This window comes from Plantactinospora alkalitolerans (assembly GCF_015690345.1).
In the GTDB taxonomy this organism is placed as follows: domain Bacteria; phylum Actinomycetota; class Actinomycetes; order Mycobacteriales; family Micromonosporaceae; genus Plantactinospora; species Plantactinospora alkalitolerans.
Genome location: NZ_JADPUN010000116.1, coordinates 1 through 44,000, shown reverse-complemented (window position 1 = coordinate 44,000; position 44,000 = coordinate 1). Strand labels below are relative to the sequence as shown.

Annotated in this window: 41 protein-coding genes and 2 pseudogenes; 22 read left to right on the top strand and 21 right to left on the bottom strand. The window is 70.8% G+C overall.

All coding sequences use genetic code 11. The features are described 5' to 3' along the window. The 4 genes from I0C86_RS10595 to I0C86_RS10580 form a co-directional block, all read left to right on the top strand. Window positions 1-839 (top strand): SCO7613 C-terminal domain-containing membrane protein (locus I0C86_RS10595; protein ID WP_407676294.1); only part of this gene is annotated, 839 nt, incomplete at its 5' end. 149 nt (window positions 840-988) lie between these two features. Beyond that, window positions 989-2,044, top strand: coding sequence for a fatty acid desaturase family protein (locus I0C86_RS10590; protein ID WP_196201048.1), 1,056 nt, complete (start codon window positions 989-991; stop codon window positions 2,042-2,044). Window positions 2,045-2,121: 77 nt separating this feature from the next. Beyond that, complete coding sequence (locus I0C86_RS10585) at window positions 2,122-2,415, top strand: 4a-hydroxytetrahydrobiopterin dehydratase (RefSeq protein ID WP_196201047.1); 294 nt, start codon at window positions 2,122-2,124, stop codon at window positions 2,413-2,415. Continuing rightward, entirely contained in the window at window positions 2,412-3,563 is a 1,152-nt protein-coding gene (locus I0C86_RS10580; protein ID WP_196201046.1) for an FHA domain-containing protein, read from the top strand. The genes I0C86_RS10585 and I0C86_RS10580 overlap by 4 nt, the downstream gene beginning before the upstream one ends. Before the next feature lie 116 nt (window positions 3,564-3,679). On the opposite strand, the gene rocD is transcribed toward I0C86_RS10580, so the two are convergent. The 4 genes from rocD to I0C86_RS10560 all read right to left on the bottom strand — a co-directional run bounded on the left by rocD (window position 3,680) and on the right by I0C86_RS10560 (window position 7,743). Then, the gene (gene rocD, locus I0C86_RS10575; protein ID WP_196201053.1) at window positions 3,680-4,891 is read right to left on the bottom strand and encodes an ornithine--oxo-acid transaminase; all 1,212 of its coding nucleotides are present in this window, start codon (window positions 4,889-4,891) and stop codon (window positions 3,680-3,682) included. Beyond that, entirely contained in the window at window positions 4,891-5,751 is an 861-nt protein-coding gene (ddaH, locus tag I0C86_RS10570; protein WP_196201045.1) for a dimethylargininase, read from the bottom strand. The genes rocD and ddaH overlap by 1 nt, the downstream gene beginning before the upstream one ends. A gap of 365 nt (window positions 5,752-6,116) precedes the next feature. After that, complete coding sequence (locus I0C86_RS10565) at window positions 6,117-6,824, bottom strand: hypothetical protein (RefSeq protein WP_230393926.1); 708 nt, start codon at window positions 6,822-6,824, stop codon at window positions 6,117-6,119. Window positions 6,825-7,017: 193 nt separating this feature from the next. Then, window positions 7,018-7,743 carry a cellulose binding domain-containing protein gene (locus I0C86_RS10560; RefSeq protein ID WP_196201044.1) on the bottom strand — a complete coding sequence of 242 codons (726 nt, stop codon included), beginning with the start codon at window positions 7,741-7,743 and terminating at the stop codon, window positions 7,018-7,020. A gap of 240 nt (window positions 7,744-7,983) precedes the next feature. Here I0C86_RS10560 and I0C86_RS10555 point away from each other — a divergent pair, with 240 nt between their 5' ends. Continuing rightward, complete coding sequence (locus tag I0C86_RS10555) at window positions 7,984-8,748, top strand: hypothetical protein (protein ID WP_196201043.1); 765 nt, start codon at window positions 7,984-7,986, stop codon at window positions 8,746-8,748. A gap of 13 nt (window positions 8,749-8,761) precedes the next feature. Here I0C86_RS10555 and I0C86_RS10550 read toward each other — a convergent pair whose 3' ends face one another. Then, window positions 8,762-9,097, bottom strand: coding sequence for a winged helix-turn-helix transcriptional regulator (locus tag I0C86_RS10550; protein ID WP_196201042.1), 336 nt, complete (start codon window positions 9,095-9,097; stop codon window positions 8,762-8,764). A gap of 108 nt (window positions 9,098-9,205) precedes the next feature. On the opposite strand from I0C86_RS10550, the gene I0C86_RS10545 reads away from it, so the two are divergent. Continuing rightward, entirely contained in the window at window positions 9,206-9,907 is a 702-nt protein-coding gene (locus tag I0C86_RS10545; RefSeq protein ID WP_196201041.1) for an NAD(P)-dependent oxidoreductase, read from the top strand. Window positions 9,908-10,066: 159 nt separating this feature from the next. Here I0C86_RS10545 and I0C86_RS10540 read toward each other — a convergent pair whose 3' ends face one another. Continuing rightward, the gene (locus I0C86_RS10540; protein WP_196201040.1) at window positions 10,067-11,632 is read right to left on the bottom strand and encodes a DUF1349 domain-containing protein; all 1,566 of its coding nucleotides are present in this window, start codon (window positions 11,630-11,632) and stop codon (window positions 10,067-10,069) included. A gap of 111 nt (window positions 11,633-11,743) precedes the next feature. Here I0C86_RS10540 and I0C86_RS10535 point away from each other — a divergent pair, with 111 nt between their 5' ends. Together I0C86_RS10535 and I0C86_RS10530 are read left to right on the top strand one after the other, a co-directional pair. After that, on the top strand, window positions 11,744-12,934 hold the full coding sequence (locus I0C86_RS10535; RefSeq protein ID WP_196201039.1) for a sensor histidine kinase: 1,191 nt from the start codon (window positions 11,744-11,746) through the stop codon (window positions 12,932-12,934). Beyond that, window positions 12,931-13,626, top strand: a complete 696-nt coding sequence (locus I0C86_RS10530) for a response regulator transcription factor (protein ID WP_196201038.1) — start codon at window positions 12,931-12,933, stop codon at window positions 13,624-13,626. Before I0C86_RS10535 ends, I0C86_RS10530 begins: the two co-directional genes overlap by 4 nt. Here I0C86_RS10530 and I0C86_RS10525 read toward each other — a convergent pair. Then, window positions 13,614-14,318, bottom strand: a complete 705-nt coding sequence (locus tag I0C86_RS10525; RefSeq protein ID WP_196201037.1) for a hypothetical protein — start codon at window positions 14,316-14,318, stop codon at window positions 13,614-13,616. The genes I0C86_RS10530 and I0C86_RS10525 overlap by 13 nt on opposite strands. A gap of 206 nt (window positions 14,319-14,524) precedes the next feature. On the opposite strand from I0C86_RS10525, the gene I0C86_RS10520 reads away from it, so the two are divergent. The 5 genes from I0C86_RS10520 to I0C86_RS10505 all read left to right on the top strand — a co-directional run bounded on the left by I0C86_RS10520 (window position 14,525) and on the right by I0C86_RS10505 (window position 19,623). After that, on the top strand, window positions 14,525-14,959 hold the full coding sequence (locus I0C86_RS10520; protein ID WP_230393925.1) for a GNAT family N-acetyltransferase: 435 nt from the start codon (window positions 14,525-14,527) through the stop codon (window positions 14,957-14,959). A 20-nt stretch (window positions 14,960-14,979) separates the two neighbouring features. Further along, the gene (locus I0C86_RS43190; protein WP_230393924.1) at window positions 14,980-15,123 is read left to right on the top strand and encodes an N-acetyltransferase; all 144 of its coding nucleotides are present in this window, start codon (window positions 14,980-14,982) and stop codon (window positions 15,121-15,123) included. A 177-nt stretch (window positions 15,124-15,300) separates the two neighbouring features. Next, window positions 15,301-15,909: a hypothetical protein gene (locus I0C86_RS10515; RefSeq protein WP_196201036.1), complete on the top strand. Its 609-nt coding sequence runs from the start codon at window positions 15,301-15,303 to the stop codon at window positions 15,907-15,909. Between the two features lie 73 nt (window positions 15,910-15,982). Then, window positions 15,983-17,896, top strand: coding sequence for an ABC transporter ATP-binding protein (locus I0C86_RS10510; protein ID WP_196201035.1), 1,914 nt, complete (start codon window positions 15,983-15,985; stop codon window positions 17,894-17,896). A 41-nt stretch (window positions 17,897-17,937) separates the two neighbouring features. Then, on the top strand, window positions 17,938-19,623 hold the full coding sequence (locus tag I0C86_RS10505; RefSeq protein WP_196201051.1) for an ABC transporter ATP-binding protein: 1,686 nt from the start codon (window positions 17,938-17,940) through the stop codon (window positions 19,621-19,623). A 53-nt stretch (window positions 19,624-19,676) separates the two neighbouring features. Here I0C86_RS10505 and I0C86_RS10500 read toward each other — a convergent pair whose 3' ends face one another. Both I0C86_RS10500 and I0C86_RS10495 read right to left on the bottom strand, forming a co-directional pair. Continuing rightward, window positions 19,677-20,831: an epoxide hydrolase family protein gene (locus tag I0C86_RS10500; RefSeq protein ID WP_196201034.1), complete on the bottom strand. Its 1,155-nt coding sequence runs from the start codon at window positions 20,829-20,831 to the stop codon at window positions 19,677-19,679. Further along, on the bottom strand, window positions 20,828-21,187 hold the full coding sequence (locus tag I0C86_RS10495; RefSeq protein WP_196201033.1) for a hypothetical protein: 360 nt from the start codon (window positions 21,185-21,187) through the stop codon (window positions 20,828-20,830). The genes I0C86_RS10500 and I0C86_RS10495 overlap by 4 nt, the downstream gene beginning before the upstream one ends. A 131-nt stretch (window positions 21,188-21,318) precedes the next feature. Between I0C86_RS10495 and I0C86_RS10490 the strand changes: the two genes are divergently transcribed. Together I0C86_RS10490 and I0C86_RS10485 are read left to right on the top strand one after the other, a co-directional pair. Next, on the top strand, window positions 21,319-21,756 hold the full coding sequence (locus tag I0C86_RS10490) for a VOC family protein (RefSeq protein WP_196201032.1): 438 nt from the start codon (window positions 21,319-21,321) through the stop codon (window positions 21,754-21,756). A 134-nt stretch (window positions 21,757-21,890) separates the two neighbouring features. After that, a complete protein-coding gene (locus I0C86_RS10485) occupies window positions 21,891-22,736 on the top strand; it encodes an Fpg/Nei family DNA glycosylase (RefSeq protein WP_196201031.1) in 846 nt (281 codons plus the stop codon). A gap of 56 nt (window positions 22,737-22,792) precedes the next feature. Here the strand turns inward: I0C86_RS10485 and I0C86_RS10480 are convergent, their stop codons facing one another. From I0C86_RS10480 to I0C86_RS10470, 3 genes are all read right to left on the bottom strand, one after another. Beyond that, a complete protein-coding gene (locus tag I0C86_RS10480) occupies window positions 22,793-23,485 on the bottom strand; it encodes a hypothetical protein (protein ID WP_196201030.1) in 693 nt (230 codons plus the stop codon). A 73-nt stretch (window positions 23,486-23,558) separates the two neighbouring features. Then, window positions 23,559-24,488, bottom strand: coding sequence for an ABC transporter ATP-binding protein (locus I0C86_RS10475; RefSeq protein WP_196201029.1), 930 nt, complete (start codon window positions 24,486-24,488; stop codon window positions 23,559-23,561). Beyond that, window positions 24,485-24,844 (bottom strand): GntR family transcriptional regulator, encoded by a 360-nt coding sequence (locus tag I0C86_RS10470; RefSeq protein WP_196201028.1) that lies wholly within the window; start codon window positions 24,842-24,844, stop codon window positions 24,485-24,487. The genes I0C86_RS10475 and I0C86_RS10470 overlap by 4 nt, the downstream gene beginning before the upstream one ends. Window positions 24,845-25,782: 938 nt before the next feature. Here I0C86_RS10470 and I0C86_RS10465 point away from each other — a divergent pair. Then, on the top strand, window positions 25,783-26,157 hold the full coding sequence (locus I0C86_RS10465) for a hypothetical protein (protein ID WP_196201027.1): 375 nt from the start codon (window positions 25,783-25,785) through the stop codon (window positions 26,155-26,157). A 104-nt stretch (window positions 26,158-26,261) separates the two neighbouring features. Beyond that, window positions 26,262-26,981, top strand: a pseudogene (locus I0C86_RS43185) (NB-ARC domain-containing protein); the annotation flags it as partial. A 1,362-nt stretch (window positions 26,982-28,343) separates the two neighbouring features. Here the strand turns inward: I0C86_RS43185 and I0C86_RS43180 are convergent. Together I0C86_RS43180 and I0C86_RS10455 are read right to left on the bottom strand one after the other, a co-directional pair. Continuing rightward, window positions 28,344-28,874 (bottom strand): hypothetical protein, encoded by a 531-nt coding sequence (locus tag I0C86_RS43180; RefSeq protein ID WP_230393923.1) that lies wholly within the window; start codon window positions 28,872-28,874, stop codon window positions 28,344-28,346. Continuing rightward, window positions 28,871-29,932, bottom strand: a complete 1,062-nt coding sequence (locus I0C86_RS10455) for a hypothetical protein (protein WP_196201025.1) — start codon at window positions 29,930-29,932, stop codon at window positions 28,871-28,873. The genes I0C86_RS43180 and I0C86_RS10455 overlap by 4 nt, the downstream gene beginning before the upstream one ends. Before the next feature lie 361 nt (window positions 29,933-30,293). Between I0C86_RS10455 and I0C86_RS10450 the strand changes: the two genes are divergently transcribed. After that, window positions 30,294-33,215 carry an AfsR/SARP family transcriptional regulator gene (locus tag I0C86_RS10450; protein ID WP_196201024.1) on the top strand — a complete coding sequence of 974 codons (2,922 nt, stop codon included), beginning with the start codon at window positions 30,294-30,296 and terminating at the stop codon, window positions 33,213-33,215. A 33-nt stretch (window positions 33,216-33,248) separates the two neighbouring features. On the opposite strand, the gene I0C86_RS10445 is transcribed toward I0C86_RS10450, so the two are convergent. Further along, the gene (locus I0C86_RS10445) at window positions 33,249-34,622 is read right to left on the bottom strand and encodes an FAD-dependent oxidoreductase (RefSeq protein WP_196201023.1); all 1,374 of its coding nucleotides are present in this window, start codon (window positions 34,620-34,622) and stop codon (window positions 33,249-33,251) included. Continuing rightward, window positions 34,612-35,781, bottom strand: coding sequence for a carboxylate-amine ligase (locus I0C86_RS10440; protein WP_407676293.1), 1,170 nt, complete (start codon window positions 35,779-35,781; stop codon window positions 34,612-34,614). The genes I0C86_RS10445 and I0C86_RS10440 overlap by 11 nt, the downstream gene beginning before the upstream one ends. A gap of 205 nt (window positions 35,782-35,986) precedes the next feature. Here I0C86_RS10440 and I0C86_RS10435 point away from each other — a divergent pair, with 205 nt between their 5' ends. After that, window positions 35,987-36,211 (top strand): hypothetical protein, encoded by a 225-nt coding sequence (locus tag I0C86_RS10435; protein ID WP_323373575.1) that lies wholly within the window; start codon window positions 35,987-35,989, stop codon window positions 36,209-36,211. A 496-nt stretch (window positions 36,212-36,707) separates the two neighbouring features. Continuing rightward, complete coding sequence (locus tag I0C86_RS10430) at window positions 36,708-38,051, top strand: carbohydrate-binding protein (protein ID WP_230393929.1); 1,344 nt, start codon at window positions 36,708-36,710, stop codon at window positions 38,049-38,051. Between the two features lie 65 nt (window positions 38,052-38,116). Here the strand turns inward: I0C86_RS10430 and I0C86_RS10425 are convergent, their stop codons facing one another. Further along, window positions 38,117-38,776: a DedA family protein gene (locus I0C86_RS10425; protein ID WP_196201020.1), complete on the bottom strand. Its 660-nt coding sequence runs from the start codon at window positions 38,774-38,776 to the stop codon at window positions 38,117-38,119. Window positions 38,777-39,059: 283 nt separating this feature from the next. Here I0C86_RS10425 and I0C86_RS10420 point away from each other — a divergent pair, with 283 nt between their 5' ends. Next, entirely contained in the window at window positions 39,060-40,715 is a 1,656-nt protein-coding gene (locus I0C86_RS10420) for an alpha-amylase family protein (RefSeq protein WP_196201019.1), read from the top strand. Between the two features lie 34 nt (window positions 40,716-40,749). On the opposite strand, the gene I0C86_RS10415 is transcribed toward I0C86_RS10420, so the two are convergent. The 4 genes from I0C86_RS10415 to I0C86_RS10400 all read right to left on the bottom strand — a co-directional run bounded on the left by I0C86_RS10415 (window position 40,750) and on the right by I0C86_RS10400 (window position 42,833). Then, the gene (locus tag I0C86_RS10415) at window positions 40,750-41,139 is read right to left on the bottom strand and encodes a hypothetical protein (RefSeq protein WP_196201049.1); all 390 of its coding nucleotides are present in this window, start codon (window positions 41,137-41,139) and stop codon (window positions 40,750-40,752) included. Window positions 41,140-41,212: 73 nt separating this feature from the next. Continuing rightward, complete coding sequence (locus tag I0C86_RS10410) at window positions 41,213-41,578, bottom strand: hypothetical protein (protein WP_196201018.1); 366 nt, start codon at window positions 41,576-41,578, stop codon at window positions 41,213-41,215. 303 nt (window positions 41,579-41,881) lie between these two features. Next, on the bottom strand, window positions 41,882-42,280 hold the full coding sequence (locus tag I0C86_RS10405) for an FxLYD domain-containing protein (protein WP_196201017.1): 399 nt from the start codon (window positions 42,278-42,280) through the stop codon (window positions 41,882-41,884). Between the two features lie 145 nt (window positions 42,281-42,425). After that, on the bottom strand, window positions 42,426-42,833 hold the full coding sequence (locus I0C86_RS10400; RefSeq protein WP_196201016.1) for a hypothetical protein: 408 nt from the start codon (window positions 42,831-42,833) through the stop codon (window positions 42,426-42,428). Between the two features lie 464 nt (window positions 42,834-43,297). Here I0C86_RS10400 and I0C86_RS10395 point away from each other — a divergent pair. Continuing rightward, window positions 43,298-44,000 (top strand): annotated as a pseudogene (locus I0C86_RS10395) (XRE family transcriptional regulator); the annotation flags it as partial.

Sequence of the window (44,000 nt, the reverse complement as noted above, 5' to 3'; positions counted from 1 at the left end):
GGGCCGGTGCGACGCTGGCGGTCGCCGGACCGCTCGCCGCCGACCTGCCGCTGCGGGTTGCCGCACTGGTGGTGCCCGGCGTGGCCGCCCTGACCCTGGCCGGCGGGATCGTGCTGACGGGCCGGGGCGCCCGGGAGATCGCGGCGGTCCCGCCGACGGGCACGGCTCCGGCCCGTCGGGCCGAGGGGACCGCGGTCCAGGTGGCCAGCCACGTCGTCGCGGCGCTCGCGCTGCTGCTGACGGTCGGCGAGGTCCGGCACGCGGCGGCGGTCTGCACGCTCTGGGGGGTGGCCCTCGGACTGCGCGCACTGCGGCCGGCGGAGTCGGCGGCGCGTCGGTGGGCGCATGCCGCGGCGGCCGGCGCCGCCGAACTGGTCGCGGCCTGGCTGCTGCTCTGGGCGGCACGGGTGGCGCTGGTCGAGGCGTACACGTTGCCGGCGGCGGTACTCGGGCTGCTGGCCGGGTGGCTCGCCCTACGGGCCTGGCCGGACCGGAGCAGTTGGCTGGCGTACGGGCCGGGGCTGGGTGCCGCACTGCTGCCGAGCCTGGTCTCGGTCGGGGTGGCCGGGGACCAGCCGTGGCGGCGGCTGCTGCTCGGCGGTGGCGCGTTGCTGGTGGTGCTGGCCGGTGCGCAGTGGCGACGTCAGGCTCCGGTGGTGCTCGGCGGCGGCGTGCTGGCGACACTGGCGCTGCGGGAGATGGTCGACGTATGGGACCGGCTGCCCCGGTGGATCTTCCTCGCCGTGGGTGGTTTCGTCCTGATCGGCCTGGCCATGACGTACGAACGGCGGCGCAGGGACCTTCGCCGGTTGCGCGCGGCGGTCGGCCGGATGAATTGACGGCCCCCGGTTTCGGACCGTGATGTGGTGGGGCTTACCCTACCCCGAACACGGGGGCTTCCGGGTTTACGGAGTGCGAGCGTCCTCCGGAGACTGGAGATAAGCGCTCGCCAACCGGCGCGGCGAAATGCGACGTTGGGAGCTGAAATATGGCGGCCACTGCGACGGCGGAGCCTGCTGTTGTTCGGCGAGGGAGCGACTACTCACAGTTATCTCGCCGGATCAGCGAGGCCGGGCTGCTGGACCGCCGCACCGGTTGGTACGTGGTTCGGATCGCGTTGACGGTCGGGCTCTTCATCGCCGGTTGGGTGGCCTTCGCCCTGGTCGGGGACTCGTGGTGGCAGACCCTGGTCGCCGTCTTCCTGGCCGTCGGCACCACCCAGGTCGCCTTCCTCGGACACGACGCCGGACACCGGCAGATGTTCCGGAACCGCCGGGCGAGTGAGGTGGCCGGACTGCTGGCCGGCAACCTGGCGATCGGACTGAGCAACGGCTGGTGGATCGACAAGCACAACCGGCACCACGCCAACCCGAACCACGAGGACGACGATCCGGACGTCGGCGCGGGGGCCCTGGTCTGGACCCACGAGCAGGCGCTGGAGACCCGCGGGTTCGGCCGCTGGATGGCACGCCGGCAGGCGTACCTGTTCTTCCCGCTGCTGCTGCTGGAGGGCCTGAACCTGCACGTGTCGAGCATCCGGGCGATCTTCGACGGAACGCCGATGCGGCACCGCAGGGTCGAGGCCCTGCTGCTGGTGGTGCACACGATCGCCTACCTGGGCGTGGTGTTCACCGTGCTGTCGCCGGTCCACGCGCTCGTCTTCATGGCCATCCACCAGGGGCTGTGGGGGTTCTACATGGGCTGCTCGTTCGCGCCCAACCACAAGGGCATGCCGATGCCGACCGCCGAGGACGAGCTGGACTTCCTCCGCAAGCAGGTACTGACCTCGCGCAACGTCCGGGGCGGAGTGCTGGTCGACTTCGCGTTGGGCGCCCTCAACTACCAGATCGAGCACCACCTGTTCCCGAGCATGCCGCGGATCAACCTGCGCAGGGCCCAGCCGATCGTCCGGGAGTACTGCGCCGAGCAGGGCATTCCGTACGAGGAGACCAGCCTGTTCGACTCGTACCGCCAGGCGCTGCGGCACCTGCACTACGTCGGCGCGCCGCTGCGGGCCGCCGAGGTAGCGGGGGCCGCCAGGTAGCAGGCCGTACGCCGCTCCGTCGCCTCGTCGAACCGGTTGGACACCACGGGAGGGAATCCCGGCGGTAAGGTCTGGCCATGGCAGAGGTGCTGGACACGGAGGCCGTGCGGACCGGGCTCGACGGGCTGGACGGCTGGACCGGTGACCCGGCCGGCATCGGCCGTACCGTCGAGTTGCCCGGATTCCGTGACGTCATCGACGTGGTGGACCGGGTCGCGGTGGTCGCCGAAGAACTCGACCACCATCCCGACATCGACATCCGGTGGCGCACCGTGACCTTCCGGTGCGCCACCCATTCCGTTGGTGGAGTTACCCGACGCGACATCGAGTTGGCGCGGCGGATCGACGAGATCGTCCGGGGAGCGGCGTGAGATTCGAGATAAGTAAGGTCCTCGACGCGATCGAGGGCCGGGTCAGTACAGATCCCTCGTTGGTCCGGGCCGTGCTCGACCTGGCCGAGGTGGTCCGGTTCCAGGACCTGGACGGTGGCCGACCGGCCAGCACGATGCGGTTGGGCATGGTGATCGACGCGCTCGGCCGGCAACTCGAGGAGGACAACGTCCCGGTGTACGCGGTGGTGCACCGCGCGCTGCTCAGCGACGCCGACCTGACCTCGAACGAACGCATGGTGGTTCGTCGATGGGCCGACGACGGCTTGGTCGAGGTGCTGAACAATCCCGGCGACCGGATGCTGGAGGTCGCCGATCTACTGGGCCTGCCGGTGCTCAGCCGGGGCCGCTTCGAAGGCCAGGCCGGGCGGTTCCCGTGGGTGACCGGTCAACCGGGTCGGCTGCTCGCCCCGCTACCGGGTGCGGGCGGTCCGGTCCTGATGGCCCGGGTGAAGGGCAACGGGCCGATGCCCACCGGGCCGTCGCCGAGCGGGCGGAAGCTGCTCGCCCGGACGTGGCGGTGCAGGGAGCCCGGCTGCGTGCTGTTCGGTGGTGGCGGTGGCGGTGGCGCGTTCGCCGACCTCGCCGAGATCGACCGGAAGCCGAGCGGGCAGCCGCCGCCGACGCTGCGTACCGGAATGCCGATGTGCCCCCGGCACGAGCAGCGGCTCACCGATGCAGGTCCCCGGCCCACCAGCGAGGTGCTGTCGGTGCGGATCGGCGGCATGGTCCGGCGCCGGTTCGTGGTCACCGCCGAACAGCCGGTGGTGGTCGGCCGCGCTCCGGACGAGACCGGCGGAGTCCGGCTCGGCCAGTGGCTCAACGACGAGGCGCGACGGTGGATCAGCCGCAGCCACGTACGGTTCGAGTTGCGCGGCGCCGACCTGGTCGCGCAGGACGTGAGCACGAACGGTTCCGGGATACGCCCCGGCGGGAACATGGACGAGGCCGAGCGGGTCGCGCTGGCCCGCAAGCAGTCCCGGGTGATGCGCGGCGGCGACATCGTGGAGCTGTATCCAGGGGTGCAGGTGAGCCGGTCGAGCACCTGGAACTCGGGCGGCATGACCAATCCGACGTCGGTGATGGCCGAGGCCCCCACCATGGCGATGCGGGTGGTCGACCGCGCCTGACCGGAGATCGACGCGGCGCCGCTTCCGGATCGGAGCGGCGCCGCGTCGCTCCGATCCGGGCCGGCGCCGCTTCCGATTCGGGTCACACACGATGCAGTGCAGCACCGCGCACGGAGTCAGTGCAGCACCGCGCTGAGCTGCTCGACGGCGTGGTCCAGTTCGTCGGCCCGGACCACGAGCGGCGGCGCCAGCCGGATCGTCGACCCGTGTGTGTCCTTGGCCAGCACCCCGCGCTCGGCAAGCCGTTCGCAGGCCTGCCGCCCGGTCATCAGCGCCGGGTCGATGTCGATGCCGGCCCACAGCCCTCGGCCCCGGACGGCGACCAGACCGTCCCCGACCAGGTCGCGCAGCGCGCCGTGCAACCGCGCGCCCAGCTCCGCCGATCGGCGCTGGAACTCGCCGGTGGCGAGCAGCCGAACCACCTCGGTGGCCACCGCGCAGGCCAGCGGGTTGCCACCGAAGGTCGATCCGTGTTCGCCGGGACGCAGCACCCCGAGGACGTCGGCGTCGGCCGCGACCGCCGAGACCGGGACGATCCCGCCGCCGAGTGCCTTGCCGAGGACGTACATGTCGGGCTTGACGGCCTCGTGGTCGCAGGCGAAGGTCTCGCCGGTCCGGCCGAGCCCGGACTGGATCTCGTCGGCGACGAACAGCACGTTCCGTTCGGTGCAGAGCCGGCGTACCCCGGGCAGGTAACCCCGGGGCGGCACGACGACGCCCTGCTCGCCCTGGATCGGCTCCAGCAGTACGGCCACCGTCGTCTCGTCGACCGCCTCGGCCAGGGCCGCCAGGTCGCCGTACGGGACGATCCGGAACCCCGGGGTGTACGGGCCGAAGTCGTCCCGGGCGTCCGGATCGGTGGAGAAGCTGACGATGGTGGTGGTACGGCCGTGGAAGTTGCCGTCCGCCACCACGATCGTGGCCTGCCCCGCCGGTACGCCCTTGACCCGGTAGCCCCACTTGCGGGACACCTTGATCGCGGTCTCCACCGCCTCGGCGCCGGTGTTCATCGGCAGCACCAGGTCCTTGCCGCAGAGCTGGGCCAACTCGCGGCAGAAGTCGGCGAACTGGTCGTGGACGAAGGCGCGGCTGGTGAGGGTGAGCCGGTCGAGTTGGGCGTGCGCGGCGGCGATCAGCGTCGGATGCCGGTGCCCGAAGTTCAGCGCCGAGTATCCGGCCAGGCAGTCCAGGTAACGCCGTCCGTCGACGTCGGTCACCCAGGCACCCTCGGCCGAGGAGATCACCACCGGCAGCGGGTGGTAGTTGTGCGCGGTCCAGCGTTCCGCCTCGCGTATTGCCGCCGGGGTGCGCAGGGTGTCGTCCACGATCACTTGTTCGCCTCTCGTTCCCGCAGCACCAGGGTGCAGCACTTCGGTCCGCCGCCGGCCTTACGCAGCTCGGACAAATCAACACCAATTGTGTCGTATCCCCGGCTGCGCAGTGCGGCCGACAGCCCGGTCGCCTGGGCCGGAAGTACGACGTGCCGTCCGTCGCTCACCGCGTTCAGCCCGAGCACCTCGGCATCCGCCGGGCTGGCCAGCACCGCGTCCGGGAAGAGCCGGCGCAGCGCCGCCTGGCTACCGGGGGAGAACGCCTCCGGCAGGTACGCCACGGTCTCCTCGTCCAGTACGCAGAGCGCGGTGTCCAGGTGGTAGAAGCGGGGGTCGACCAGTTGCAACGTCACCACCGGCCGGCCGAAGACCTCCTGCAGGTGGGCGTGCGCGGCGTGCGAGGTCCGGAACCCGGTGCCGGCCAGCAGCAGGTCGCCGACCGGCAGGATGTCGCCCTCGCCCTCGTTGACGTGCTTGGCGTCGTACACCTCGAAGCCGGCCCGGTCGAGCCAGGCGGCGTAGGCGGGCGCCTCGTCGGCCCGCTCCGGGTCGCGGAACTGCACCGCCAGCGCGCTGCCGTCGACCACCGTCGCGCCGTTCGCCGCGAACACCATGTCCGGCAGCCCTGGAACCGGCTCGATCTCCTGCACCGTGTGGCCGAGATCCAGGTACGTCCGCCGCAGCGTCTCCCACTGCCGGATCGCGAGTGCCGGGTCGACCGGAGCACCCGGGTCCATCCACGGATTGATCGCGTACTCGACGGCGAAGTACGTCGGCCGGCACATCAGATATCGCCGGTGAACTGCCGAGCGGGCCGTTCCGGGCCCGTCGGGTACGGTCGTCGACTCCAACGTCATGGTCCTGCTCCCAGCGGATCGGGCGCGCCCGGCCTTCTTCCGGCCCACGGGCTGGCGCTGAACCCAACGCTATGTGCCGCTGCTCGACCGAATCCATCGCTGGAAGTTGCTTACCACCGTTGATCGTTGCGTCTCCGCCGCCCTCCACCACCGTTCCGTTGCGCCAAGGCGTAAGGAAGGGGCCCTTGTTATCGCTTTTTGTAGAGGAAGGGCCCCCGGTTAACACCTCGGGCAACGGGGGCCGGACAGCACTTCGGGGGCGGCAGTATCGCCGCCCCCGAAAAAACGTGCGCACTGGTGGTGAACCACCACCGGCTGGCGAGGCCAGAGCGGTGCACCACCGCTCCGCGGATCTAACTACCCGGTCAGAACCGGTCGACAAACTGTGAATCAAGCCACTCGCGGAACTGCACGACCGTGTCGCCGTCGGTGGTCGGCCAGTTGAACTGCCCGGTCATCGCGATCACGCCGACCACGATGGCGCCGAGGCCGAGGACCAGCCCGATGAGGGCGTCGGACTTGCCGGCCACGTGCCGGCGGGCGGTCGCGGAGACGCCTCCGATCGCCAACAGCACGGCGAGGGCGCCCAGCGCGATGCCGTACCCGGCGAGGGCGCCGGTGAGCACGAACGCGGCACCGGCCACGCCGACGATCAAACTGAGCGTGGCGAGCATGCTGGCCCGGGGCCGGGGTCCGGCGGGCACCACGACCTCCGGCCGCTCCTCGGTGCTCGGCGTGCGCTCGCCCAACCCGCGCTCGGCCTCCGGCCGGTGATCGGTCTCGGACGTACCCGGGGGAGTCGGTCGGGTGGTGGTGTCCCGCTCGGCCACCGCGCTCCGGGCGCGGTTCGTCGGCGTCTTGGCGACACCGTCGTGGTCGGCCGGTACGGGCTCGGTGCGGGGCTCGGTACGCGCGGGCACGGCGTCGGCGACCCGGGTCTCGCCCGTCTTCGGCGTGGTGTCACCGGTTGCCGGCGTCTCGTCACGAGCATCGATCCGACCGTCGCCGTTCTCGTCGCGCGTCGGCGTCGGCGTCGGCTCCGAGTGGCGCGAAAGTGAAGGAATCCTGACCACAACACACCTCCTGATAAGTGCGTGGAGCCCTTGATCTCTTGGCGCCTACGCAGCAGCTTCGATCGGTGTACCCCGATGCCCGTTCCGTCACACCTCGGCGGGCAGGATGGCAGGTCCGCGACGACACCGGAGCCGGCGGGCGGTCCGGGCGCCGGGTGCCCCGTCCGCCCGCCGGCGACGCGTGCCGCCGAACCTAGTCGTCGTCGACCTGGGTGACGGTGACCGTGTCGGAGACGTAGCCCGGATAGGCGAGCGTGAAGACGACGACGTCGTCGACCGTGTCCTGGTCCTGGGCGCTGTACACGCTGAACGACTGCGGGGTGCTCCAGTTCGTCGAGTTGAAGGTCAGCAGCACCGGCGGGCTGGCCCAGATGCCGGTGCCCCGGGTCGTCATCCGGAGAGAGGTCGCCTGCGCCGGCGGATGGCTCAACCGTATGGAGAACGAAACGCCGTGGCCCTCGGGCACTGACAGCGAGGTCGGCTCGGCGATAACCGCGGGCGGCTGACCGGTGAGGACACAGGGCACGCCGTTGACCCGCCAGTCGGTCGGCGGCAGGTTGATTCCGGTGTAACTGCCGCCGAAGCCGAACGCGAGCGTCTCCCCGGTCGCGATCGGACGGCTCCATGTCATGCTGCGGGCGGTCACCTGGGTGCCGCTCTGGCTGAGTTCGTAGCCCCAGCCGCTGGTGATCTGCTGGTTGCCGGTGAAGGTCAACTGGACGGTGGGGGCGGTCCAGGTGTCGCCGAGGTTCCTGATCTGCGCGTTGCCGACGAAGCCGGTGCTCCAGCTCGACGAGGTGTACGTGACCTCGCAGCCGACCGCGGCCTGCGCCGGGTTGGCGGGTACGAGGACCGCCAGGGCGGCCAGGGTCAGCGCGCAGGTCAACGTGGACCGGCGGCGTACGGGGATGGCGTTCATTGGTCTCCTTCGCGTGGCATGGGTGGTGGGCGCGACTGCGTCACCGCCGGAGCCCGTCGGCGGCGCGACACGCGTGACCTCCCCGCGAAGCATCGACAGCTTCCCATGTATCAAGGGGGATCGGAAGTTTGTCGTCGGTTCGGGCGGCCCGAGCACCCGGTCGTATTCCCGTCACCGCCGAGGCGTAGCCTTCCCGCTCGGCAGTTCGGAGATGCGCTGACTCGGGGGGAAGTCGTGGCGGTGGAACGGGGTACTTCCCTTGTGGGGCAGGCGGGCCAGTTCGTCGAGGCCACGGTGAGCCGCGTCGCGGCGGCCCCCGCGCCGGGAGCCTTCTCCGACGTGGACAGCCCGGGACCGGGTGCCGGTGCCGGACAGCTCGGCCGGGCGGCACCGACCGCAGTGGGCGGTACGCCCGCCGCCGGATCGACCGCCGGATCGACGAGCCGGACCGGCGGCAGCCCGGCCAGTTTCGGGGCGGTGCTGACCGCCTTCCTCCTGATCGGCGCCGCCGGGGCGGGCTCGTGGGCCCTCTGGACCAGCGGTGGTGGTGGGGAGGTCATCCGGCCGCCGGACACCGTCGCCGTCTTCGGCATCCTGATCGTCTTCGCCGCCGCGATCGAACGGATCCTGGAACCGTTCTCCCGCTGGTTGCCGGGCCGTCGTGTCGAGGCCGCCGTACAGCGTGCCGAGGCCGAGTTGGCGAACCTGTCCCGCGACGCGACCGTGGCGGAGCAGGCGGCGCTGGCCGGGCTCCGCGAGCGGGCGGACCGGGGCCGGGGCAACCGCACCATCGTGGCCTGGGGGATCGCGGTCGCGGTCGCGACACTCGCCGCCACGGCCGGCGGGTTCTACCTGCTGCACGCGATCGCCGGCCCCGAGTGGAAGGGTCTGCCGGTCTGGATCGACGGCATCGTCACCGGAATCATGGTCGGCAGCGGCACCAAGCCGATGCACGACCTGATCAGTCGGATCCAGCCGGGCGGCGGCGGGACTGCTCGTCCGTAGTCCACGTGGGTCTCTACCAGGTGGAATCGGCCCGGTCGAAGGAGTCCCGGGCGCGCGTCAGTTCGTCGATGTTGTCCCGCGCCCAGGCCCGCATGTGTTCGATCACGTCGAGCAGTGTCCGGCCGAGCGATGTCAGCCGGTACTCGACGCCGCCGTCGTCGGCGCCGATCAGCGGGCAACGACTGACCAGCCCGTCGCGCTCCATCGCGGACAGGGTTTCCGCGAGGACCTTCGCGCTGATCGGACGGAGATGCTGCCGCAGGACCCCGAAGCGTCGCGGGCCGTCCTCGAGGCACAACACGATCATCGCGGTCCACTTGCCGCCGACCTGGATCGGAAAACTGCTCATCGGGCAAGCCGGATCGAATCCCGGTAACGGCCCGTCGGCCCTGATCACCCACTCAGCGTACGTGGTTACGTTGCGGTTACCGGGCCTGTCTCACCTACTGTCGCGCCCATGCCCGCCACTTCCGACAACACCCGACAGCGCGTCGCCGTGTTCGGTGCCGCCGGACGCGTCGGCCGTGCGGTGACCGCTGCCCTGCTTCACCAGGACCATCACGTCACCGCTGTGCTCCGCGATCCGACCCGGCACGAGCTACCGCCGCACCCGCAGCTACGCGCCATCCAGGGGGACGCCCAGCACCCAGAGCGGTTGGCGCCGGTGCTCCGTACCGTCGAAGCCGTCGTGCTGGCCGTGACGCCGTTCACGGCTCCGCCACAGTCGTTCGACGGTTTCGACCTCGACTACTACGCCAAGATCGTAATCGCGATCGACGAGGTCTGGGACCGGCCGGATCGACGGCTCATCGCGGTCGGTCTGACGGCCACGTTGACGCTCGACTCGGGCCAGCGCGTGATGGACGATCCGACGTTGTTCCCGGCCCAGCTCAGACCGTTCGCCGAGGCGCATGCGCGGGAACTTCTCGCGCTACGGACCACCACGCTCGACTGGGCCATCCTGACCCCGCCGGCCGGATTCGGAGCCCAACCGGAGCCGGCGACCGGGCAGGAGTACCAGTTGGCGGCGGAACCCGTCACCCGGGAGCAGGCGACGGCACAGCTGTCGCACGCCCGCTACGCCCACGCCGTCGCCGCCGAACTCGGAACTCCGACCGTCCACGGCGCCCGCGTCGCCGTCGTCCCCCGGGTCACCTGAGGCAGCCGCCGGGGGTCAGGTGAGACCCCCGGCGGGCCAGCTGAGACCGCTGCCGGGGCCAGCTGGCACAGCGTCCGGAGCCAGGTGGGGCAACTTCCGGAGCCAGGTGAGGCAGCGTCCGAGGGGCCGTGCCTGTGGTAGCGACCGGGTACCAGGTCGCTACCTCCACTCCGCCTGGCGTCGCGTCGCGACGGTTCGGCGCGCCCGGATCATCCCCATCCGGAGTGCGACGGCGGCATAGCCGCACAGTACGGCGAGCCCGGCCCACCACGGCAGCGGAAAGTAGCCCGCCGATGGTGCGTAGTGGCCGAGCACCTGCGGGTACTCGCGGATGGTCTGCTGCACGGCGAAGCCGGCGGCGGGAGTGAGTCGCAGCAGCCATTCGGAGACGGCGTCGGGCAGGAGTGGCAGGCCCCCGAGGACGTAGGGAAGGACGACCGCGGAGATCGCGACCAGGATCGCCACCCAGGTACGCCGGAACAGGGCACCGAGGGCGAGCGCGAGGACGGCGGCGACGGCCAGCAGCGCGGCGACCCCGACGACGACCCGTACCTGGGTGAGGGCGGGTGCCGCGAGGACCGCGGTGCCGTTGGCGCGCAGGACCGCCGTACCGAGCGGCAACACGGCGCCCGCGGCGACCAGGCCGGTGAGGAAGGTGACCGCGCCGACCACGACCGCCCTCGCCGCCAGGACACGGCTGCCCGGCGCCCCGGCACCCGTCGAATCCGGCCGGTACCTGCCCGAGCCGAACCGCGTCGCCAGCACGATCAGCATCACCAGGCCGATGGCCAGGCCGACGAGGGTGTCCTCCACGGTGTGCTGACCCGCCATGCCGAGCGGTGCGATGTCACCGGAGCCGGTGACGGTCGCGGTGCCGTTCGACTCGACGAAGCCGGGCGGCCGGTGATAACGCTCCCAGTCCGTGTGGCCCATCTCCCCGACGCTGCCGTGGCTCCACCGGCTCCCCGTCCCGCCGCCCGCCAGGGCGACGTTGTCGAAGACGGCGCTGGCCTGGGTGAAGCGCGACTCGACGATGCTCCCGCCGAGGCCCGTCGGGCGCAACGTGAGATCTCCCGGCGAGGTGGCGAAGAGTCCCACCAGCACCGTACGCGGAAGCCCCGGCAGGTGGGCGGTCCCGACCGTCGTCCAGCGCACGCCGTCGGTCGACTCCTCGCCGGTGATGGTGTTCCCGGCTCGGGTCAGGCGCAGCCAGCGCGGCGAGGAGGTCGAGACGCCCCCCGGGCGGCCCGCCGTGTCGTGGACATAGTCGTGCTGCATCCGTACGCCGTGGCTGCCGGTGACCATCAGCGCCGCGTAGGAGGAACCCTGCCGGGTGCCGTCCTTGACGATGACGCCGGCCTTCGCCCACGGTACGAGACCGGGAACGATCTCGTCATGGTCGGGCGGCGGATAGGTGATGGTCCCCGTCATTGCGGTCATCCGGGCGGTGATGCTGCCGTGTTCCCCCAACGGCTGGTGGGCGAAGTAGAACTGGTCGCTGACCGTCTGCCCGGCCGGGCCCACGGGATCGGTGGGGCAGGCGACCTCGATCGGACCCTCGCTGCACACACTCCGGTTGACGACCCCGACGAGCAGGCCGATCAGGATGACGACAAGCGTCGCGGCCGTCAGCGCGACCAGTCGGCGGCGGCTGCGGAAGGTGGCCCATTCCCGGCGTACCAATGTTGTCAAGGGCTCGACGGGAAGCTCGTTGGTTGCTGGCATGGGTCCGGTTCTACGGTTCCTCGGGTAACACCGCCGGAACCGCCGCTGTCATGCCGTTGTTAGGCCCGGCGCGGCATCCTGGGGGCCAGGACGACGACGGGAAGGGAACGAATGAGCCAGCGGCGACGTCCAGCACTGTTCGGAGGGACCGTACGGCTGCGGTTCACCATCCTGTACGCCGCCCTGTTCCTGGTGTCCGGAGTCGGCCTGCTGGCCCTCACCAACCTGTTCGCCGGTGAGATCCAGGTGACCCGGGCCGTGCCCGGACAGAACCCGTCCACCGGGCAGTCCGGCCTTCCGGCTGCCGAGCAGCGCGTGCACCAGCTCGAAGCGCAGCTCGCGGAGATCCACTCGATCCACTCCCGCCAACTGCTGATGGGCTCGCTGATCGCGCTCGCCGTGATGGCGGTCGTCTCGGTCCTGCTGGGCAAGGCCGTCGCCGGCCGGGTGCTGCGCCCGCTGCGGACCATCACCGCGGCGACCCGGCGGATCTCCGCCGAGAACCTGCACGAGCGGCTGGCGGCGCCGGGACCGGCCGACGAGGTGAAAGACCTGGCGGACACCATCGACGGGCTGCTGGAACGCCTGGAGGCGTCGTTCGCGGCGCAACGGCGGTTCGTCGCCAACGCCTCCCACGAGCTACGGACGCCGCTGACGACCGTGCGGGCGGCGCTGGACGTCGCCCTGGCCAAGCCGCAGCCGGCGCCACCGCAGACGATCGCGCTGGCGGACCGGCTCCGTACCGAACTCGACCGGGTCGACCACCTGCTGGAGGGATTCCTCGTACTCGCCCGTGCGCAGCACGGCACACTCGCGGACGGCACTCCGGTGTCGCTCGGCGACCTCGTGTCGCAGGCCGTGACCGCCCGCGCCGCCACCATCGCGGCGAAGCGCCTCACCCTGGACGACGGCGACCTCTCCGAAGCCGCATGGACCCGGGGCAGCCCCGCCCTGCTGTCGAGGATGGCGGACAACGTGATCGACAACGCGGTCATCCACAACCGGCACGGCGGCTGGATCCGGGTGTCGACCCGGACGGAGGCCACCTCGGCGCAGCTCGTCGTGGAGACGGGCGGGCCGATCCTGGACCCCGGACACGTCGCCCAACTCGCCCAGCCCTTCCGGCGGCTCGCTCCCGACCGGACCGGCTCGGAGACCGGTTCCGGCCTCGGCCTGTCGATCGTCACCGCCATCGTCGGCGCGCACGGCGGACGCCTCGACCTGCACGCCCGGTCCGAGGGCGGCCTGCGCGTCACCATCGCACTACCGCTGGCGACCGCACCGCACGGCGTCACCGGATGAGAATCCTGGTGGTCGAGGACGCCCGCTCGCTCGCCGAGGTCCTCGCCGAGGGACTGCGGGATCAGGGAATGGCCGTGGACGTCGCCCACGACGGCCTGGCCGCCGCCGGCAAACTCGACGTCAACGCCTACGAGGTGGTCCTCCTCGACCGCGACCTGCCCGGAATCCACGGCGACACCCTCTGCCAGATGATCACCGAACGGGACGACCGACCGATGGTCCTGATGCTGACCGCGGCCGGCTCTCCCGGGGACCGGGTCACGGGCCTGCGCCTCGGTGCCGACGACTACCTCGGCAAGCCCTTCCACTTCCCCGAACTGGTGTTGCGGATCCGCGCCCTGGCCCGCCGACGGCCGTCCGCCCGAGCCCGGCGACTGCACGTGGCCGGGATCGAACTCGACCCCGTGTGCCGCACCGCCACCCGCGACGACCGGCAGCTCGCCCTCTCGGTCAAGGAGTTCGCGCTACTCGAAGCCCTCCTCCGGGCCAGCCCCGCCTTCCTCAGCGCCGAGGATCTCCTCGAACAGGTGTGGGACGAGAACGCCGACCCGTTCACCAACACCGTCGCGGTGACGATCGGGCGGCTGCGACGGAAACTCGGCAGCCCGGCGATCATCGCCACGACACCGGGTGTGGGTTACCGGGTAGCCGATCCGACCGGTCAGGCCGATCCGACCGGTCAGGCCGGTTGAGTGGATTGGGTCGGCCGGGCCGGTCGTGTGGGTTGGGCCGGGACCTCGCTGGGCAGCGCGATCCAGGTGGCGCGGGCGCGGGCCAACTCGGCGCCGTCCGGGCCGTACAGGGTGGTGTGCACGAGGGCCTTACGACCCTCGGTCGCGGTCAGGGCACCGCGTACCACGCACTGGTCGCCGGGGGCGGGCAGCCGGTCCACCTGTACGGCGATCCGACCCAGCACGTACGGCCGGACGGGGCCGATCACGGCCCAACCGCCGGGGCAGTCCAGCGCCGCCCAGACCAGTTCGGTGGAGACATCGGCCGGAACGGTCCACGGGGCGGCGGTGCTGCCGTCCGCCACCCGACCGGGGAAGATGCGTAATCCGTCGTCCTCGGCCCGGTCGGGCCCGCAGACGTAGCAGGTCGGGAAGGGATGGTCGGCGAACCCGACGTACCCGGTGGCGGCGCTGACGGCTTCGGCGTACCCGATCGGCGGGACCACCGTGTCGATCTCCGGGGCCGGTGCGACCTCGGCCACGACGGTGCCGTCCGGGGTTCGGACCTGGCAGTCGAGCAGGGACAGCGGGGTCTCCAGCGGCGGCGGCGTCCGGAGCGTGACCTCGCACGGGTCGCCGTGGGCGAACAGCCCGGCGGAGTAGCCGCCGTTGCCCGAGCCGGGCGGCCCGTTGAACCGCGCATGGATGATCATCGGGTCCACCTCCTGCGAAGCCTCGGGCCCGGGTCGCGGTCGGCGCGGGCGGTCGACAAAGCCGACCACCAAGCTACGCCGCTCCCGGCGGCGAGGCGCAGGCGTACGTCGATGTCCATCTTGTCGCGCTATTCCGGATCTGTTGTTGACGTTGAACATCCGACAGGGGCACGGCCACGACGACCGGTCCCGATAGATTGCACAGAATGATCATTCGCCCGTATCGGCCCGGCGACCGGGACGCCGTACACGACATCTGCATCCGTACCGCCGACGCTGGGCAGGACGCCTCCGGCTCGTACGACGACCCGGACATCCTGCCGAACATCTTCGCCCACCCGTACGCCCAACTGGAACCGGATCTGGCGTTCGTCCTCGACGACCGGGGCCGGGCCGTCGGGTACGTCCTCGGCACCGCCGACACCGCAGTCTTCGTCCGCCGGTTCCGCGCCGAGTGGCTGCCCCGGGTCGCCGACCGCTACCCGGAGCCGGTGGATGAACCCGGCACCCCGGACGCGGTCATGGCGCACCTGCTGCACACCCCGGAACGCATGATCCTGGCCGACCTGGCGGACTATCCGGCGCACCTGCACATCGACCTGCTGCCCGGGTACCAGCGGGCCGGCACGGTCGGGCCCTGATCGACGCCTGTACCGGGGCGATGCGCCGGGCCGGCGTACCCGGGCTGCACGTCGGGATGATCACCGAGAACCGGCCCGCGCGGGCGTTCTACGACCGGCTCGGCTTCCAGGTGGTCGACGTCGCCGACTCCGGCCCGCTGACCTACCTGGGCCTGCGTCTCTGACCGGGCCACCGGCCGGACGCCGTCGGTCGTGGTGGCACGCTTGCCGGCCGTGGTGGCACGCTTGCCGGCCGTGGCGGCACGCCGCCGGAGCGGGGGCGTCGTGGTGCCGTGCGTCCGGGGAATCCGGCGACGTCTAAAATAGACGGACCTCGCTATCTAGTCTCCCCTGGAGGCACGATGCGCACTTCCGCCCGCTCTTCCGTCGCGTCCCTGCTGCTGCTCGGTGTGCTGGCCTGTTCCGCCCTGTCCGGATGCGGCGGGTCGGACGAACCGGACCAGGCGCCGTCCGCCAGCACGAGTACGCCGCCAGCCACCACCGGACCGGCGCCCACCACGGCGGCGCCCACCACGGCCGCCCAGGCCGCTTCCGGTCCATTCTCGAAGCTGCCGGCCTGCAACGTGCTGCCCGAGGAGATGCGGGGGACCTTCCAGGGCGACATGCTCAAGATCGACCAGGAGCCGAAGGCATCGGAGAAGTGGACGGCCGGCGCCGCCTGCCTCGGCATGCTCGCCGGACGGACGGTGGCGCTGACCATCTCGCTCCGGCTCTTCCCGGCGAAACTGGCGAGCAGCGGGGCGGCCACTTTCGCCAAGTCCGAGGCAGGTAAGGCCGAGGCCGTGACCGGCTGGGGCGACGAGGCCTGGTGGTCGAAGCCCACCTGCTCGCTCGTCGTCCGCTACAGCAACATCGTCGCCACGTTCGCTCAGCGCGCACCGACCGACACCTGTCGGCCCGACGTAGAACGCCTGGCCAAGGCCTTCGCGGACCAGCACCTCACGTCGTAGTGACCTGGCTGCCGGCAGCGCTCGGCCAGGTAAATGAATGGGTACGTCCCGGGCCGGTCGGTAGCCTGGGCCCGTGCCTCCGCAGCTCCCGCACCCCCATCCCGGCATTCCGGACACGAGGGGGCCGCTGAGGTACATCTGGTGGCTGGTCCGTTGCCAGCCCTGGCGGGTACTGCGCGCCAGCCTGGTCGGCACGGCCTGGATGACCGGGCTGTCGCTCCGGCCCTACCTGATCTCGCGGGCCATCGACGACGGGCTACGCGGCCGCGACAACCGCGCCCTGCTGTTCTGGGTCGGCGCGATCGTCGTCGCGGGGATCGTCATGGCCCAGCTCGGAATCCTGCGACACCGCACGATGACCTTCATCCGGGAGGACGCGACCGCCCGCTCCGCAGCCGTACTGCTGCGGCAGCTGTCCCGGATCGGCGCGGTGCTGCCGCGCAAGCTCGCCGCGGGCGAGGTCGCCACCGTCGGTGGTTCCGACATCGGAAACACGTCGCACGTGTTGACGATGACCGGTCCGGGAGTGGGCGCGGTCGTCGCGTACTCGGTGGTGGCGGTCGTGCTCTGGTCGATCTCGCCGCTGCTCGCGCTCTGCGTCCTGCTGGGCGTGCCGGTGATCGCCGTCGTGATCGGGCCGCTGCTGCGCCGGCTGGAGCGCGCCGAGACCGTCTACCGGCACCAGCAGGGAGTTCTCACCACCCGGGCCGGGGACATCGTGGCCGGGCTGCGGGTCCTCGCCGGGGTCGGTGGGCGCGACCTCTTCGCCCGCCGGTACGCGACCCGGTCCCAGGACCTGCTGGCCGAGGGCTACCGGGTGGGCGCCGTCAACAGTTGGATCGACGCGCTGACCCTCGCCATCCCGGGACTGTTCCTCGCGGCCGTGGTCTGGGTCGCGGCGCGGATGGCCGCGACCGGGGACATCACCATCGGGCAGTTGGTCGCCGTCTACGGATACGTGGCGGTCCTCGTCGTACCGGTCTGGTTCCTGTTGGAGGGCAGCTACCAGATGATCCGGGGGCGGGTCGCGGCCCGCCGGATCGTCGCGCTGCTCAACCTGACCCCGGACCACGTCGACGGGCGGACCGCCCCGGACGACGTGCCCGGGTCGAAGCCGAGCGGTGTACGCGGGCGGTCGAGGCCCGGCGGCGTACGCGGGCGGACTCCGGGCGGTGTACGCGGACGGAGCGTGGACGACGCCGGTGGGCCACCCGGAGACCGGCCGGCGCCGACCGGTCCGGCCGAACTGCGGGACCCCGCCTCCGGACTGGTCGTACACCACGGCCGACTGGTCGCCGTCGCCGCCGACGACCCGGCCGACGCGAGCGCGCTGGCCGACCGGCTCGGGCGGTTCGTCGTCAGCGAGGTGATCTGGGGCGGGGTGCCGCTGACCAGGATCGCACTCGCCGAGGTGCGCGGCCGGATCCTCGTCGCCGACCACGACTCGTACCTCTTCGCCGGAACGCTGCGGGAGATTCTCCGGGTCCGGAAGGGCCTCGGCGACGACGAGTTCCGGGCTGCACTACGGGTCGCCTCGGCCGAGGACGTCGTAGATGCCCTGCCCGAGGGGCTCGGCACCCCGATCGACGCCCGGGCCCGCCGGCTCTCCGGTGGCCAACGGCAACGCGTACGGCTGGCGCGGGCGTTGCTCGCCGAGCCGGAGGTGCTGATCCTCGTCGACCCGACCTCGGCGGTGGACGCGCACACCGAGGCGCGGATCGCGGAGCGGATCCGGACGGCGCGGGCCGGGCGGACCACGATCGTGCTCGCCACCTCGCCGTTGCTGCTCGGCCGCGCCGACACGGTGGCTCACCTGCGCGACGGACGGATCGTGGCCACCGGCACCCGCGCCGAGCTGCTCGACCGGGATCCGGGGTACCGGGCACTTGTCTCCCGGGAGGAGGAACCCGACCCGGGTGCCGAGACCGGCGGCTTCGACGGGTCGACCGAATTCGCCCCCGTCGACGTCGAGGGGTCGCTGCGGTGAACGGGCTTCCGGTGGCCGACCGGCCGGCGATTCGCCGGGCAATGGTGGACCTCGTCGGCCGGGATCGCCGGGCGGTCGCGGTCATGCTGGTGCTGCACATCGCGGCCACGATCACCGGGCTCGCCGCACCCTGGCTGCTCGGCACCATCGTGGACGAGGTCGGATCCGGCGCCGGGGTCGGCACCGTGGACCGGCTGGCCATCGCCATCGCCGGCTGCGTGCTGGCCCAGTGCCTGCTCAGCAGGTACGCGCAGTACGCCGGCCACCGGTTCGGTGAACGTGCCGTCGCCCGGCTGCGCGAGGAGTTCGTACGCCGGACGCTCGCCCTGCCCGTCTCGGTCGTCGAGCGGGCCGGCACCGGGGACCTCGCCACCCGCAGCTCGGTCGACGTGACCACGGTCGGGGTCACGGTCCGCGAGGTGGTGCCGGTCGTGGTGATCGCGTCGGCGCAACTGGTGCTGCTCTTCGGGGCGGTGTTCCTGCTGCATCCGATGCTCGGACTGGTCGCGCTGACCGGGCTGCCGTCGATCTACGCGGTGACCCGCTGGTACCTGCGGCGGGCCCGCACCGCGTACCTTGCCGAGGGCGCGGCGACCGCGGAGTTGACCGAGGCGTTGACCACGACCGCCGAAGGCGCCCGCACCGTCGAGGCGCTCCGGCTCGGCGAGGATCGCGTCGTACACGGCAACGCCCGGATCGGCCAGGTGTGGGCGACCCGGCGTCGTACCCTCGCGCTGCGGTCGGTCTTCTACCCGGTGGTGGAGGGAAGTTACGCGCTGCCGATCGCCGCGGTGCTGCTCGTCGGCGGCCTCTTCCTCGACAACGACCTGGTCACCCTCGGCGAGGTGGTCACCGCCGCGCTCTACCTGCAACAGGCGATCGGTCCGCTGGACCAGATCCTCCAGTGGATGGAGCAGGCGCAGCGCGGCCTTGCCTCGTTCGCCCGGGTACTCGGGGTCGGCCAGGTGCCGCCGGAGCCCCGGGGCCGGGTGTCCGTACCCCGGGGGCAGCGGCTCGTCGTCCGGGGTGCGCGGTTCGGCTACGCCGACGGCCCGGAGGTGCTGCACGGGATCGACCTGGAGGTCCGTCCCGGTGAACGGCTCGCCATCGTCGGACCCTCGGGTGCCGGCAAGTCGACCCTCGCCCGCCTGCTCGCCGGAATCGACACGCCGCAGCACGGCGAGGTGAGCATCGGTGGCTGCCGGGTCGTCGACCTCGACCCGGCCGAACGTCGCCGCCGGATCGCCCTGGTGACCCAGGAGCACCACGTCTTCATCGGCTCGGTGCGGGACAACCTCGCCTTCGCCGCACCGGCCGCGTCCGACGAGCAGATGCGGTCCGCGCTGGCCGCCGTCGGGGCCGACTGGTACGACGACCTGCCCGACGGCCTCGACACGCAGCTCGGCGACGGCGCCCGTGACCTGTCCCCGGCCGACGCCCAGCAGTTGGCGCTGGCCCGCCTCGTCCTCGCCGACCCGGACACGCTGATCCTCGACGAGGCGACCGCCGCGCTCGACCCGACGACCGCCCGCCGTGCCGAGCGGGCCCTGGGCAGCGTGCTCGCCGGGCGTACGGTGATCGCGATCGCACACCGGCTGAACACCGCGCACGACGCGGACCGGGTGGCGGTGCTGGCGGACGGCCGGGTCACCGAACTCGGCAGCCATGACGAACTGCTCCGGGCCGATGGGGCGTACGCCGCCCTGTGGCACTCGTGGCACGGCTGATCCGTCGGCGATCGGGGTGACCACGGCCCCGAGTTCGGGGGCGCCGTTCCGGCTCAGCGGACCAGGCCGAAGAACGTCCGCAGATCGGCGACGAACAGGTCGGGCTCCTCCAGCGCCGCGAAGTGCCCACCGCGGTCGAACTCCGACCAGTGCACGATGTTGTTGTCCCGCTCGGCGAGCCGGCGGACCGGTAGCGCGACGTCGTGGCCGAACACGGCGACCCCGGTCGGGACCGTCAACCGTCGTGGCGGTGTGACGGCCGTCGGGTGGGACGTCTCGTAGTAGATGTTGGCCGAGGAGCCGGCCGTACGGGTCAGCCAGTAGAGCATGACGTTGGTCAGCAGCAGGTCCCGGGGAACGCCGTCCTCCGGTGCGTCGGTCGAGTCCGTCCACTCCTTGAACTTCTCCACGATCCAGGCCAGTTGCCCGACCGGTGAGTCGGTCAGGGCGTACGCCAGGGTCTGCGGCCGGGTCCCCTGGAGCTTCGCGTAGCCGGACATCTCCGGTTCGGCGCGGAACAGTTGGTCGAGTCGGGCCCGGTCCGCGTCAATCAGCGTGGCGGCTTCGGCCGGATCGCCGGAGGGGAGCGTGAGCAGGGTGTTGAGGTGTACGCCGACGACGTGCTCGGCGTCGATGATGCCCAGTTCCCGGCTGATGGCGTGGCCCCAGTCGCCGCCCTGCGCGCCGTACCGCCGGTAGCCGAGCAGGTGCATCAGTTCGGCCCAGGCTCGGGCGACCCGGGTGAGGTCCCAGCCGGCCTCGGGCAGCGGCCCGGAGAGTCCGAAGCCCGGAATGGAGGGTACGACCAGGTGGAACGCGTCGGCGGGGTCACCACCGTGCCGGCGCGGGTCGGTCAGCGGGCCGAGTACGTCGAGGAACTCCACCATGGAGCCTGGCCAGCCGTGCGTGACGATCAACGGCAGTGCGTCGGGTTCCGGCGAGCGTACGTGCAGGAAGTGCACGTTGGTGCCGTCGAGCACGGTGGTGAACTGGGGAATCTCGTTCAGTCGTGCCTCCAGACGACGCCAGTCGTAGCCGGTGTGCCAGTACTCCACCAGCTCCTTCAGGTAGGCCAGCGGTACGCCCCGCCGCCACGGCAGGTCGGGGACCTCGGCCGGCCATCTGGTCTCCGCCAGCCGTCGACGCAGGTCGGCCAGGTCGGCGTCGGCGACGTCGAGCCGGAAGGGGCGGGGGAGTACGGAAGTCATGGGGTCTCCTCGCTTCGCGTGTTGGTTTCCTGCTCGTCGAGCCAGCGGGCGTGGGTCTCCCAGGCCGCCTGCTTGCTGGTCGCGAGCGAAGCGCCGATCTGTGCCCAGGAGGCGCCGGTCGCCCGTGCCGTCCGTACGGTCAGTTGCCGTCCGTAGCTCGCCTTCCTCATGATCACTTCGCCGAGAGCGAGGAGTTCCAGCGCCTCCTCCTTCGACAGCGGCCGCAGTTCCGGATCGTCGCCGTCCATCGGTTCCTCGGTCGGCGGGGCGAGCGCGTCCCGCATCCGAAGCTGGTCGTACCGGGCCGCCGCCGTCAGCAGCGTGAACTGTCTCTCCAGGTCGTCCGGGTTTGGCATGTCGTCAGCATGCCGTCAGATCACCTTGACGTCAAGCTGCCCTGACGATAGGAGGCGTCGCGCAGGAACCTCGACGGGGGATGTCTCGTTGGTTTCCGAGGACGACGTCGATTCCGACCAGGGGAGCACCAGTGCCGACTCGGCTCAACCCGTACATCAGCTTCGGTGGCAACGCCCGGCAGGCCATGGAGTTCTATCAGCGCGTCTTCGGCGGAAGCCTGGCCCTCAACACGTTCGGCGAGTTTGGTGCCGGAGGCTCGGCCGAGGGCTCGGCGGAGGGCTCGGCCGAGAGGGACAAGATCATGCACGGCATGCTCGAGACCGACAGCGGGTTCACGCTCATGGGCGCGGACACGCCACCCGGCATGGAGTACGACCCGGGCAACACCATCACGGTGAGCCTGAGCGGGGACGACGCCGACGAACTGCGCGGCTACTGGTCGGCGTTGTCGGACGGTGGAATCGTGACGGTTCCGCTGGAGCGGCAGATGTGGGGCGACGAGTTCGGTGCCTGCACCGACCGCTTCGGCGTCCCGTGGATGGTCAACATCGCCCAGCCGCAGAGCTGACCGACCCGTCGGCAGGGCGAGGGCTGACCGACCCGCCGGCAGGGCGAGAGCTGACCGACCCGTCGGCAGGGCGAGGGCTGACCGACCCGCCGGCAGGGCGGGGCGGGATCTGCTGCTGGCTATGCTTGGCAACCATGCCCGAGGGTCACACCATCTACCGGTTGGCAGCACGCCACCAGGCGATGTTCGCCGGCGAGAAGGTGCTCGCCAGCAGCCCGCAGGGCAGGTTCGCCGAGGGCGCCGCACTGCTCTCCGGCGCGGTGCTGGACCGGACGGAGGCGTACGGCAAGCACCTGCTGCACCACTACGACGGCGGGCAGGCGCTGCACGTACACCTGGGGCTTTACGGGAAGTTCGCCGACGGGGACGGTGAGCCGCCGGCGCCGGTCGGTCAGGTCCGGTTGCGGCTGACGACCGACCTGCACTGGCTCGACCTGCGCGGCCCGACCGCCTGCGAACTGCTGTCGCCGCCGGAGGTCGAGGCGCTACAGGCCCGGTTGGGCGCGGATCCGTTGCGGGCCGATGCCGACCCGGACGAGGCGTACGCCCGGATCCGCCGCAGCCCCACCCCGCTCTTCGCGTTGCTGCTCGACCAGTCGGTCGTGGCCGGCACCGGCCTGATCTTCGTGACCGAGACACTGTTCCGGGCTGGCCTCCGGCCGACCACTCCGGGGCGTGAACTGAGCCCGGAGGGATGGCGGAAGATCTGGGCCGATCTCGTCGAGCTGATGGGTACGGCCGTCCGCACCGGCCAGATCGACACGGTGTACGACCGGCACCTGCCGGAGGCGATGGGTCGGTCGCCCCGGGTCGACCGGCACGGTGGCGAGGTGTACGTCTACCGCCGGGCCGCCCAGCCCTGCCACGTCTGCGGCACCGAAATCCTGCGCGCTGACCTGGCCGGTAGAAACTCCTACTGGTGCCCCACCTGCCAACCCACCCCTCGTACCCGCTCCGGCTTGAAGCGGAAGAAGCGTTAGGAAGGGCCCCTTCTTCTACAGAAAACGATAAGAAGGGGCCCTTCCTTACAGGCTCGTCAGGGTGTCACGCGGCGGATGGTGGCATAGCCGGCGCCGGCCAGGAGTGCCGCGAGCAGGGCCGGCCAGCCGGCGAGCCAGGCGGCGGTCGGCTGGTCGCCCAGCCATTGTCCGATGCCGCTCCACAGGTCCAGCCAGGTCGCCAGCAGGGCGAGGGCGGCCAGTACCAGGAGCTTGCAGATGACCAGGAGGTACATGCCGGTCATCCCGAAACGCTTGTAGTAGACGGCGATGAAGATCCCCAGGAAGCCCAGCGCGATGAACGGCACCGTGTAGACCAGGATCTGCAACAGCGGGTTGTCCTGGTCGAGGAAGCCCAGGCCGAAGAACTCGAGTCCCAGCCCCCAGCCGCCGGTCGCGTCCTCGAGCAGCGCGAAGAGGTAGAGGGCGGTGCCGAAGACCGCCGACTCGGCGAGCAGGAGCAGCGAGGCCGCCAGGTAGAAGGTCCGCCGGATCACGCTCAGCGCCATCGTGAACGGGAGGAGCTGAGTGATCGAGTTGATGGCGGCGACGAACATCACGATGTAGATCGAGGCGATGGCGCCGGTCTTGGGTCCGTCGTCGACGTCCCCGATGGCCAGGAAGATGGCGTAGTTGACCCCGAAGATGAGGGTGAGCAGCAGCCAGGGGAAGCCCAGCGTGTTCGGCCAGCCGACGAGCTGGACCCGGATCACCGGAAGTAGACGGCTCATGCCCCCTCCTCGGTTCGCTCGCCGGCGTTCTGGGCTTCTGGACCGAGCCGACCGACTCGGTCGTGGTGCTCGCTCATCGGACGGTCTCCTTCGGGGTGCTGGCGGCGCTGCCGCTGGTCGTGCCGCCGGTCTTTGCCTGCGAGGTGGTGAGCCGGATGACGATGTCCTGGAGGGAGACCGCCTCGATGTCGAGTCCGAGCCCCTTCGCCTGGGCCCGTTCGCTCGGGCCGAAGGTGCCGCGCAGGGTCGCCCGGGCGTACCGGCCCAGGCGCTCGCGGTGCAGTTCCTCGTTGTTCGCGGCGAACTCGTCGACGGCCGTGGCCGGCCCGGCGACGGTGACAACCTGGCCGCGCAGGGCCTCGGCCGTGGTGTCGAGCAGCACCCGCCCCTGGTCGAGCAGGAGTACGTGCTCGATCAGCTCGCCGACCTCGTCGATGAGGTGGGTGGAGAGGACGACCGTGCGGGGATGCTCGGCGTAGTCGGTGAGCAGGTGGTCGTAGAAGAGGTGCCGGGCGACGGCGTCGAGGCCGAGGTACGGCTCGTCGAAGAGGGTCAGCGGGGCCCGGGAGGCGAGTCCGATGATGATGCCGAGCATGGAATGCATGCCTCGGGACAGCTTCCGGATGTGCCGGCCGAGCGGCAGCCGGAAGTCCGCCAGCAGTGCCTGCGCGAACTCCTCGTCCCAATCGGGGAAGAGGAGCCGGGCCGACTCCAGCGCGTGCCGGACCTTGAAGTGCTGCGGATAGGTCTGGCTCTCCTTGATGAAGCAGACCCGGGCCATCACGGTCTCGTTCTCGTACGGCGACTGACCGAAGATCGTCATGTTTCCTGACGTCGCGAATCCCTGGCCGGTCATGATCTGCATCAGGGTCGTCTTGCCGGCCCCGTTCCGGCCGAGCAGCCCGTGGATCTTGTTTTCCGCCAGCGAGAAACTGATCTGGTCCAGGGCGGTCACGTCCCGGAACCGCTTGGTGATGCCCTGAGCGCTCACCACCGTGCTCATCGCCCCTGCTCCCATCGGTCGATCATTCGCTTGAGGTCGTCGGCGTCGATGCCGAGCTTGCTCGCCTCGGTGAGCAGCGGATGCAGGAACTGCTGGGCGAATTCCTCACGACGACGGTCCCGCAGTTTCGCGCGGGCGCCGGTGGCGACGAACATGCCGATACCTCGCTTCTTGTAGAGAATCCCGTCGTCCACCAGCTGGTTGACGCCCTTGCCCGCGGTGGCCGGATTGATCCGGTGGAACGCCGCCAACTCGTTGGTCGAGGGCACCTGGCCCTCTTCGGTGAGCGTGCCGTCGATGATCGAGTTTTCGATCAGCTCCGCGATCTGAAGGAAGATCGGTCGCCCGTCCTCCATCACGCCGACCCGCCCGCCGACGGCCGGGCCCTGGGCGTGGTGCCGCCCGGGCTCGACCTAGTTGGTTGGTTACTCATGTAGCTAACCATCCGACCGGTGTGGCTGTTTGTCAAGCCTGAGGATGCTTGCCCGTCGGGTCGCCGAATCGCTGCGGGCCTGACCTACGGCGAGGTCATCCATTTGTCTCGACCCGGGAAACCACACCGCCGTCGGTCCGGTGGAGCCGGAGGTGGTCGAGATGGGCGTACGACGACGGCTGGCGTTCGGGCTGCTACCGATGTCGATGGCCGCGACCGGACTGCTCGTCGCCGGACCCCTCGGTGCCTGGAGGTACGGCGGCGCCGCCGCCGGCAACCGCGTCTACCTCGCCCCATCGGCGGAGTCGGTGAACAGCCATGTCCCGGGCAGGGGGAATCGCCGGCCGAGTGTCACCTCGCTGACCCGGCCGGTCGGATGGGGATATCGGATTGCGGGCGGTGTTGAAGAATTCGGCCGAAGGGGCCGTGTTATCAAATAAGTGAAGTTGTAATCACGCTAAGTGAGTGCATTCCGATGGCGAGCCAGTCCATCCAGGTGGTGGTGGCCTCATGAGTAATCAAGGGGATGCTCTCCGTAATTTGCTGGAGAAATCGTGGCAGGTCCATGATCCGCACCGCCGTAGGCTACCCGAGCGACGCGGGGAGGAATAGGCCATCATGGGCGGCTCTCGTGGGGCTTGTGGCGGGTTCTCACGAAATGGACATCAAAATAGGTCAATGCCTGTGCTTATCAATGACATTTGCCTACGGAGGGCAATTCCCGAGAATCGTCCCTTGGGACGGCATCTGCGGGGCCGGCGGTAAGGTGGTGGGTGGGCCGGCGATCGAGTCGGATGGATCGTAGCGTGATCAATTGCCGGCCCGGGCGGCGCGACGTCTCGGGGTGCTGGGGGAACGCCAATGCAGGATCAACTTGTTCTGGCCATCGCGACCGGATTGGCGACCAAGGGCGGAGAAGCGCTCATCGCCGGTGGTGGCGGTCTGCTCGGGCAGCTCTACCGCCTGGTCCGAAACCGTTTCCGAACAGAGGGAAGGGGCGAGGACACTCTGGACGCGGCGGTCGCGAATCCCGACGAGACCAACCGGGCCGACCTCGCCGAGGCGCTCGCCCGGTTGTTGGCCGCCGACCCCGACCTCGAGGAGCGGGTGCAGGCGCTCTGGCGGGACGGCGCGGGGGAGCCGTCGGCGGAGACCGGCGGAGTGATCAACCAGTTCAGCGGTAGTGCCGACCGGGTGGTCCAGGCTCGGGACATCCGGGGCGACGTCTCGTTCTGACCCCCCTCCCACGTCGACCCTGGAGGTGCCCCGTGCGGCAGCGGCGCGGCGACGACCAGTACGCGGGCGGCCCGGAGAGGCCGGAAACGGGTACGTCCAATGCGATGTCCGGAACGGTGTACGGGCCGAGTCTGCAAGCCGGTGCGATTCACGGTGGCGTACATATTCACGAAGCCTCTCCGGACACGTCGCCGATTCCGCGACAACTGCCGACTCCGTCCCCGCACTTCGTGGCGAGAACTGCGGAGCTAGCCGATATCGACGCGCTTTTCCGGACCGCGGGACCGGCTCTCGTCGTGCTCCTCGGGCCTGGTGGAGTTGGCAAGACCGCACTGGCGGTGCGATGGGCCGACAATGCGCGGGACCGTTTTCCGGACGGGCAGCTCTACGTGGACCTGGGCGGATTCGGCGGAAATGACCCCGTCGATCCGAGCGAGGCGTTGGGTGAACTTCTCCGGGCGCTCGGGACGGCTCCGCAGCGGGTCCCGGTCACCCTCGCCGAGCAGGTGGCGCTGTACCGGTCGGTCACCGCCGAGCGGACCCTCCTGGTGCTGCTGGACAACGCGTACTCGACCGCCCAGGTACGGGCGCTGCTTCCGGCCGGGCGGTCCGGCGTGCTGGTCACCAGCCGGGTCCGGCTCGTCGGGCTGGTCGCCGACGGTGCCCGGCTGGTGGACCTGGCGCCGCTGTGCCCGGCCGAGTCCGTCCTGCTGCTGTCCCGGGCGACCGGGGCGGGACGGATCGACCGGGAGCCCGTCGAAGCCGCCCAGATCGCCGACATCTGTGCCGGCCTGCCGATCGCGCTCTGTGTCGCCGCCGCCCGGTTGGCGGCCCGGCCCCGTCTCTCCGTACGGCGGATGGCGCTCGACCTGGCCTCCGAGACGTACCGGCTGAGCCGGCTCTCCCGGACGGACGGACTGTCGGTCCAGGCCACCTTCGACATCTCGTACCGCTCCCTGCAACCGGACGTGGCGAGGTTCTACCGGCGACTGGCACTGCATCCCGGGCCCGAGTTCGGTGCGGGTGTGGCCGCCGCGCTGCTACCGGCGGAGGACGGGAACACCGGGGACCCGTCCGGGGAGACGGACCCGAACGACCCCGGAACGCGGGCGGACGCGATGCTGGAGGCACTGCTCGAGGCGAGCCTGCTCGAGGAGGTGACGGAGGGCCACTTCCGGTTCCACGACCTGGTTCGACTGCATGCCCGACAGAAACTGGAGCGGGACGAGCCGGAACCGGAACGGCAGGCGGTACTGCGCGGGATCCTGGAGTGGTATCTCGCCGCGGCCAGGGAGGCCGATCTCGTCGTGACGCCGTACCGTCGGCGGCTGCCGTACGGCTACCTGACCCGGCCGTGGAACCTGCCCCGGTTCGCCGACCGGCAGGAGGCGTTGGACTGGCTGGAGCGTGAACGGGTCAACCTGATCGGCGCGGGGCGGACCGCGCTGCGCCACGGGCATGCCGCACTGGCCTGGCAACTCTCGGACGTGACCTGGCCGTTGCTGTTGCACCGCAAGCACTATCGGGACCGGTTGGAGATCGACCAGCGTGGCGTCGAGGCGGCGCGGTCGTGGGGCGACCCCTGGGCCGAGGCCGACATGCTGAAACGTCTCGGCCGGGTCTGCACCAAGCTCGGTGACCACGAGGCCGCCGAGCGGCACATCCGGGATGCGATCCTCCGGTACCGGGAGGCCGGCGACATCCGGGGGGGCCTCGACGCCGAGGAGGGGCTGGCCGCGCTGTACCGCGACTCGGGGCGGGAGGATCGGGCCGTCGAGATGTTCTCCCGGCTCGTCGACGCCAACCGGGAGCAGCGCGACGAGCGGAGCACCGGCCTTTCGTTGATCAGCCTCGGCATGTTGCTCACCGGACTGGGGCAGCCGGAGCGGGCGACCGTCCTGCTGCGACAGGCGGAGGTCATCTTCGCCGGGCTGGCCGACGTCGACCCGCACAACGGGGCACGGGTGCTCATCGGGCTCGCGGGCGCCCTGCTCGGCACGGATGACCTGGCCGGAGCCGAGCGGGCCGCGACCGAGGCCGCCCGGCGGATGCGGGAACTCGGCTCGGAGCACGAGTACGCCGAGGCTCTGGACCAGCTCGGCCAGGTCGCCCGGCGGCGCGGGGAGACCGTCGCCGCGCGGGCGTACCACCTTCAGGCACTGGAGATCTTCATCCGGCTCGGTTCCTCACGGGCGCTCGGCCTCCGCCGCCGACTCGACGAGCCGGCCGGGGACCTCGGGCCGGACGGGCCGGAGAATCCGGTCGGACCAGCGGTCGACCCGGGCGGAGAGCCGGATGCCGGCGGTGTCGGCCAACTCGCGCCCCGCTGACCCGGTCAGGTCGACCCCGACCGACCAGCGCAGGTAGAGCCACCGGGCGACGTCCCCGATCCGCACCGGGACGCACCGGCCCGGTCGTCCGGACCGCAGGCGCAACAGCAGCCCGTCACGGAGCCCGGCGGTGAGCCGCATCCGGCCGTCGAGGGCTGTCCCGGCGTACCCACCCGGACCGCCGAGCCGTTGCCCTCGGGCGGGTCCGCGGGCCTCGAGGAGCAGGACGAGGGTCAGCCCCGGATACCGACCGAACAGGTCCGCGCAACGCTCCGCGGCGGACCGGCGGTCGGCCTCCCCGACGAGTACGTCCGCCAGGCCGCCGCGCCGTGGTTCCCCCGACCCCGGCCCGAGGTGCCCGATCACCGGCCCGGTCCCGGGGCTCAACGTGTCACCTCCGACCGGAGTCGAGGCACCGGAACCGGTGTCGCCCGGCGGTGCCGACCCGGCTCGGTGAGCTGCAACAACCGGTACATGGTCTGCCGGAGCAGCGGACCGGCCTGGCCCGGCCGAGAGGTGATCATCCCGGCCACCGCCGCGTGGTCGACGGTACGGACCGAGCGCAGTTGCGGCAGGAGGGGGCGGCGCGGGTCCAGCCGGCTCGCGCTGTTGATGACCAGTTCCTGCGCCGAGCCGGCGGTGACGGCCTCCAGCCCCGGGGCGAGGTGCAGGACGTTGCGTCCCAGTGCCGCCGAGTAGGCCGTGACCGATCCGTGGTCGCCGATGACGTGGTCCGCCGAGACGACCAGGCTGCGCCAGTCCTCCTCCGGGTCCAGCAGGATCAGCCCGGCCTCGCGGCAGCTCCGCAGCCAGGCGCGTACCTGCCGGTGTCCGTGCGCGCACCAGACGGCCGGGTGCAACAGGGCCGCGACCCTGAACCGCTGCGCGGGAAGCTGGTCGAGCAGAAGTGGCAGCAGGTCCGGCCAGTTCCCGAACAGGCCCGTCCGCCCCCAGGTCGAACTCACCACCACCAGCTCCTGCTCGGTGTCGACGCCCAGCGCCCGTCGGTACCGCTCCCGTTCCGGCAGGCTCGCGACGAGCTGGTCGAAGCACGGGTCCCCGGTCACCACCGCCACCGGCAGCGCCTCCGGGCACTGCCGGCGCAGGATGTCGAGCTGGTCGTCGCAGGAGAGCGCGATCGCCGCGGCCAGCACCTCGCCGTTGCGGGTCAACCGTTGCGCGTCGAGACCGTAGACCGGCGGCAGGGTCGACATCGCCGGGCCACGGCCGGTCGGCCGGGTCGGTTTGCCGTACCCCGCCCCGTGGGCCATCACCATCAGCGGCGCGTGCAGGTCGGACAGGCCGCCGTACGCCGCCGCGAGCGCGAGGTCGAATCTCTCCCGGACAGCCTGCGCCCACGGCAGCACGAGCGCGCCGAGGCGACGTAGGTGTCGGGTGACCCCGCGGTTGAACGCGTCCGGAGGAACCGTGAAGACCGTCTGCACCCTCGGGTCCTCCTCCAGAAGTTCCGCGACGTCCAAGAGCCGTTGGCAGCTGACAATGGTGTGCGCAACGATCAATACGCTGCGACAGCCAATTCGGGTAACCCACCGGGACGCATCGATGCCAATAGGCACCCGTGACCATTCATGCGCACTCATTTCATGTCCTCCCCTGTGTCCGATCGGGACGACAGAAGAGTGGGAGACAATGTTGTGTACGCACTTGTGGAGTGACTTGCAGTTGACTTGCAACGCCCACATAGCGGAATGTCGGAAGTTTGACGATGGGAACTCAGGTTGGCGGGTAAGTTTCCCGGGAACAGACTGAGAAAGGGTAAGTCGGACCGACGGAGGGACGACGCCTGTGGAGTTCGTCATCCTCGGCCCCACGGCGCTCAACATCGACGGGCGGGCCGTGCCGTTGGGCGCGGCCAAACAGCGCGGGCTGCTCGCCGTACTCCTCTATCACGCGGGTCGGCCGGTTCAGGTCGACATGGTCGTCGAGCATCTCTGGGGAAACCGGTCGCTCGATGCCTGTCGAGGCAATCTCCAGGCGCTGATCAGCCGCAGCCGGGCCGTACTGAAGGCGGTCGGCCTGCCGAACGCGCTCGTCCGGATGCCGGGCAGCGAGGCGTACCGGCTCGACGTCGACGCGGCACTGGTCGACTACCACCGGTTCCGGCGCCTCGTCGACCAGGCCCGCCGCGCGACGGAGGAGGGCCGCCACGAGCGGTCGGCGGCACTGCTGTGCGAGGCGATCGAACTGTGGCGCGACGAACCGCTCGCCGATCTTCGTGGCGCCCGCTCCGAACACATCCGTCGCGCGATGAAAGAGGGGCTACTGACGGCGCACAAGCTTCTCAGTGAGAGCCAGAGCCGAATCGGGCAGCATGACGCGGTGCTCGGTCGGCTGGAACCGCTGCTGTTGACCAACGATGTGGATCAGACTCTCGCACAACTTTGGATCAACGCTCTCTACGCGAGTGGACGCGATGACGAGGCACGCCGCTTCTCGGTCGATTTCCGGAGCCGTTACCGGCGGAGAATGCGGGCCGAGCCGACAATTGATCTGTCGCCACTTCGCGGAAGAGATCGACGATCGACGCCCGGTACGTCGCCGGGAACGCCCGACGGGGGGCCGGTGCTTTTCCGGCCGCCGCAGCAGTTGCCGGCCGACATCTCCGACTTCACGGGGCAGCGTGAGGTTCTCGCCGAACTCGACGCGATGCTGGGAACGCCGACGGCGGGAGCCCGGATCGTCGTCGTCGACGGAATGCCCGGAGTGGGCAAGACGACCCTCGCGGTGCACTGGGCGCACCGACAGCGCGACCGGTTCCCGGAGGGGCAACTGTTTCTCAGTGCCGACGCGTACGGGCCCACTCCGCCGGTGAATCCGGAGGACGCCCTGGGCCGGTTCCTGCACGCGCTGGGCGTACCCGCCGACCGGATACCGACCGGTGGCGAGCAGCGCCGGGAACGCTTCAACCAGATGCTCGACGGGCGGCGGATCCTCGTCGTACTGGACAACGTCCGGAACTCCGACCAGGTCCGTCCACTGCTGCCCACGGCCGAGGGCTGTGTGACCCTGATAACCAGCCGAAACCGGCTCAAGAGCCTGACCATCCGGCAGGGCATCCGCAGCCTCACCGTGCCGCCGTTGCCGGACGACGAGCGTCGTACCCTGCTCGGTCACGTGATCGGCACCGCGCGCGCGGCCGACGAACCGGGACCGGTGGAGGTTCTCGCGCAACTCTCCGGCGGACTGCCACTGGCGCTGCGCGTCATCGGCGAGCACATCACCACCCGGTCCCGGGCGAGCATCGCGGACCTCGTCGACGAACTGTGGAGCCGGCTGCTCGACTCCGCCGGTGACGAGGACGAGGACGACGCCACCCTGAGCACCGTCTTCGCGTGGTCCTACAACGAACTGGACCCCGAGGCCGGCCGGCTGTTCCGGCTGCTGGGCCTGCATCCGGGCCGGAACGTCAGCTCCGCCGCCGCGGCCGCACTGCTCGGCGCCGACCCGAGGCGGACGGAACGCCTGCTCGACGCGCTCGCCAAGCGCCACCTGGTCAACCACGACACGGCTCGCCGGTACCGGCTGCACGACCTGCTCCGGCGGTACGCCGCGGACCGGGCCGCGCACGACGAGGCCGCCGAGGCCCGCCGGGCCGCCACCCGGCGACTGCTCGACTGGTACCTGCTCTCGGCGGTCAACGCCGCCGCCCTGCTGGCTCCGCAACGCCCGCCGGTCCCGGATCTGCCGACACCGGAGGCGGTCGAGCCGCTCCGCTTCGGTACGGACGACGAGGCGCTGCGCTGGTGCGAGGCGGAACGGGCGAACCTGAACGCCGTGGTCCGGGCGGCGGCGGACAGCGGGTTCCACCGGCACGCGTGGCAGATTCCCGGCGCGATCCACGACGTGTTCGGCCGGTACGGCCGGCAGGACGACGTGTTGGCCATGCATCAGGTCGCGCTCTCCGCCGCCGAGGCGGACGGCCACCAGATCGGCCAGATCGGAACACTCAACAACCTCGGCTGGACCTTCTTCGCGTTGCACGACTACCACCGGGCGGCCAGCGGGTTCGAGGCCGGACTGCGGTTGGCGCACCGGGTGGACAACGTCACCGCCGTCTGCGTCTGCTCGCACAACCTGGCGAGCGTGCACCTGAAGACCGGCGAGGTCAGGAAGGCGATCGGCATCTTCGAGCGGGTCCTGGCCACCTGTCGGGACATCGGGAACCCGGGCGGCCAGGCGGCCAGCCTGCACCGGTTGGGCGACGCCTACGAGCAGTCACGCAGGTACGAGCGGGCGGCCCGGTGCTACGCGGAGGCGCTGCTCATCCGGGAGCGCATCGGTTCCCTGCGCGACCAGGGTGCGACCCACGGGCGGCTCGCCGCGCTGCGACTGAAGACCGGTCAGCCGGAGGCCGCGCTGCGACACTGCACGCTGGCGCTGCAGATCCAGGTCAGGGCCAAGGACGACGCCACCCGCTGCGACACCCTGGTCACCGCCGCCGACGCCGAGCGCGCGTTGGGCCGGTACCCGGAGGCGATGGAGCATGCCGTGGCCGCGATCTCGCTCAGCGACGGTATCGCGGACTCCCTCCGGCGGGCCGCCGGCCTTGCGGTACTCGCCGACATCCTCGCGGCCCGAGGGGACCGGCCGGCCGCCCGCCGCCGCTGCCTGGAGGCGCTCGGGATCATCGGTGACCTCACCGGGCCCGACGTCGATCCCGTGCTGGACCGCCTGCTCGTGATCGAGAGCCTGGTCGCACCGCGCTGACCGGAGTTGACGAACCGGATCCGGTCGTCCGGTTCAGCGGATCGCGTCGACCGCCTTGCGGGCCGCGACCAGCACGGGATCCCAGACCGGGGCGTACGGTGGCGCGTAGCCGAGGTCGAGTCCGGCCATCTCGTCCACCGTCATCCGGTTCCACAGCGCCACGGCGAGGACGTCGATCCGCTTGGCCGCCTCGGACCAGCCGACGATCTGGGCGCCGAGCAGCCGCCCGGAACGGCGCTCGGCGATCAGTTTCACCGTCATCGGCCGGGCGCCGGGGTAGTAGCCGGCCCGGTTCGTCGACTCCACCCGTACGCTGACGAACTCGAAACCCGCGGCGGCCGCCTCGTCCTCACGCAGGCCGGTACGCCCGACCTCCAGCTCGCAGACCCGGGTGACGGCGGTGCCGACCACGCCGGCGAAGGTGGCGTAACCGCCGCCGATGTTGATGCCGGCGACCCGGCCCTGCTTGTTGGCGTGGGTGCCGAGCGGCACGTACACCGGCTGTCCGGAGACCCGGTGCACCGACTCGACGCAGTCACCCGCCGCCCACACCCCGGGCACGTCGACCACCCGCATCCGCAGGTCGACCCGGATCCCGCCGGTCGGCCCGATCGGCAACCCGGCCTCGGCCGCGAGCGCGGTGTTGGGACGTACCCCGAGACCCAGCACCACGACGTCGGCCGGCAGCGTCCCGTCGTCGGTGACCACCGCGCTGACCCGGCCGTCCCTGGTCTCCAGCCCGGTGACGCTGACTCCGCTGCGAACGTCGAGGCCCAGCCCGCAGAGCGCCTTGCGGACCAGCGCGCCCATGTCCGGGTCGACGGTGGACATCGGCTCCGGGCTCCGCTCGACCAGGCTGACCGACAGGCCGCGCTGGATCATCGCCTCGGCCATCTCGACGCCGATGTAGCCGCCGCCGACCACCACGGCCCGCTGAGGCCGGGGATCCCCGTCCAGCCAGGCCAGCAGCGCGGCGCCGTCGTCGAGGGTCTGCACCCCGAACACCCCGTCGGCGTCGGTCCGGGCCCAGTCCGGAGTGACGGGTACGGCTCCGGCGGCGTACACGAGCTGGTCGAAGCGCTCGCGGACCTCTGTGCCGCCGTTCTCCAGGTCCCGGGCGACCACCTCGCGCCGCTCCAGGTCGATCATGGTCACCTCGTGCCGGAGCCGGACGTCGACCTGGTGCTTGTTCCGGAACGTCTCCGGATCCCGGCTGATCAGCTGCTCCTCGTCCTCGACCAGCCCACCCACCCAGTACGGGATCCCGCAGGCCGCGTACGACGTGAAGTGCCCGCGTTCGAAGGCGACGATCTCCAGGTCCGTGGCGTCCCGACGGCGACGGGCCTGCGACGCGGCCGACATCCCGGCCGCGTCGCCGCCGATCACCACCAGGCGCTCAGCCGCCATGGCCGCCGGCGCTGCCCCGGGTCCGCTGGACCAGGTCCTCGAGTACGTCCGAGATCTCCCCTCGCCGGGCATAGGCGGCCCGCTGACGGGCGGCGCCGGTGCCGTGCGCCTGCAACCGGCTCAGCAGTTCGGTGACCAGGGAAAGGTCGCCATGCCGCTCCAGGGCGGGGCTTACCCGTTGGACGAGCCGGTGCATCAGGTACCAGGCGGGCCGAAGCCCACCGCCGACCGGATCGACCGCCATTCCCTCCAGGCCGTCGTGCGCCGCCCGCCAGTGCGCCGCCGCGAGCATGTGGTGCGGCACCCGGGGCGCTGGCAGGCCCATGGAGATGTCGGTAAGCGCGGTGTCGACCAGGGCCCGGACCAACGAGGCGATCAGGATCGTGTCGTCCAGGCCGGGGCAGACGTCACCGATCCGGATCTCCACGGTCGGGTAGTGCGACGACAGCCGGGCGTACCAGTAGAGCATGCCCTCGTCGAGCAGCATCCCGGTGCCGATCAGCTCGTCGACGAACCCCTCGTAGTGCCGGTACGACTCCAGCCACGGCGTCGGCGCCACGGACGGCCAGCGCTCCCAGAGCACCGACCGCCAGCTTGCGTACCCGGTGTCCCGGCCCTCGTAGAACGGCGAGTTCGCGGTTGCCGCGTGCAGGATCGGCAGCGCGGGGCGCAGGTGGTTGAGCACCTGCACCGCGATCTCCGGTTCGGGGACGCCCACGTGGATGTGCATGCCGTTGACGCCCGGCGAGGGTACGACCAGGCCGAACCGCTCGATCATCCGGTGGAACCGGGGGTTGTCCACCACCGGCGGTACCGGACCCCCGGCCGGACCGGTACCGACCGCGACGAGCCGTACCCCGGCCGCCTCGGCGGCGTCGGCCAGACCGGTACGGAGCAGCCCCAGCGAGTGCCGCAGGGCGCTCAGCTCCAGTCCGGGTGGCGTGCCGATCTCGATCTGACTGGTCTGGAACTCGTGCTGCACCTGTCCGCGCAACTCGTCCGGCACCTCGGCCATCACGGCCTCGACAGCCGGTGCCGCAGCTCCGGTCACCGGATCGACGAGCAGGAACTCCTCCTCGACGCCGACCGTGAGCTGATCCGTTCCGGCGTGCACTGTCGGGTCAACCGGTACGGCCAGTCCGCTGCCCATCGCCCTCACCGCCCGTCCGTCTGGTGGCCGCGTCGCTTCCGGCGACCTCGGGGGTTCAATACCCCCGGGCCGGATGCCCGGAAACACCCGTGAGCACCAATCGTGCCATCGGGGCCGGCCCCGGCTGCGCACCTTGCTGGTTCCCGCCCGTACCCTCCGGGTTCCCGCCCACCACACGATGTGGCGTCGTGGCGACGCGGGTAGCCTCGGCCGGGTGGAGAGTTTCCTGGCGGTCCTCGTCGGCGTGACCGCACTCGGCGCGGTCCTGGCCGGCTTGATGTGGCTCGCCCGCCGGGTTCGCCGCCGAGGTATCGGCGACGCGATGATGGGACCCTTCGAGGAGATCTGGCATCCGGCCGGGCAGCGGGCCCGGATCGAGATCCGGGTGCAGGAGGAGCGGGCGGTGCCGATGCCGTCGCCGGACGACCGGTTGCGCTGAACCGGTAGCCGGACGACCGGTTGCGCTGAACCGGCTGCGCTGAACCGGCTGCCGCTGGCCCCGGGTGCGGAGTAGCCGCGTTCCCGTCCGCCGCCGGGCGGCGATTCCTTCCGTTCCTCCCGTCCACCCATGGGCTCCGGCGTTCTTCGGCGGGCGCCGGTTGCCTGCCCGCGCTGGCACAGCGCCCTTCTTCGTCACGTACCGGCTGTTCGCATGCCGGCTGACACCGGTGGTGTTCCATACCTGATCACCACCGCCACCTGGACTGGCTGGAGCGGACGGTGCCGCGCCGGGTGCAGATATCGACAGATGTTGACATGTGGCAGTCGGGGACGTACAACTCGTGAGAGAGCGCTCTCTCGGCCCCCCGTCCCCCTGCAGAGAGGCCACCATGAACACCATCGGGTTCGTTCCGCCGGTCCATCCCGGCCGGACGGCGAAGCGCCGTCTCACGCTGCTCCTCGCCGCGTTCACCCTGATCGGCACGGTGTCGGCCATGGTCACCGTCAATGCCCGTGCCGCCATCCCATCCCCCGCACCCGGCTGGTCCCTGGTCTGGGGCGACGACTTCACCGGTGCCGCCAACACCCTGCCCTCGTCCGCGAACTGGATCATCGACACCGGGACCAGCTACCCCGGCGGCCCGGCGAACTGGGGCACCGGGGAGATCCAGACGTACACCAGCAGCACCGCCAACGTCAGTCACGACGGCGGTGGCAACCTGCGGATCACGCCCATCCGCAACGGGTCCGGGCAGTGGACGTCGTCCCGGATCGAGACGGTCCGGACCAACTTCAAGCCTCCGGCCGGTGGCGTGCTGGCCATCGAGGGCCGGATCCAGATGCCGAACGTCACCGGCGCCGAGGCGGCCGGGTACTGGCCGGCCTTCTGGGCGCTGGGCGCGCCGTACCGGGGGAACTACCAGAACTGGCCGGGGATCGGCGAGTTCGACGTGATGGAGAACGTCAACGGGATCAACTCGGTCTGGGGTGTGCTGCACTGCGGGGTCGCGCCCGGCGGTCCGTGCAACGAGTTCAACGGGAACGGCGCCAACCGCGCATGTCCCGGCTCGACCTGCCAGTCGGCCTTCCACACCTACCGCTTCGAGTGGGACACCTCGGTCAGCCCGCAGCAACTGCGCTGGTACGTCGACGGCCAGCACTACCACACGGTGACCCAGGCCCAGGTCGGATCGTACTGGTCGCAGATGACCAGCCACGCCGGCTACTTCCTGTTGCTGAACGTCGCCATGGGCGGCTCGTTCCCCAACGGGGTGGCCGGCGGCACCACGCCGACGGCCACGACCGTCTCCGGTCGGTCGATGCTGGTCGACTACGTCGCGGTGTGGAGCCGTGGTGGCGGTACCACCACCATGCCTCCCACCACCATGCCTCCCACCACCGGGCCGCCGACCACGCCGCCTTCCGGCGGCACGGTGAGCGCCTACTCGACGATCCAGGGCGAGGCATACAACGGTCAGCTGGGCGTCGGGACCGAGGCGTGCAGCGAGGGCGGGCAGAACATCGGCTGGCTCGCCAACGGCGACTGGGCCCGGTACGACCGGGTCGACTTCGGCTCGACGCCGCCCCGGGACTTCGTCGCCAGGGTCGCCTCGGGAGCCGGGGGCGGGGTGAGCGGCCTGGTCGAGGTCCGGGTCGACAGCCCGACCGGATCGGTGCTGGGCAGCTTCGCGGTCGGTAACACCGGCGGCTGGCAAAGCTGGCAGTCGGTGCCAGGCAACGTGTCGGCGGTGACGGGGGTGCACACCGTCTACCTGACCTTCAGCAGCGGTCAGCCCAGCGACTTCGCCAATCTCAACTGGTTCACCTTCCGCCGCTGACCCCGGCGCAGAACTGTTAGGAAGGGCCCCTTCTTATGCAGAAAACGATAAGAAGGGGCCCTTCCTTACACGTCGGCGGTTCGGCGCTGGCGCAGGCGCTTGCGACGCTTCCTGACCGCCCAGACGGCGATCATCGTCACGAAGATCGCCAGCAGTCCGTAGTCGAAGAAGCTCGCGTACCGGTCGATCTGCTGCCACTGGGAACCGAGCGCAAAGCCGAGTCCCACGAAGATGGCGTTCCAGAGACCGCTGCCCAGGGTGGTGAGCGCCAGGAACCGGCCCATCGGCATGCGGTTGGCCCCGGCCGGTACGGAGACGAGGCTCCGGACCACCGGGATCATCCGGCCGAAGAGCACGGCCCACGATCCGTACCGCTCGAACCAGCGGTCGGCGCGTTCCAGATCGTCGGTGTCCACCAGGGGAAGCCGGTCGAGCCAGCGTTTCAACCGATCCTCGCCGAGGGCCGCGCCGAGCCAGTAGAGCGCGAGCGCGCCGAGCACGGAACCGGCGGTGGCCGCCAGCACCACGAGGAAGACGTTCATCCGCCCCTCGCCGGCCAGATAACCGGCCATGGCCAGCACGATCTCGCTCGGCACCGGCGGGATGACGTTCTCCAACGCGACGAGCAGGCCCACGCCGGGGGCGCCCATGGCCTCGATCACGCCGGCTATCCAGCCGGTCAGCCCGCCGAATCGGGTCGGGTCGACGTCCTGCGCGAGGGTCACGCCGCAATCACTCCTCGGGTCGTTCGTGGGCTTGCTCGGGCTTGGTCGAGCCTCATCGGCTTCGGCTGCTTCGGCTGTCTGCGGCCGGGGCTCCGACGGTCGGCGGGTTCGGCGGTCGGCGGCCAGGGCTCCGGCGGTCGGCGGCTTCGGGTTTCGGCGGTCGGCGGGAGAAGGACTTCCGTACCCGAAGATCGCGGTCCCTACACCTATCGGCGGCAGGCCGAGGTGCGTCGATACGCGAGGACGGTTTGCCGGTACGGCGGATCGGAGAAAGCCTTTCGGCATGACGGACAGGTGGTATGCCGAGGCGGTCGTCTACTGTCTCGACATCGATACGTACGCCGACTCGGACGGCGACGGGATCGGTGACATCAACGGTCTGATCGGACGGCTCGACTACCTCGCCCGGCTCGGCGTGACCTGCCTCTGGCTGCACCCGATCCATCCGTCGCCGCACCGCGACGACGGATACGACGCGACCGACTTCTACGCGGTCGATCCTCGGCTCGGCACCCTCGGGGACTTCGCGGAACTGCTGCACCAGGCCGCCAACCGGGGCATCCGGGTGATCATCGACCTGGTCGTGAACCACACCTCCGACGAGCACCCGTGGTTCGTCTCGGCCCGGTCCTCGCCCGACTCGCCGTACCGGGACTGGTACGTCTGGTCGGAGAAGGAGCCGCCGGACCGGTGTCAGGGCATGGTCTTCCCCGGGGAGCAGGACGAGACCTGGAGCTACGACCGGACGGCGAAGGCGTGGTTCTACCACCGCTTCTACCGGTTCCAGCCGGACCTCAACTTCGGCAACCCGGCGGTACGGGCCGAGATCAAGAAGATCATGTCGTTCTGGCTCCAACTCGGCGTCGCCGGGTTCCGGATCGACGCGGCGCCGTTCATCATCGAGCAGACCGAACCCGGCAACCCGAACTCGCCCAAGGACTTCGAGTTCCTGACCGAGCTGCGCCAGCACGTGCAGTGGCGGCGGGCGGACGCGCTGCTGCTGGCCGAGGCGAACGTGCAGGCGGCCCAGCTCGTCGACTACTTCGGTGACTCGGGCGGCTCCGCCAACCGGCTGCACATGCTCTTCGACTTCATGCTCAACGGCCGGCTGATGCTCGCGCTGGCCCGTCGGGATCCGGAACCGATCATCGACGCCCTGCGTGACACCCCGGCGTTGCCGGCCGGTGCGCAGTGGGCCACCTTCCTGCGCAACCACGACGAGGTCGACCTGTCCCGGCTCACCGCCGAGCAGCGCGCCGAGGTGTACGAGCAGTTCGGCCCGGACGAGAACATGCGGATCTACGACCGGGGCATCCGCCGACGGCTGGCTCCGATGCTCGGCAACGACCGCCGCCGCATCGAGCTGGCGTACGCGTTGCAGTTCTCGCTGCGCGGAACGCCGGTGCTGCGGTACGGCGAGGAGATCGGGATGGGCGAGGACCTGTCGTTGCCGGGCCGGGAGGCGATCCGTACCCCGATGCAGTGGTCCGGGAAACCCAACGCCGGCTTCTCCAGTGCGGAGGCCGAGAAGCTGATCCGTCCGGTGCTCGACACCGGCGACTACGGCTTCGAGCGGGTCAACGTCACCAGGCAGCGGCACGATCAGTCGTCCCTGCTGGCATGGTTCGAGCGGATGACCCGGACCCTGCGTGAGTCCCCGGAGGTCGGGTCCGGCACCTGTACTCATATCGATCAGGAACTGCCGCCGGGCGTGCTGGCGCACCGTGCCGACGGCCCGACCGGTTGCATGCTCTTCCTGCACAACCTCGGTACCAAGCCGGCCATCGTCGACCTGAGTTCGTTGGCCCCGGAGGCGGACCTGCCCGGCGACGTGCTCGCCGATCGCGAGTACGACCCGGTCGGCAAGCTCGACGCGCTGCACCTGGCCGGGTACGGCTACCGCTGGATCCGGTTGCACCGCAGCGACGCGGTCGAGTGAGCGGAGTGGATGCCGGTGGTCGTCGTCGCGAGGGCTAGGCGGTGACGGCGGACCGGGTGTGGCGGAGCCAGAGCAGGCCGAGCACCGGCAGCACCAGCGGAACGTAGCCGTAGCCGCCACCGAAGTCCGACCACACCGTGTCGTCGGGGAAGAGTGCCGGGTCGAGCAGGCTCAGCGCCCCTACCGTCAGTACGCCGACCAGTTCGACGGTGCAGCAGACGATCGCGGTCCGGCGCCCGATCCGGTCGCCCCGGGCCAGGCCCACGGTCGCCGCGATGTAGATCACCGCGGCGAGTGCGGAGAGCAGGTACGCCACCGGAGCCTCGTGGAACCTGGTGGCGATCTGCAGGGCTGCCCGGGAGGTGGCGGCGATCGCGAAGAGGATGTAGACCGCGACGAGCACCCGCCCGGGACCGCTGTTCACCCGGCGCCCGCCGGGCGGCGGCGGGACCGGCGGGGCCGGGTTGTGCGGCGGTGGGCTCTGTGGCGGGATCGGGTCAGGCACCGGGGATCTGCCAGGTCTGTTGCAGGCGGATCACGACCACCGGAACCACCAGGCAGACGACGGTGACGATCACCGATCCCCAGCGGGTCGGCTCCATCCGGGCCAGCACTCCGGCCAGCGGTGGCAGGCAGATCAGCGTGACGAGGTAGCCGGCGAACGTCCCGGCCTCGGCGGGCTGCTCGCCGCCGATCCAGGTGGCGATCGCCGTGGCGGCGAGCGCCAGGAGGGCCAGTTCCAGCACGGCCAGGCCGCCGAGGTGGGACCGGTCCGGCGGCCGGTTGCGCATCGTGGTGACCAGACTCCACACCGCCAGTACGAGCGACAGCACGATCGTCAGCGTGACGAGGTAGTCGTTCACCGCTCGACCCGCCGGGTCGGCACGGCGATCCGTGGCTGGCTCACCGCCAAAGTCTACTAATCGGCGTAGTAGGCGGGTTGGCAGGGTCATGGCCCTTGACCTGCGGCGGCATAGATCACGCCTTCTTCACGGGGCGCAGGCGGGGCACATCGCGCCGGAAACGTCGTCGATCGCCTGGCCCGACCGGTCCTCATCCCAGCGCGCGATCGGCACCGGTCGCTCGTAACGCAGCACGATCGCTCACATCAGCCGAGGGCCCCGACTCTCCCACGGAAGGTGGGGCCGCTTCGCCTGTATCCGGGGTCAGCTCACGTCTACGATCTTGCACGTGCCGGCGCTCGTCACCTCGGCGTCGAGCAGTGTCGTTTCCTCAACCCGCGCCGTGTCACCCGGCCGGATGTTCCGCACGTACGCGGTGTCGGTGTCGATCCGGTTCCCGCTGCCATCCCGGTACTCGATCCCCACCTTGGCTGTCCGTGTCGAGACGCCGTTGTTCTTCACCTGGATGCCGACCGTGGCGCTGCTGAGCGGGCCGGGGGTGAACGTGCAGGACACGACCGAGGCGTCCATCTTCGACGCCGCTGACCCGCTCATGAGCGCCCCGGCGATGGCCAGACCCACGCAGACCACGACCACCGACCCGACGATGATGCCGATGATCGCGAAGACGCCGCCCGGACTGGACCAGAAGCTCCGCTTCAAATGATCACGATCCGTCAAGTGGTCCGGACGGTGGGCTGACTGGTGGCACCGGCTGTCCAAGAGGAACGGTGGCTTGATCGTGCGGGTTGGGGGTACGGGCCAGTCCTCGCGGCGGCGGTCAGCATGAGGTTAGACGTCATCCGCTTCATTCAGCCGGCCCGTCCATCCCGGTGATTCCGCGCAGCTCAGCGTCCGTCGGTGTTGCCGACCGCATCAGGAGCCGGACCGACTCCGGCACGTAGTCATCCCGCACGACCTCCAGCCAGGTGCCCGCCAGCTGCATCCGCGAGCAGTTCGGCAGCCCACACGGCCGGCAGCCGTCGACCCCGCGCGGCCAGTGTGCCGTCATCGTCTGCCGGGCCACCACGGTGACGAGCTGCCGGCGCTCGGCCGGGACGACCCGGTCCGTGATGACGACCCAGAGCGCCCACTCGGCAGTCGGGCACCAGGTGCCCCGGCAGCCGGCGCAGTGCCGGGCCTCGGCGTGCGTGGTGATCGTCGCCCATGCCCAGTCGATCGCCATTCCCGGCGCGCTCTCCGGGACCATGCTCATTGGCTGGTCCGGGCGACCCTGCGGCGTACGGCGCGGAGTAGCGCGACGCAGCAGCCTCGGGTTCCACATTCCGTGCACCGGCCGCCGTCGCGGTGCTGCCGCTCGATCCACCGGTCTGCCCGCTGGCGGGCCCATGTGTCCATTGTCGTGTCCTCCCGGTACGTGGCGCCCCGGAGATCCAGTCACGGAGCGCTACTCTCCACCTGAGCCGGCCCCGGTCCGGGACTCCGGGGACGGGTATCCCGGACCGGCCGGGACACGAGGCGCTATTCCCAGCCAGCGATCACCGCGCCGAGCTGGGGATACCGCTCGTTATCCCGCCTCGGTACCGTCACAGGTACCGAGCGCAACCGCGAGTAGTGAGCAGTGGTCTCGTGTGGGTCATACACGCAGCCCACACCGCCCCGGGAGGGTCTGTAGAACACTTCGGTCAGATGCTTCGTCGCCTCCGGCAAGACCGCGGAATGTCGCTGCGCCGGTTCGCCGAGGTCGCTGGGATCGACTTCGGGTACGTCGGGCAGATCGAGCGGGGCGAACGCCGCTGCTCCCCCGAGTGGGCCGAGATCTGCGATCAGACAGTCGGCGCCGAGGGCGAGCTGATGGCGGCGCATCGGGCGGAGAACGCGACGGGAACGGGGGCCGAAGTGCGACGGCGTACGGTAGTGATGGGACTGGCGCTCGGCGCATCATCCCCGGCCGTGGCGGTGGAGGCACTCCGGCACGGCCTCGACAGCGCTATCGGCGCCGACCTGGACGAGTGGCAGACGATCACCGAGGACTACGCCCGGGACTTCTACACCACCCCGCCGGCCCGACTCGTCGAGCAGCTCGGCCTGGACCTGACCATGTTGCAGCACATGCTGTCGGCCGACCCCGCCAACCGCGACCTGCTCCGGGCCGCCGGGCAGCTCGCCGTCATCATGGCAATGGCGCTCGCCTCCACCGGGCAGACCACGATGGCCCGCCGCTGGTGGCGTACCGCCCGGCACAAGGCCGACCAGTCCGGCGACGTCGATACCCGACTCTGGGCCCGGGACTGGGAGACCGTCAACGGCACCTACGAGCGGCGGCCCATACACGAGATCATCGCCCTGGCCGACGAGGCGGTCGCGCTCGCCGACGGGCGCCCCTGCCGGGGCACGGCGGGCGTGCTGGCCGGCCGCGCGC

Coding starts and splice junctions, on each gene's coding strand:
- I0C86_RS10495 (WP_196201033.1), bottom strand. CDS start 21,187: ATGCCAAACCCGGACGACCTGGAGAGACAGTTCACGCTGCTGACGGCG.
- I0C86_RS10530 (WP_196201038.1), top strand. CDS start 12,931: ATGAGAATCCTGGTGGTCGAGGACGCCCGCTCGCTCGCCGAGGTCCTC.
- I0C86_RS10520 (WP_230393925.1), top strand. CDS start 14,525: ATGATCATTCGCCCGTATCGGCCCGGCGACCGGGACGCCGTACACGAC.
- I0C86_RS10400 (WP_196201016.1), bottom strand. CDS start 42,833: ATGAGCATGGTCCCGGAGAGCGCGCCGGGAATGGCGATCGACTGGGCA.
- I0C86_RS10470 (WP_196201028.1), bottom strand. CDS start 24,844: ATGGAGGACGGGCGACCGATCTTCCTTCAGATCGCGGAGCTGATCGAA.
- I0C86_RS10480 (WP_196201030.1), bottom strand. CDS start 23,485: ATGAGCCGTCTACTTCCGGTGATCCGGGTCCAGCTCGTCGGCTGGCCG.
- I0C86_RS10475 (WP_196201029.1), bottom strand. CDS start 24,488: ATGAGCACGGTGGTGAGCGCTCAGGGCATCACCAAGCGGTTCCGGGAC.
- I0C86_RS10420 (WP_196201019.1), top strand. CDS start 39,060: ATGACGGACAGGTGGTATGCCGAGGCGGTCGTCTACTGTCTCGACATC.
- I0C86_RS10585 (WP_196201047.1), top strand. CDS start 2,122: ATGGCAGAGGTGCTGGACACGGAGGCCGTGCGGACCGGGCTCGACGGG.
- I0C86_RS43190 (WP_230393924.1), top strand. CDS start 14,980: ATGCGCCGGGCCGGCGTACCCGGGCTGCACGTCGGGATGATCACCGAG.
- I0C86_RS10550 (WP_196201042.1), bottom strand. CDS start 9,097: ATGAGCAGTTTTCCGATCCAGGTCGGCGGCAAGTGGACCGCGATGATC.
- I0C86_RS10540 (WP_196201040.1), bottom strand. CDS start 11,632: ATGCCAGCAACCAACGAGCTTCCCGTCGAGCCCTTGACAACATTGGTA.
- I0C86_RS10560 (WP_196201044.1), bottom strand. CDS start 7,743: ATGAACGCCATCCCCGTACGCCGCCGGTCCACGTTGACCTGCGCGCTG.
- I0C86_RS10500 (WP_196201034.1), bottom strand. CDS start 20,831: ATGACTTCCGTACTCCCCCGCCCCTTCCGGCTCGACGTCGCCGACGCC.
- I0C86_RS10445 (WP_196201023.1), bottom strand. CDS start 34,622: ATGGCGGCTGAGCGCCTGGTGGTGATCGGCGGCGACGCGGCCGGGATG.
- I0C86_RS10485 (WP_196201031.1), top strand. CDS start 21,891: ATGCCCGAGGGTCACACCATCTACCGGTTGGCAGCACGCCACCAGGCG.
- I0C86_RS10535 (WP_196201039.1), top strand. CDS start 11,744: ATGAGCCAGCGGCGACGTCCAGCACTGTTCGGAGGGACCGTACGGCTG.
- I0C86_RS10465 (WP_196201027.1), top strand. CDS start 25,783: ATGCAGGATCAACTTGTTCTGGCCATCGCGACCGGATTGGCGACCAAG.
- I0C86_RS10590 (WP_196201048.1), top strand. CDS start 989: ATGGCGGCCACTGCGACGGCGGAGCCTGCTGTTGTTCGGCGAGGGAGC.
- I0C86_RS10505 (WP_196201051.1), top strand. CDS start 17,938: ATGGTGGACCTCGTCGGCCGGGATCGCCGGGCGGTCGCGGTCATGCTG.
- I0C86_RS10515 (WP_196201036.1), top strand. CDS start 15,301: ATGCGCACTTCCGCCCGCTCTTCCGTCGCGTCCCTGCTGCTGCTCGGT.
- I0C86_RS10525 (WP_196201037.1), bottom strand. CDS start 14,318: ATGATCATCCATGCGCGGTTCAACGGGCCGCCCGGCTCGGGCAACGGC.
- I0C86_RS10430 (WP_230393929.1), top strand. CDS start 36,708: ATGGTCACCGTCAATGCCCGTGCCGCCATCCCATCCCCCGCACCCGGC.
- ddaH (WP_196201045.1), bottom strand. CDS start 5,751: ATGACGTTGGAGTCGACGACCGTACCCGACGGGCCCGGAACGGCCCGC.
- I0C86_RS10545 (WP_196201041.1), top strand. CDS start 9,206: ATGCCCGCCACTTCCGACAACACCCGACAGCGCGTCGCCGTGTTCGGT.